Source organism: Marinobacter sp. MA, from assembly GCF_048298425.1.
GTDB lineage: Bacteria > Pseudomonadota > Gammaproteobacteria > Pseudomonadales > Oleiphilaceae > Marinobacter > Marinobacter salsuginis.
Map to the genome: position 1 here is coordinate 4,131,231 of NZ_CP103058.1, position 57,671 is coordinate 4,188,901.

Genomic DNA, 57,671 nt, shown 5'->3' on the forward strand with positions numbered 1-57,671 from the left:
TGGTCTACTAACCGCCAGCCTTGGCTGGGCTTCTGTGTTCCTGGCGTTGGGTGGCTATGCCCTGGTCATGGCGTTGGTAGTGGCCTTCGGCATTCCCGAGCCCATGCGCCCGGAGCATCGGCAATCTTTGAAGCTCTGCAGTCTGCTGCGGAACTATCGGACTATCGCGAAGGACATCAGCTTCGTGGGCTACACCCTGACCAATGCGCTGATTTTTTCCGGTCTGTTCGCCTTCCTGTCTGGTTCTTCGTTCGTCCTGATCGATTTCCTGGGCGTGCCAACCGAGCAGTTCGGTCTTTACTTTGCGTGCATGGTGGCCGGGTACATCGTAGGAAACCTGACTGCCGTCCGTCTCGGCCGTCGCCTGTTGCCGGACCAGATCCTGATGCGGGGACTAATCATTGCCGTGGCTGGTGGCAGTCTGATGGCCGTGCTGGCACTGAGTGAAGTGTTCAACGTCTGGGCGGTGATCCTGCCCCAGGCCCTGTTCATGATCGGAACCGGGATGGTGCTGCCCCAGACCATGGCCGGCGCCCTGGCCAACTTCCCGAGCATGGCGGGCTCCGCTTCTGCCCTGTTCGGCTTCACCCAGATGGCCGTTGCCGCCATCGCTGGCATGCTGGTCGGCCATCTGCACGACGGCACCTCTCTGGTCATGGCCCTGATCATTGCAGCCTGCGCCGCCATCGCCATGGGCTGTTATCTGGTGCTGGTTCAGCGTTATCCTGCAAAAGGTTTCGAGCCACAAGGCGCGACCGGCAATTAAGGCAAAATCATCCAAAGTGGTCTACACAGAGTACTTAACACTCTAAACCAGACACCGAGGAGCTAAGACTATGAGCAGCGTTAACCTGGACGGCAATCCCATTGAACTGAGCGGCAAATTTCCCGAAACAGGCGACAACGCGCCTCCCTTTACCCTGACCAACAGCGGCCTGGAAGAAGTCAAACTCGACAACTGGGCCGGCAAGCGCAAGATCCTGAACATCATCCCCAGTATCGACACCGGCGTCTGCGCTGCGTCTACCCGGAAATTCAACGAAAAAGCCGGCAGCCTGGACAACACCGTGGTACTGGTCGTTTCCGCCGATCTGCCCTTCGCGGCCGCCCGTTTCTGCGGCGCTGAAGGCCTGAAAAACGTCGAAACCCTCTCCACCTTCCGGAACTACAGCTTCCAGCAGGATTACGGCGTCGCCATCCAGGACGGCCCCCTTGCCGGTCTCTGCGCCCGGGCGGTGGTTGTACTGGATGAAAACAACAAGGTAATCCATAGCCAGCTGGTTGATGAGATCAAGAACGAGCCGGATTACGATGCGGCGCTGAAGGTGCTTTAAGCGCTCGAACTAAAGCTCTGCAGTTGGAAAGACCACCAAAAGTTGGGGCGAAGGTGCCGGAGCGGCCCGCCAGGAGTGTCATTGCCATGGATGGCAATGCCAAGCCCCCAGGGATGGGTTTACGGCGTCTCCTGGCGGGTCGCTCCGGCACCTTTGCTAACACCAAAAGCCAGACCTGTTAGAATCTCGCCTCCCAGCCAAACCCAAGGCATCAAAAACCAGTGCAGACCACCACCCAAAACCCATCCCTGGCCCGCCAGCTCTACAGCATGACCTGGCCCATGCTCTTCGGGGTACTGTCCCTGATGACCTTCCAGCTGGCCGACAGTGCCTTCGTGGGTCAACTGGGTCGGGATCCGCTGGCGGCCCTGGGCTTTACCCTGCCGATGCAGCAACTGATCATCGGCCTTCAAGTGGGTCTGGGTATTGCCACCACGGCGATCGTCTCCCGCACATTGGGTGCTGGCGATGAGATTAGAGCCTATCGCCTGGGCGGGCTGATCATCACCGTTGGCGGCAGCCTCGTTTTCGTCATCTGTGTGGCCCTGTGGTTTCTGCAGGAGCACATCATGACCGCCCTGGGCGCGGAGGAATCACTGCTGCCACTGGTCCGGCAATACTGGGTCCCCTGGCTGATGGCGGCGTGGACCGGGGCCTTCCTGTACTTCGGCTACAGCGTTTGCCGGTCCCACGGCGATACCAAATTGCCCGGGTACATGATGGTGGCCACGAGCCTGACTAACATCGCCCTGGACCCGCTGTACATCTTCGTTTTCGGCTGGGGACTGCCCGGCGCCGCCTGGGCTACCGTGACCTCTTTCGGTATCGGCTGCCTGGTGATCTACCCGAAACTCCTGAAACGCCACTGGGTTCGGTTCGATCTTCAGGAGCTTGCGCTCTGGAAGGCCCTGAAACAGCTCAACGGCATCATGGCGCCGGCCATGGTCAGCCAACTGATGCCGGCAGTTTCGGCGATGCTGGCGACGGCCCTGGTAGCGGGATTCGGCTCGGCCGCGGTGGCCGCCTGGGGCCTGGGCACCCGCCTGGAATTCTTCTCGATTGTGGTGGTACTGGCACTGACCATGTCGATGCCACCGATGATTGGCCGCATGCTGGGGGCTGGCGATATCGAGCAGATCCGGAAGCTGGTTCGTCTGGCCGTGCGTTTCGTGGTGGTCTGGCAATTGGCCATTGGCCTGGCCTGGGTGGTGGCATCGGGGTTGGTGTCCGAGCTGTTCTCCAGCGACGGTGACGTTCAGGAGGTTCTGGCCGGCTATCTGTTGCGGGTGCCGCTCAGTTATAGCGGTCTGGGCGTGTGTATGCTGATGGTGTCGGTGTGCAATGCCCTGGGGCTGGCAATGCGGGCCCTGCTGGTGTCCACCCTGCGCCTGTTTCTGTGCTTTCTGCCTCTGCTCTGGCTGGGCAGCCAGATCAATGGCATCTATGGCCTGATGAGTGGTGCGCTGGTCGGCAATCTGTTTGCCGGCGCCATGGCGTACAGCTTTTACCGGTCCGGCATGGCGCACTTGAAGGCCGAGGTGGCCTCAGGCAAAGCGTGAACGGAAGCTTTCGGGTATTGGTACCACTTCTTTGCGGTGGTAGTTGAAGAAGACGAAGCCGTATTTCGCCAGGGCCACGGGCTGGCCGCTTTCGGCCTTGGTGACCCGGAATACGAAATCCCCGCCATACTTGTTGAAGTCCATAACGCCTACTTCAAACCTGAGCATTTCCGGAAAGAAGGATTCGGACTGATACATGGTGGCCAGGTCGGTGACGATGATGCCGGTGCCATCCTTGCTGGCTTCCTGGATGCCATAACTGACCAGGAACTGGGCCCGGGCTTCGGACAGCATGGAGATCAGGGCGTCGTTGCCAAGGTGGTTGGCGCCGTTGATGTCGGTGATTCTGACCGGCATTCTGGTTTCGAAGCAGAAGACGTCGTCCGGGAAGGAGAGTTTGATTCGGGCCACGGGGGTTCCTGTTTTCGTTTCGTATCTTGGGGCGAATCATACGCTGTTCGACTTTAGTGTTCATCTCAAGACGCCCCGTCCCAAATCGGTTATCTTGCTATGAGATCTCCGCGCCGTTGGTTTTGGTGGAGCGACGGCAGGGAAGGGCTTTCCAAAACACGCTCCTTTCGGCACGTCCATGTGACGCTTGACTGTCGCCATCCCTGGCGACAGACAGTTTTGGAAAGCCCTTCCCTGCCATCGTTCGTATCACTCCCGCGCACTGGCAATAAATATTTGAAAATGGAGTTTTATGGATATTCGCCCTGCTGCCACCTTGGTTCTGGTTCGAGACACGGCCGAAGGCCTTGAAGTCCTGCTGCTGCAACGTACCTGGGACGCCGTGTTTATGCCCGGTTATTTTGTATTCCCCGGCGGTCGGGTCGAGGAAAACGAGGCTCACGGTCAGGATCATGTTGTTGGGGCGGTAGACGCCGAGATAAGTCAGACCATGAGTGTCGATGAGGGCGGCGCGGACTACATGCTGGCGGCGGTTCGGGAGTGTTTTGAGGAGTCCGGGGTTCTGGTTGCCGTGGACAAGCAGGGGCTTCCCATAGCCGGGGATCATCCGGTCCACGCTGACCGAAAGTCCGTGTTCGACGGCGAGCTGTCTTTGGCGAGTCTGTGCCAAAAACACGAATTGGCGATTCCCCTGGACCGGCTGGCTTATCTGGGCCACTGGATCACGCCACCGGGACCACCAAGGCGTTTTGATACGCGGTTTTTTGTAACCCCCGCTCCCGATGGCCAGGTGGCCAGTCATGACGGGGTGGAGACCATTGATCATGTCTGGATTCGCCCGGAGCAGGCCCTTGAGGATCATCGGAATGGCCAGCGGTTGCTGGGGTTGCCGACGATCCGGACGCTGCGGGTGCTCAGTGATTTCGACACCACTGAGGCGCTGATGCGCTACGCCCATGCCAATCCGCCGGAGCCCTACCCGAGTCAGCCCTGGCCGGCCCTGAAAAAGGGCAAGGCGGTGACGCTGGAACCGGGGGCGCCAGCCTATGATGAGGCGGCGAAGCTGGATCCGGAAGGTGAAGGCTCAACCCGGGCAGAGATTATTCCCGGTGAACCGGTTGAGGTTGCGGCCCGGGTGATCCGGCTGACGGCGCCCAATCCGGGCATGATGACGGGGCCGGGCACCAACACCTATATCCTGGGCCATGAGCGTTTCACGGTGATTGATCCAGGTCCCGCCAACGAGTCTCATATCGAGCGGATTCTGGAGGTGACCGGTGGCGTGGTTGATCAGGTTCTGGTGACCCACACGCATCAGGACCATTCGCCGGCCGTAGCCGCCCTGAAAGAGCGCACCGGCTGCCGGGTATTCGGTTGGCCGGCGCCCGAAGGTGCGGGGCAAGACCAGACCTTCCGTGCCGACGATGAGCCGGAGCACGGCGATCTGATTGTGACCGAGGCCGGGATTCTGAAGGTGCTGCATACCCCGGGCCATGCCTCGAACCACCTGTGTTTTCTGCTGACCGAGCAGAAGCTGCTGTTTTCCGGCGATCACATCATGCAGGGCTCAACGGTGGTGATTAATCCGCCGGACGGCGACATGAAGGCGTATATCGAGTCGCTTTATGAGTTGCTGGCCGAGCCCGTTCGCTACATTGCGCCGGCACACGGTTTCCTGATGGGCCATCCCGAGGCCGTGATTGATTTCCTGATTACCCATCGATTGTCCCGTGAGCACAAGGTGGCCCGGGCGCTGGAGGCGCTGGCTCCAGTGGATCTGAAAACCCTCACAGCGAAAGCCTATGACGATGTTCCGGCCGCCATCCATGGCCTTGCGGCGCGGTCAGCACTGGCGCATTTGCTGAAACTGGAGGCCGAGCACCGGGCGTTCCGGGAGCACGACCTGTGGCATGCCGTACACGACAGCTAACGCGGCAGTAACGAAAGCACACCGGATTTCGCAAAATAACCATATAGTTGCTCGCTTTTGGGGCGTATAACTGTTGCCGTTAACACTTGCCCGGATTTCATGAAAGTGGCATTAAACCTTTGTCACAGCAGTATTCATGACCGCCAGAGGCACTCTATCCTTGAGCGCACACTGACGAACCGTGAGGAAATATGCTGTTTGAGCGGCTTGAAAAACCATCCCACCGGACCCTGCTGATTGCACTGGTTATTCCCTGGCTCTCGGCCCCCCTGTTTGCCGAAACCGATTCGAAAGAAGCCGGCAAAAAATCCGAGGTGCTGATTGCGGAGCTGGCCGAAGACGAGAGCGTCGAGGATGTCGAGCATTCGGCTCCGCTGCAGCGGGACGGACAGAAAGAAAAAGCCCCGAAACCAAAAGCCTCACGGGGCGGTGCCGGTGTTGATACCCCCTCATCAGCTTCCCGCAAGGTGGCTCCGAACATCGATCTGAAAGAGGTAGCGCCACCACCCGAGGCGCAGGCCTCTGCGCCGCCTGAAACCGATGCGGACGCTGCCGAATCCGAGGTCATGGCAACGGAAGCGTTGGCTGAACCCGAGCCGCAACCCGAGATTCGCGAGGGCAAGGTGTTTACCCTGCTCGACAACGATGTCATGCCTGGCACCTCTACCCGCCTGGCGTGGACACCCGGCATCCAGATTGCCGGCCTGTCCCAGACAACCCCGGTTCTGGTGGTCAACGGCATCAACGCCGGCCCCACCCTGTGCCTCACCGGCGCCATCCACGGGGATGAGTTGAATGGCATCGAGATCATCCGCCAGACCATGTATGACCTGAACCCCGAAAAACTGTCGGGCACGGTGGTGGGTGTGCCGATCGTGAACCTGCCGGGGTTCCAGCAGGGCAGCCGGTATCTGCCCGATCGTCGCGATCTCAACCGGCATTTCCCGGGCAGCCCCGACGGCAGCCTGGCCGACCGTATTGCGCATTCGCTGTTCGAAAACGTGATTCGCAAGTGCGACATGCTGGTGGACATCCACACCGGCTCATTGAAGCGCACAAACCTGCCGCAACTTCGTGCCGACATGAACAACCCGGACGTGGCGGAATTCACTCGCGGCTTTGATCGCATGGCAGTGGTGCACAGCACAGGTTCGGCAGGCATGCTGCGCACGGCGGCTGTGGAAGCCGGGATTCGAACAGTCACCCTGGAAGCCGGCGAGTCTCACCGCATCCAGCAACACCAGATCAGCGCCGGCGTGAACAGCCTGACCAGCCTGATGGAACGCCAGGGCATGATCTCCCGGATGTTCGTCTGGGGCGATCCGGAGCCGGTCTATTACGATTCCGACTGGATCCGCGCGGACCACGGCGGAATCCTGTTCAGCGAAATCGAGCTGGGGGCAAACGTGTCGGAAGGGGAAATTCTCGGTTACGTCTCCGACCCGATCACCAATGCCCAGCACCCGATTCGGTCCACCAGCGATGGCCGGGTTATCGGCATGGCCGTGGATCAGGTGGTGATGGCCGGTTTCGCCGCCTACCACATTGGTACGGAGGCAGAAGTTCCCGGAGAGTAGTATGCTAGGCTTTTTTCGGGCACCACCAACCCCACAGGAGCCTTTGTGTCTTCCGAGAACGCCGGAGTCTTGTCGCGTATTCCCGGCCTGGCCTACATTGGCCTGGTTCTTACACCCCTGTTCTGGGCCGGCAACGCGGTTGTGGCCCGGGGCACGGTAGAGAGCATACCGCCACTCTCCATGTCGTTCTGGCGCTGGGTGATCGCCCTGGCTATCCTGCTGCCTTTCGGGCTTCCGGGAATCTGGCGCCACCGCGAGGTTATCCGTCAGCGCTTCGGCTCCATGCTGGCCCTGGCGACTTTCAGTGTTGGCGCGTTCAATACTCTGCTGTATCTGGCGGCCACCACAACCACCGCCACCAATATTGCCCTGATCAACGCCACCATTCCCATTTTCGTCGCACTGCTGGCGTGGATTCTGCTCGGGGACCGCACCCGTCCGATCCAGGCCTTCGGGATAGCCCTGGCCATTACAGGCATCGTTACCGTAATCGCCCGCGGTGACCTCTCGGTGCTGACCAGCCTTGAAGCCCAGCCGGGGGATCTGATCATGGTGGCGGCGGTATTCAGTTGGGGACTGTTTTCAGTGCTGTTGCGGCGACAGGCCGTGCCTCTGCCTGCGTTGACCTTTCTGACCACGCAGATCCTTCTGGGAACCCTGGTTGTACTGCCGTTCTACCTGACCGATCTGATTTTCTTTTCCGGTGGCTTCGAGCTTTCCCGGAGCACGGCACTGCCACTCCTGTATTTCGCAATCTTCCCGGGGATCCTGGCCTATGGATTCTGGAATCATGGTGTGCATAAAATTGGCCCGGCCCGAGCGGCCATCTTCATGTACCTGACGCCTGTCTTCGCCTCGATTCTGGCGAGCATTTTCCTGGCCGAATCCCTCGGGCTGTTTCACATTATTGGAGGTGCGCTGATTCTTGCCGGGCTGGTGCTGGCCACGCAGACCCGAAAACGCACCCACTACCCAACCCCAGAACAGTCAGCAAAAGGAGACCCCAATGATTAGATCTATCCCAGGAAACGCTCACAGCTTCTTTTGCCTGGTTCTGGTCCTTCTGGCCGCCGGCCTGTCTTTGCCGGCTGCCGCAGAACCCTGCGATCCTGAAGAGTCCAAGTGGGTACCCAGCCGCTACTACCCGGCAGGCTCCGCAGTGTTTCACAAAGGCAACTGGTACGAATCCCGCGAACTGCATCAGGGGCTGGAGCCAGGCATTACCTTCGACTGGAAAGAGCTGGATTCTGTGCCGGACTGCGAGGGCCGTAAGCAAGCGGTTGAACAGTCCCAGACCGAAGAAGGTCAACAGGGACCCGAGGCCGGTACCAGCCAGACTGCCGGCAAGAGCAAGCGGGGCGAGACGGCTTCCGGCATGTGCGTCCGGCCCGATCCATGGCTCTTCTCCAAAAGCTACACGGTTGGCAGCCTCGCTACCCATGGCGGTCAGATCTGGGAGGCCATTCGGCCAACCAATGGCGATATGCCCGGCATGAACAAGCCTCCGCGCTGGAAACTGGTGGAGGATCACTGTTCCATGGAGCGCCAGTAACCATCCTGGCCAGTAGTCAGAGAGCCGCTTCTATCCGGCCGAAAACCTCTTCCAGAACCGATCGCGGGCAGCCGATGTTCAGGCGCATAAAGCCGCTGCCCGGATCGCCGAAGGAGATCCCCGGGTTCATGCCCACCCCGGCTTGCCGGACGAAAAAGCGTTTCAGGCCCGCATCGTCCAGGCCCAGCTCGCGACAATCCAGCCACATGAGGTAGGTGCCCTCGGGAGCGGATACGCGAATACCGGGCAGTCGCTGGCCAACAGCTTCCACCACATAGTCCCGGTTTGCCTGCAAATAGACCATAAGGTCGTCCAGCCACGGGCCGCCGTGCCGATAGCCGGCCTCAAACCCGGCAATACTGAACGGATTGCACTGGGGCAGATGCATGGACTCGAACACTGTCTTCATCGCCTTGCGTCGGTCCGCATCGGGGATCACAAGGGCTGACAGACCCAACCCTGGCATGTTGAAACTTTTGCTGGGTGCGACTGCCGTGACCAGTGCGTCGTCAGGGCCGGCCAGGTTCGCCAGCATCCTGTGGCGGGGCTTGTCACGGAACGTCAGGTCGCAATGGATCTCGTCGGACACCACCACCAGCTGGTGTCGTCGCGCAATATCGAGAACTGCCCCCAGCTCCTCCTCCGACCACACCCGGCCAACCGGGTTATGGGGCGAACACAGCAGCAGAATTCGGGCATCGGGGCGGGCCGCACACTGCTCCAGGTGATCCAGATCCATGCGGTAGTGGCCCGGGTCTCCGGTGTCCGGATCTTCCGGCACCAGCGGGTTCTCGATCACCACCCGGCCACTGTGCCGCACCGAACTGAAAAACGGCGGGTAGACCGGGGGCTGGATGATGACCCCCTCACCGGGACCGGCGTAAGCCATGCAGGCCGCGTTGATCGAGGGCACCACGCCGGGCGCCATCAGTATCCACTCTCGCTGGATTTCCCAGCCATGGCGACTGGCGAACCAGTCAATCATCGACTGGTATAGACTGTCCGGAAACAGCGTGTAGCCATAAACCGGATGTTTGGCCCTCTCCGCCAACGCCCGGGTGACCGCCTCCGGTGCCGCGAAATCCATATCGGCTACCCAGACCGGAATCACATCCTCGGTGCCAAAAACCGCCTTGCGGGCATCAAATTTGACGGAACAGGTATGTTCCCGGCGAACGGGGTGATCAAACGGGCTGGACACAAGCACTCTCCAGGGCAGATAACGTGGTAAAAAACGATATTGTGGTGGGCCCCGGCGACCATCGCAACTGTCGTCCAGAGATGTCGTCAACGTGTTCATATCCGGCTTTGGTCGAACATTGTCGATAAACACTTGCCCAGGCAGGGCAATACTTGCGAACCTAACGGTTTATCCAATAACAATGCCGAATTTTCTCCCGGAGCCTTTTCAATGATTGGCCAGATCCTGTCCACCATGTTGCCGGTATTCCTCATCGCCGGTTGCGGCGCCCTGTACGGTCGCTATCGGACGCCCGACATCCAGGGGCTGAACGTTCTCAACATGGAGCTGTTTGTACCCATGCTGGTCTTTGCCGTGCTTGCAGACCAGCAGGCCCCGCTGCAGGAGTATGCCAGGCTGGCATTGGCCGCCACCGTGGTTGTACTCGGATCGGGGATTGTCCTGTATCCACTGGCCAAGGTTCTGAAGCTGAACCTGAAGACCTTCCTGCCACCGATGATGTTCAACAACTCCGGCAACATGGGCATTCCGCTGCTGGTTCTGGCCTTCGGTGATGAGGCCCTGCCGGCGGCCATCGTGCTGTTCATCGTGGAAATGCTGCTGCACTTTTCGGTGGGGTTGTACATGCTCGACCCCCATACCTCCATCGTAAAACGCCTTAAGCTGCCCATTGTCTTTGCCAGTATTGCCGGGCTGTCGGTCAATCTCGGCGGCGTGCCCCTGCCGGAGTGGCTGCTGGAAACCCTGAACATGCTCGGTGGTGTGTGCATTCCGCTGATGCTCTTTGCCCTCGGTGTGCGCATGCTGGATATCGATTTCAGCGACTGGAAAATGGGCATGCTGGGGGCCATTGCCTGCCCTGCCAGCGGCCTGCTACTGGCCTGGCCAATGATTGCGATTCTCGATCTTCCCGGGTTGCAGGTGGCGGCGCTCTGGGTATTCGCAGCCTTGCCTCCGGCGGTGCTCAATTACATGGTGGCGGAACAGTATCGTCAGGAGCCACATACAGTTGCCTCGCTGGTATTATTAAGCAACCTGGGCAGTCTGGTGGTGATGCCCGTTGTGCTAGGCCTTGTGTTTGCCGCCGGCTACGTGTGAACGCCTGCCAGGTGACCGGCTCTGTTAGCTGAGGAAAGAACGGATGTCTGAAACCGTTGCGGTGGTGCGCGCCTCCCGACCCAATTTTCTGGTACTCGCCCCCCTGTGCGCCGGACTTGGCGTGGCGGTAGCCTGGTACCAGGGCGAACCGCCGACGCTGATCAATACTCTCCTGGTTCTGATTGGCGCCCTGTTGGCTCATGCCGCCGTGAATCTGCTCAACGAATACGAGGATTTTACCTCCGGGCTGGATCTGATGACCCGCCGCACCCCGTTCTCGGGCGGCAGTGGAGCCTTGCCGGAAGTGCCCTCGGCCGCCAGACAGGTTTTGCTGGCCGCGTTTGGCACCCTGGGACTGGTGATAGCCATTGGCCTCTACTTCCTCTGGCTCCGGGGCCTGCCCATGCTGGTGCTAGGCGCCGCCGGCGTGGCACTGGTGCTCACGTACACCCGCTGGATTACCCGTTCTCCGCTGATTTGCCTGCTGGCTCCGGGGCTGGGCTTCGGCCCGGTCATGATTCTCGGCAGCGTGATCGCCCTGGGGGCACGGTTGGATGCAACTGCCGTGACTGTGTCTGCCATCGGCCTTTTGCTGGTCAGCGAATTGCTGTTGATCAATCAGATTCCGGACGCCGACGCCGACCGGAAAGTCGGCCGTCGGCATCTGGTTATTACCCTGGGGCAGCCAGCCGCGGCCCGCCTGGTAGCGCTCCTGTTACTGAGCAGCTACGGCCTTCTCGAGGCTGCAATCTGGATCGGCTGGTTGCCGGTATGGGCCACTCTTGCCCTTGCGCCTCTGCCGGCAGCGATCTGGGTAAGTGTCAAACTGCCAGGTGCGCTCGCCAACCCGGTACAGCTGAATACCCTCCTGGGAATCAACGTCGCGGTGCTGCTCGCAACCCTGGCGCTGTTGATCTGCGGGCTCAGCCTTTAAACCGGAACACACTGACCCGGGAACGCAGTTGCCCGGCCAGCACCGCCAGATCCCGGCTGGCCCCGGCCACCTGCTCAGAGCCGGCTGAAGTTTCCACCGTGGCATCGTGAATGCGGCTGATATTGCGGTTAACCTCTTCCGCCACGGAACTCTGCTCTTCCGACGCACTGGCAATCTGAGCGTTCATGTCGTTGATGGCGCCGACCTCGCTGCGGATTCTGGCCAGGGCAGCCTCCGCCTCACTGGTCTTGTCTACCGTGGTGCGCGCCAGTTCCCGGCTGCTTTCCATAACCTCGGTCGCCTCGCCGGCACCGGCCTGGAGGTTTCCAACCATTTCCTGAATTTCCCGGGTGGAATCCTGGGTCCGGGATGCCAGGGAACGGACTTCGTCGGCCACAACGGCGAAGCCCCGGCCATGTGTACCGGCCCGGGCCGCCTCGATTGCAGCATTCAGGGCCAGCAGGTTGGTCTGTTCGGCGATGGCGTTGATCACCTCGATGATCTTCTCGATGTTCGCGCTGTCCTCCGACACCCGCTGTACGGTCCGGGTTGCCTGCTCCAGGGTCTCGGCCAGCTCTCCGATGGAAGCAGCCGTTTCCTGCACCACGCGATTGCCACTTTCTACTTCGGTATCGGCTTTCTGGGTGGCGGTTGCAGCGCTGGCGGCGAATCCGGCCACTTCGTTCACCGTGGCCGCCATCTGGTTCACGGCCGTGGCCATCTGTTCCGCTTCGCTGGCCTGCAGACGGATCTGCTGGCTGTTGTTGTCCGAGGTGTTTTCAAGTTCAGACGAAGAACTGGATAGCTCTTCGGCCGCAGACCGGACTTCCCGGATAATGCCGCCCAGTCGCTCAACTGTATCCTGCAACGCGCCCATCACGCTGTCGGGATATCCGGTTTGAATATCCTGATCCAGCTCTCCATCAGCCAGATGGCGAATGGCCCTTGCAACATCCTCCGGCTCACCGCCAAGAATCTTCTTCAGTCGGCGGATGATCACCAGGGCTACCAGAGCACCCAGAACCACCGCAAGGCCGGTCACTGACAGGTTCAACGCATTGAATGTACTGGCGGCCTCCCGTACTTCATCCACGCCGGTGGTGACCACGTCTTCCTGGTAATCGATAAAGGCGTTCACCCGCTTCAGCCACTCAGAGTAGGCGCCGGACACATCGCTGAGCAGAAACGACCGGGCCCGGTCGATGTTGCCGGCCAGTCTGAGATCTAGGAGTTCGTCGGTCAGGGTCAGGGCCCTGAGCTCTATCTCTTTAATCGCGGCCAGAAGTTCCTTTTCCCGGCTGGTTGCGCCTTCTTCCCGGAACATGGCATCCATCGGGCCCGCGGAATCCCGGTAAAACGCTTTCAGCCGCTCGATGTCGGCTAGGTGCCGTTGCAGATCCCGGTCGTTCTCCACCAGCACCGCATCGCGGATGGCGATGGCCCGATCGTGGACACTGCCGCGAAAATTGATCGCGTATCGCTGTTTTACGGCAGCGCCATCGCCCACGTCGGTGAGGGTCCGGTCGATAAAACCGACCCGCTGGTTGCCAATCAAACTGACCGCAATGACCAGGGACAGAATCAGACCAAAGCCAAGGGCGAGGCGTTTCGCAACGGTGAGCTGGCCAAACATGTTTACACTCCGGACACTTTTTATTGAATGAGGCTATGTGTTCTCTAAAAGTTGCAGTCTGGATCAATCAATAACCTCTTCAGCCCGGTTTTTTGACAAGACTTTTCATTACTGCAATCAATCTTTACATACCGCCCCCGAACCCCTTGCAACCGCATGGACTTTGACCGATGGTTAAAGTTGATTCTGAGCGATTGCATTCACGATACGGAGGTCTCCCCATGAGTGTTCTTCTCCTGCTGGTCAGCGCCCTGGTGCTGATCTATCTGGGTATAGGGGGCAGCACAGCCGCTGCCGTCATGTCCATTGCCACCGTTGTGGGCCTGTTCCAGGATGAATGGCACCTGATCAGCATTCTGTGCGGCGGCGTTCTGCTGGCCCTGGCCCTGATACTGGTGATTCCCGGCGATTTGCGCCTCGACAAGCTCAGCCGCCCCCTGCTTGGCTGGGTGCGCAGCCGGCTCCCGAAACTTTCCGACACCGAAGCTGAAGCCCTGAAATCCGGCTCGGTGGATTGGGACGGCGAACTCTTCTCCGGCAAGCCGCAATGGAACAAGCTGCTGGACGCCAAGCCCGCGCATCTGACCAGCGAAGAGCAGGCCTTCCTGGACGGTCCGGTGGAAAAGCTCTGCGCCATGCTCGACGACTGGAAAATCACCCACGAACAGTACGACCTGCCGGACAAGGTCTGGAAATTTATCCGTGAGAACGGCTTTTTCGGTCTGGTGATCCCAAAAGAAGACGGCGGCCTGGGTTTTTCGAACACCGCCCATTCCGAAATCGTGATGAAGATTTCCACCCGGAGCGTGTCCGCAGCGGTTACCGTGATGGTGCCCAACTCCCTCGGCCCCGGTGAGTTGCTGATGCATTACGGCACTGATGAGCAGAAACAGCACTACTTGCCCAGACTGGCCGGCGGCGACGAGATTCCCTGTTTCGCACTGACTTCACCAGTGGCAGGCTCCGACGCCGGCGCTATCCCGGACAAGGGCATCGTCTGCAAGGGCCAGTGGAACGGCAAGGAAGTGCTGGGCCTGAAAGTCACCTGGAACAAGCGCTACATCACCCTGGCCCCGGTGGCGACACTGATCGGCCTGGCCATCAAGGTCTACGACCCGGACAAGCTACTGGGTGAGTCTGACGAGATCGGCGTTACCTGCGTGCTGGTACCGAGGGACACCGAGGGCGTCAATGCCGGTGCCCGCCACCTGCCCATGAACACTGTCTTCATGAATGGCCCGACCTGGGGCAACGATGTGTTTATCCCCCTGGAACAGGTGATCGGTGGCCAGGACATGCTTGGCAAAGGCTGGACCATGTTACTGGAGTGCCTGTCCATTGGTCGGTCCATCTCCCTTCCCGCCCTCGGCACCGGTGCCGGCAAGGTGGCCAGCCTGGCCACCGGTTCCTATTCCTACACCCGGGAACAGTTCGGCCGCACCATCAGCCAGTTTGAAGGCGTGCAGGAAGCCCTGGAGCCCATCGCCGGCTACACCTACATGATGGACGCTGCGAGGCTGCTGACTTCCGGGATGCTTGACCGGGGCGTGCGGCCCTCGGTACCGTCCGCCGTGCTGAAGTACCGCAACACCGATCTGATGCGTGAAGTCATCAACCACGCCATGGACGTGGTGGCAGGCCGCGGCGTTATCACAGGGCCTCGCAACTTCCTGGCCCGGGCCTACCAGGCGGTGCCCATCGGTATCACTGTGGAAGGCGCCAATATCCTTACCCGAAGCCTGATGATCTTTGGCCAGGGGTCCATCCGCTGCCACCCGTTCATTGTTGAAGAAATCGAAGCCGCGGGCATGGAAGACGAAGACAAAGCCGCCAAGAAATTCGACGGTATCTTCTATCGCCACCTGGCCCACACCACCCGCAATGCCCTGCGAGCATTACTGCTGGGGCTGACCCGAGGCTGGATTGAATCTGTGCCACGGCAGGGCGATATCAAGCCCTGTTACCGGCAACTGGCCCGGTTCTCTGCGGCTTTCGCCCTGATGACTGACGTTACCCTGCTGACCGTTGGCGGCGGCCTCAAAGCCCGCCAGCGGCTCTCCGGGCGCATGGCCGACTGCCTGGTACAGCTGTACTACGCCACCGCCGTCATCAAACAGTGGCATGAGGAAGGCTACCCGGACGACCAGCGGCCGCTGGTGGAATGGTGCCTGAAGACCTGCCTGAGAGACCTCCAGGGCTCCATGCGCGAGGCCATCATCAACTTCCCGGTACCGGCCCTGCGCTGGCCCCTGCGTCTGCTGGTGTTCCCGCTGGGCGCCACCGGCCTGAACGGTCCGGATGACAAGCTCGGCGCAAAGGTCGCGGAATCCATCGTCAAAGACACCCCGGTACGCCAGCGCATCAGTCGCGGCGCCTACACCACCATGGACCCGGACGATCCGCTCGGCCGCGTATTGAATGCCTACAAGCTGGCGAATGAAACGGCGGATATGCGCAGCCGTCTGCACGATGCCATGCGTAATCGGGATGAGGACGAACTGGGCGGCATTGACCTGCTCATGGGGCATCAGCGCAAGGAACTGGTGGACTGGGCCTGCGCCCAGGGCGTGGTCAAGGCGGACGAGTGCGACAAACTGCTGGAAGCACTGGAGGCACTCTACGACGTGATCCGCGTGGATGCGTTCGATGCCGATGGCCTGAAGGCGCTTTCACGCTGCGCCAAGGGCAAGCGCAAGGTCGTCGAACGTCCGCCACGGGAAGAGAAATAAGGTGCAGATCAGCCCATGACCGACCCCGGAGATCTGCGACCCAACGAGGAGGCCGTGGAACTCGAACCGGCCTCCGATGCCTCGCTTCGCTTCATCGGCACCATCCGCACGCCCTGGCGCGACCGCAAAGACTGCCCGCGCCAGGGCAAGCTCGACGGCCCGGAATGTCAGCTGGTGCTGGATCCCGTCTGGCACAGTGGCTTGCAGGGCCTGGAAGACTACGACACCATCGAAGTCCTCTACTGGCTTGATCAGAGCCGCCGGGATCTGGTCCGGCAAAGCCCCAGAAGCGACGGCCAGACGTTTGGCACCTTTGCCCTGCGCTCGCCGGTTCGGCCCAACCCGATCGGCACCTCCATGGTCAAACTGGTTCGCGTCGAAAAAGGAACGCTGATTGTGCGCGGCCTGGACTGTCTGGACCGAACGCCATTACTGGACATCAAACCAGACCGGTGCGCCTTCAGCCCGAAGGCGCCGGATAAACCGGGTGTTTACTGAGATACCTCTTCCGGACGCAAACCTGAACTGATCGCCTCTGCGACCAGCCACCGGCGAAGGAGCTGAATCCCTCGTTCACGGCGCCGGCTGGTTTTCCATGCAAAATAGAAAATATCGCCCGTCATGACGGAATGGCAGGGCAAGCGCACGAAGTCGCTGGAATCCTTCCGAGTACTGAGCATGTAATCGTTGGTCAATGCGATTCCCTGGTGAAAGCGCGCGGCTTCCAGCGACAGCAGCATATGGCTTGAATGCAGCAAACGGCTCGATCGGGGCAGCTCCAGGCCCGCCTCGCGGTACCAGGCCTCCCAGTCCCCGCCCTGCCGGTCATAGATACTGTAGGTCGATAACAACGGAAACTCCGCCACCATTTCCGGCGTCAACGAGACCGATGACGGGTCGCCAGCCACTTCCTCCAAGTCCAGTTCCCGACGAATCTTCTGCCAATAGTCCTGACTGCACACCGGGAACAGACGCTCCTCATAAAGCAGCTCATAGCTGAACGCCGGCGACGTGGGTTTAACGGTAACAAAACAATCCGCCACCCGATCCGACAACACCGGATTCTGACTGCTCATTTCCAGCGACAGATCCAGCTGAGGATGCAACCGCTTCAGATCCGGCAGCCTGGGCACCAACCACCGAACCGCAAATGAGCTGAACACCGACAGCCGGAGCAAGGACTCCTCATGGCCCAGCAACTGCTCACTGGCTCGCTCAATCTGCAGCAGCGCTGAGCTGACTGCATCCAGATACTGCCGCCCCTCATCGGTCAACGACAGCGTTCGCCCACTGCGCCAGAACAACTGCTCCCCCAGATAGGTTTCCAGCTGTTTTATCTGGTGACTGACCGCACTCTGGCTCACCGCCAGTTCTTCGGCAGCAAGGGAAAAGCTGTTGAGACGGGCAACAGCTTCAAATACGGGCAGGGCTTTCAGGGGTGGTAGCTTCATTATCTAATTTTCTAATAGGTCGTGAATAATGATCATTTTATCGGATATTAAGGCCCAAATAGAATGCCTGAGCCAGTTAGGGGAGCCCGGGCAGGAAATGGCTTCCGAAAATGCTCGGAGCCAGGGAAGGCGGAGAGCAAGCGTACATGGGTGTACTCGCAGCGGTTTTCGGAAGCCATTTGCTGACCGGGCTCATGCACCCAAAGTTCAGGAATCGAGGAGAAAAACATGTCAGGAAAAACCGTAAACAGCGCCATCCTTCTGCTGGTGATCGGCAACGCCATGGCATTGATCTCTGACGTATTCATCAAACTGCTCGAACCCGGCGCCCCGGTGTTCCAGTTTGCTTTCCTGCGCTGCCTGATCACCCTGGCCTTCCTCTTGCCGCTGGCGAATCAACTGGACAGGAAAAACCTGTTCGCCGGCCTGAAAATCCACACCTTCCGGGCCCACATCCACTTGGCAGGCATCCTGTGCATGGTCATCGCCCTGGGCAACCTGCCCCTGGCGACTGCCAACGCCGTGTTCTATGCAGCGCCGATCCTGGTCATGGTGCTCTCGGTGTTCCTGTTCCGGGAAAAGCTGACTCCCCTGAGCGTCACCGCCGTATTCAGTGGCTTTGCCGGGATCGTGCTTATCCTTCGGCCGGTGGAATTCAACTGGGCGGCCGTGGCGGCACTCGCCTCTGCTTTTGCCCTGGCCATCAACGCCGTGCTGGTAAGAAAACTTCCGAAACAGCAGAGCACCGTTCACAAACTGTTCCTGAACTACCTGCTGATTCTGCCAGCGGCTGGTGCCCTGGCCTGGTGGGAGGGTGCCGAATGGGATTCGGGCATCCTGGTCGGGGCCATGGGCTCGGCGTTGTTCATTCTGGGCTACAACATTACCGTGCTGCTGGCCTACCGGCAGGTGGATGCCAACCAGGTTACCAGCGCCGAGTACACTGGTCTGATCTGGGCCGTGGGGATTGGCTGGATCTGGTTCGGGGAAGTGCCCGACCTGTGGTTCCTGGCGGGCAGCCTGATGATTGTTGTGCCTTTGCTGCTGATCGGGTTGCAGCACCGGCGCAGGGAACCGCCCAGGGGATTCAATCCGGCCCCTGAGCAACAGGAACCCAGGGGCCGGGAGGCGTCATTCAGTGCCGGGAAGATTCGATTAGCACATGAGTGTCGTGAATGATCCGACCGATCCTGGCCTCCGGTGGCAATCCGTCACCGTAGCCCAGCTTGATGCGGTAATGGCCCGAATGGTGGCGATGCCAGTCACGCCGGCGGTCATAGCGGTCACGATAGACATCGCGCTTGTGTTTCTTGCCCCAGTGACGCTTGTCAGCATGATATCTGTGGCGATCGTGGTACTTTCGGTCCCACTTATGCTGCTTGTGGTGCCGGGGCTTGTGATGATGCCGATCATAACGGTCGTCGCGGTAATGGGCCTGCAGGAACTTTTTCTGTTGGCCCGGCGGAAGGGCATTGCCCCGCTCATGGTGCTTTTGCCAGCCGTGACCACGGCGGTCATCGTCGGCCATCACCGGAGCAGATCCCATCAGGAAGGCCGTTATCAGGCTTCCGATCAACAATCGTTTCATGATGATTCTCCCGTTCTGTTCAGAGACGGATCCTGCATCCGGACCCAGTGCCGGATGCCTCTGAACCCAGATTATCGAACCGGGAGAGAATGTCAGTGCCCCGGGGCGGGCTTTGCAGGATCTTTACGAAATGCCCGGTCTGCTTGACGTTCTAGTGGCCCTTCGTGTCGTTTTCGAAGGCAGACTTCAGGTGGGATTCAAGGGCAAACGTGTGGGGACAATCGGCACCGAGGGCGCGGAGCGATTCAGCCAGCCGTAACAGATACTCGGCATTGGGACCACTGGGCCCCGAGGCAGAGGCGATTTGCCTGGCAATGTCGGCGTCCGGCGCATGGCCGAGGAAGGCCTCATTGTCTTCGGTGGCAATGTAAACCAGACCCTCGGCATGACTGCCATCGTCAAAAGTGAGTCTGGTACTCAGGCGCAGATAGCCGTTCTTCTCCCGGACATCCAGATGTTCGAACACATTGGGCGACACCCGGAATGCCATACCCTTGCAGACGGCCTCGGGCTTTTCTATCAGGGTTACCACCCTGCCAGGCGCCTCGGGGGTTCCCCGGTGATCGTGTGACCCCTGCCAGAACCGCCGCTCCCAGCCCCGAATCGACGCCGGACGCTGTTCCAGGAAGGGAAAATCGACCTTGTAGATCAGGGAACCATAACCAAACAGCCAGACCGACTCGACACCGGAAAAATCGTGCCTTTTGCGATTGTGTTCAATGGTATTGGCAGACATCAGACACCCTGCAGCAAAAACGGACCGCCGAATACTTTAGGTGGAGGCAATAAAACCGGCAATACCCGTCAGGACAATTTCAGCCGCCATGGCCGAGAGGATCAGGCCGCTGATCTTGGACATGATGTTCAGGCCGGTCTTGCCCAGCACTTTCTCAAGATAGCCTGACAGGTGCAGCAGAGCCGCCAGGATCAGCAGGCTGGAAACCAGCCCCAGCAGCCCGCCAACCACCTCGGAGACCCGGTTGAGCTCCGCACCGTACACCATGATTGCACCAATGGTGGCCGGGCCAATCATCACCGGAATGGCCAGGGGCACGACGGCAATATCGTCCCGATCCTCATCAGGCAATCCTGTGGCGTGATTCCGGGTACCACTGGTCACCAGGCTGATGGCGGTCAAAAACAGCAGGCTGCCAGCACCGATCCGGAACGAATTAAGAGTAATGCCGATGGCGCTGAACAGCAGCGGGCCGGCAAAGAACAGGATCACGCCGAGAATAAACGCCGACACGCAGGCACGGCGAATGATCGATGTCTTCTCGGTTGCCGGCAAACCCCGGGTCAGTGCCAGAAACATGGTCACCACGAAAAATGGCGCCAGCAGGAACAGAAAGCGAATGGTGCTGCTGATGTAGGTGGCAAAAAACGTCTCAATCATTCCATGTCGTCCAGGAGTCATAAAAAGGCGGCAAGCATAGCTTGCTACAGTGCTATCTGCCGTAAGGAACTGAACGTATGGCCGGGCTCAGGCCGGTTCAGGGCGACAGCTCTTCCAGGTAGGTTTCGCCATCGGCATACAGCGAGGCGAACTCCTCCTCTGGCACCACGGTCACCGCAATCTCCGGTTCATGGTCACCGCCACCCAGTAAGACGCCGCGCATGGGGGTAATATCGGAAAAGTCCCGCCCCCAGCCGAGGGTGATATGTTCCCGATCCGCCCTCAGGGCGTTGGTGGGATCCAGCTCCAGCCAGCCGAAATCCGGTACGAATACGGCTACCCAGGCATGGGTGGCATCGGCGCCAACCAATCGCTCCTTGCCCTCGGGCGGATGGGTGAGGATATAACCACTCATGTAGCGGGCAGCCAGGCCTACCGATCGCAGGCAGGCAATCATGATGTGGGAGAAATCCTGGCAAACGCCTCGACGGGCCTTGAAGGCCTGTTCCACCGGGGTAAAGGTTTCCGTTGCCGAGGCATCGAACTTGAAGTCCCGATGGATCATCCGCATCAGGGCATCTGCCGCCTCCACCAGGGGCCGGCCCGGAAGAAAGGCCTCTCGTGCGTAGGCGGCATACTGGGAATCAATGGGCACGTTGGTGGAGACAAACCGGAACGCCGTGGCCTGAAGATGGTCCGGCGGGAACTTCCTGTCTGCACGGTACCGCAGGCTATCGCGCACGGCCTCCCAGGGCACCTTGGCAGCCGCAGCCGAGGGCTTCGGCCGGTCGCGCAATTCCACCCAGAACTCGCTGACGATCTCCAGGTACTCGTGGTCACCGGTGAAATGAATCTTGGTGATCCGGTTGCCGAAGCAGTCGAGAAACGAGCGCCGTGCCGACGGCTCCGGCGAGATCGCCAGGTGGTGCTCGAGGTTTCTCTGCCATGGCAGCGCCCGTGGCGTCAGCCTCAGCAAATGATGGGACTCCCCCACCACCTGATCGTACTGGTACAGGGTCTCATGACGCACATGGTAACGGACAAATGTCATGACAGCCCCCTCAATCCGGTTTCACAGGCCGGTCCGAATACCGGGTGTGAATGAAACACTGCCGCTGGATTTCATCCGATACACGATAGGCCTCCGACCGGATGTCGTACAACAAATCCGCCAGAACCTCGCAGGCTTTGTCCGGTCGTTTACGCTCAAATGGATGCAGATCAAGTGCCTGGAGACGCTGAAGTGATTCGTTCAGGTCCGGGGGGAAGAGTTGGCCGGTTTTCCGGCTCATCTCCGGCAGATCCTTCTGTAGCTGCCGCAGCTGGAACATCACCGAATGGGGATTGCTCGCGTCGATCACCAGGGTATGAATGACGCCCAGCAACTCCGGTGTCCGACGGTATCGGGTCCGATAGGTCACTTCCGAGTTGGCCACTTCCAGCAGCCACTCCAGCATAGCCTGACGGCTGAATCTGTCGCTCAACAACGGCACGCAGATAAGGGTACAGAGATTGGCAAGACGCTCCAGGCGCCGACCGATCACCAGGAAAACCCAGCTGGCATCCCGTGTGATGTCATCCATGGCGAAGCCGGCCAGGGAGATACAGTCCAGCAACACCAGATTCAACGCCCGGATGGACTGGTCCGGGGTGGTTGGCGCCGGTCTCAGGGGCTTACCCACCCGATTAAGCGTGTGCCAGTTGTCGGAGGACAGCCGATCCCGAACCTGGCTGGCATTGAACAGCAGCGCCTGGAGAATGGCCGCGATCGAACCAGGGGATGTCACGTCGCTCACCGCCCTGAGCAAGACGTCTGGAAGCGGCTCGGGTACCGCATCTTCTTCAGGTTCCGGGAGAGTGCCGAACTGCTCGGCCGCCTGCTGCAGCCCGAGCAGGGCTTCCTCGCTGGCCTGGTCGTGCCCCGACAGGCGGTTGAAAGCCGCCCGCAACAACCGGGCGGTACCCTCCGCCCGCTCCGAGTGCCGGCCCATCCAGAACAGGTTTTCGCCCACGCGCGAGGGCGTGTCCCGCTCTCCGTCCAGGAGGTCGGAAACCTGCAGACGTTTCTTGATCAGCGATTTGGAGGGTGCCGTATAGCGAGCCTGCACCCAGGTATCCTTTGAAAGTCCACCCCGCTGCATGGAGATGACTTCCACACCCTCATCCATGGCCACCCGGGTCAGCCCACCGGGCATGACCCGCCAGCCCGAAGGCGTGGCTGCCGCGAACAACCGCAAGCCGATAGACCGGGTTTCCAGTGGCTGGTTCGGGTCTCCCTTCCAGACCGGTGCCTGCGACAGGTGCACCAGTTCCTGCCCGACGAAGGCATGGGGATGGGCGTGCATCTTCTTGATCAGCGCCTCCCGCTCGGCACCTTTCACCTGATAGCCGAATACCGGTTCCATGCGCATGCTCGCGAACGCTGGCTTGATCACCAGTTCGTCCAGGTGCTCGATCACATAGTCCAGGGCCGGTTTCTCACCACACCACCAGGACGCCACCGATGGCATGACAAGAGACGAGCCCAGCAATTTCTTCGAGATCTCGGGCAGGAAGCCGAACAACGCGGCACTCTCGAGAACGCCTGATCCCAGGGCATTTGCCATCAGCACCTTGCCTGCCCGCACCGCACCCAGCAGCCCGGGAATACCCAGCACCGAATCGGCGCGAAGCTCCAGCGGATCACAGAAACCGTCGTCCAGCCGGCGATAGATGGCATGCACCCGGCGCAGGCCCTGGAGGGTTTTCAGGTAGACGGTGTCATCACGCACGGTCAGATCCTGGCCTTCAACCAGGGGGAACCCCAGATAACGGGCCAGGAACACGTGTTCGAAATAGGTTTCGTTGAACCGCCCGGGGGTCAGAAGCACGCAAAGCGGCGATTCGGTTCCGGCTGGCGACATACCCGCCAGGCTGTTCTGAAAGCCCTGGAAAAACTCAGAAAGGTTGGTCACCGGCAGGTTGTGGAACGGCGCCGGGAACGCCCGGGAAATCACCAGCCGGTTCTGAAGCGCGTAACCAGCCCCGGAAGGCGCCTGGGTTCTGTCCGCCATCACCCACCAGCCGCCGTCCGGCGCGCGCGCCAGATCCACGGCGTACAGGTGCAGGAAACGGCCACCCGCAGGCTGGATACCCTGGCAGGGCCACTGGAAGCCCGCCTGTCCATAGACCAGGGCCGGCGGCATAAGCCCCTCTTTTAAAAGCGACTGTTCGCCGTAAAGATCGGCCAGAACGCTGTCCAGCAGCTCCGCCCGCTGGGCGACGGCTTTCGAAAGCCACTGCCACTCATGAGAACCCAGCACCAGCGGAAGCAGGTCCACTTCCCACGGGCGGGTATCGCCACGAGGGTCTTCGTAGACGTTGTAAGTTACGCCGTCCTCGGCGATGGCGTTGGATACCGCCTGGGCCCTGAGGTTGAGACCGGCCACTGACTCCAGGTTCAGCTGCTGCAATAACGGCCGCCAATGGGATGGCGGCACGGAGCCCATGGAGCCAAGCTCATCGAACCGATGCGGCACCGGGTGGTACTGGCGGAGGATGTCAGTTACTGCGCGCTGCTTCGCCACCGTGAATTCAGGCTCCGTTGGTCAGTGAGCTGGAAGCATAGCCGCTTTACAGCCCCCTGAGCCAGTATCAAACGGTAAGTTCCCACATGTTATTTGTGATACCGCAAATCCAGGGTGAACGGGAACTCTCGGTGCTCCGGCACCGGCCGCAGGGGTTGCTGGCCTGAGCTGTGGCCTATCCGGAAGAAACGGGCCATACGGCGGCCTTCAGCTTCGAACGAATTCACCGGCAGCGTCTCGAAATTCCGGCCACCGGGATGGGTCACGTGATACTCACACCCGCCCAGGCTGCGTTCATTCCAGGTATCCACGATATCAAACACCAGCGGCCCATCCACCCCGATGGTAGGGTGCATGCACTGCGACGGCTGCCACGCCCGGTAACGGACACCAGCAACCGATTCACCCACCATGCCAGTAGGCTGAAGCGGCAGCGGCACCTGATTGCAGGTGATCTGGTAGCGATCCGGCGCGGCGCCGCGCACCTTCACCTGCAAACGCTCGAGGGAAGAATCCACGTATCGGGCGGTGCCGCCAATCGCGCCGTGCTCGCCCGTCACGTGCCAGGGCTCCAGGGCCGAACGCAGCTCAAGGGTGATGCCCTTGACCTTGTAATCGCCGATCCGGGGGAACCGGAACTCGAAATGGGGCGCGAACCACTCGCTCTCGAGCGGGTAACCGCGCGCCTTCATATCGTCGATCACATCTTCGAAGTCCTGCCAGACATAGTGGGGCAGCAGGAAACGGTCGTGCAGTTCCGTACCCCAGCGCACCAGCCCTGGCGGCTTGTAGGGTTGCTCCCAGAAGCGTGCCACCAGCGCGCGCAACAGCAGCTGCTGGGTCAGGCTCATGCGGGCATGGGGCGGCATCTCGAAGGCACGCAGCTCCAGCAAACCGTGACGCCCGCCCGGACCGTCCGGGGAATAGAGCTTGTCGATACAGAACTCGGCTCGATGGGTGTTGCCCGTGACATCCGTGAGCAGATCCCGGAGCAAGCGGTCCACCACCCAGGGCGCGACTTTCTTGCCCACCGGGCAGAGCCGCTCCATCTCCTTGAAGGCCAGCTCCATTTCGAACACATGGTCGTTACGGGCCTCGTCAATCCGCGGCGCCTGGGAGCTGGGGCCGATAAACAGGCCGGAGAACAGGTAGGACAGACTAGGATGGTTGTGCCAGTAGCTGATCAGGCTGCGCAACAGATCCGGGCGCCGCAGGAACGGAGAATCCTCGGCCTTTCGTGAGCCCAGCACGAAATGGTTACCGCCACCGGTGCCGGTATGACGGCCGTCCATCATGAACTTCTCGGACGTGAGCCGGCATTCGTAGGCGTCTGCATAGAGCGTCTCGGTCTGTTCAACCAGCTCATCCCAGGTCTTGACCGGCTGTACATTCACTTCGATCACCCCCGGGTCCGGCGTGATGCGGAAATGACTCAACCGTGGGTCGGAGGGTGGCTCATAGCCTTCCAGCAAGACCGGTTGCTTGAGCTCTGCGGCGGTTTTCTCGATGGCCGCGACCAGCGCAAGATAGGGTTCCAGCTCCGCCAGCGGCGGCATGAAAACGCGAAGGATGCCATCCCGGGGCTCCACACAAAGGGCCGTGCGGACAATCTCGGGTGCCGACTTGCCTTTGGCAGGTGGCTCCAGCTCCGAAGACGGCTGGCCAGCCTGGCTATGGCTGTTCCACTGACGAATCTGTTCGCTGACAGGCAATGGCCCGCGAGGGGCAAACGGGTCCTGTTCGTGGATCCAGGGGTAATCCGCTTCTTCCACCCAGGGCTGACTGTCCAGGGGCAGCCGGTGGCCCATGGGGGAGCCGCCCGGAATCAGGTAGCAACGCTCACTGCGCAGGAACCAGGGTCCGGTCTCCCAGGCCTTCTCCTTTTCGGAAACACGCAGTGGCAGCACGTAGCCGACGGGCTCATCCAGACCCCGGCTGAAGATCTGCTGTAGCTGCTTCCTCTCAAGGGCATTCTCAAGCTTGGCATCAAAGGGATCGACGTTGACCGGCAGCCGTCGTTCCCGCCAAAGATAATAAAAGGCATCCTCGAACCCCGGGAACAGGTGCTTTTCATCGACACCCAGTTCCGTCGCCAGGGCCGACAAAAACCGGTGAGCCTCCTCCGGGCCTGCCTTGCCTTCCGTGCGCTCATCCGCCAGCCAACGCTCGTCATGCCAGATCGGCTCGCCATCCTTGCGCCAGAAACAGTTCAGTGACCACCGGGGCAGCGGCTCTCCCGGATACCACTTGCCCTGGCCGAAATGCACCAGCCCACCGGCACCATAGCGGTCCCGCATCCGGTGGTAGAGCTCGATGGCCTTCTTGCGCTTGGTGGGGCCCATAGCCTCGGTGTTCCACTCCGGCTCGTCACGGTCGTGATTGGCCACGAAGGTGGGTTCACCGCCCTGGGTCAGGCGCACATCGAGCTCGGTCAGGCGCTGGTCCACCTCATGACCCAGATCCACGACCCGTTGCCACTGCTCCTCGGTGTAGGGTTTGGTCACCCGCGGCGCTTCCCAAATGCGCTGGACGCCCATCTGATGCGCGAATTCGACCTCGCAGTCTTCCACCATGCCGGATATGGGCGCGGCCGAAGACGGATCCGGGCTGCAGGCCAGCGGAATGTGCCCTTCCCCGGCAAACAGGCCAGAGGTGGGATCCAGTCCCACCCAGCCGGCGCCGGGCAGGAAGACCTCGCACCAGGCGTGCAGGTCGGTGAAGTCTTCCTCCGCGCCCGAGGGGCCATCCAGTGCTTTCAGGTCCGCCTTAAGCTGAATCAGGTAACCGGAGACGAACCGCGCCGCCAGCCCAAGGTGCCGAAGCGTCTGGACCAGCAACCAGGTGGAATCCCGACAGGATCCGGAGCCTTTTTTCAGGGTCTCTTCCGGCGTCTGCACGCCCGGCTCCATCCGGATCAGGTAGTCGATCCGGTTGGCTAGCCGCTGGTTTACGCCCACTAGGAAATCCACGCTGGGCGTTTCCTTGCGGTCTATGGTGGCCATCCATTTCCGGAATTCCGGTGTTTCCGGCAGTTTCTGCAAGTAAGGCGCCAGCTCCGCCGTCTGCCATTCCTCATACTCGAAGGGAATGGTCTCCGCCCGGGGTTCCAGGAAGAAATCGAACGGGTTGATCACGGCCATCTCGGCAACCAGGTCCACCGTGATCTTCAGCTCGTCCGTCTTTTCCGGAAACACCAGCCGGGCCAGATAATTGGCCTGCGGGTCCTGCTGCCAGTTCAGAAAGTAACCTTCCGGCTCAACCTTCAGTGAGTAACTGAGAATTCGGGTTCGCGCATGTGGACAGGGGCGCAAACGAACGATCTGCGGCCCCAGGGTGATGGGCCGCTCGTAGCGATAGTGAGTGGTGTGGCTCAGGGCAACGTGAATCGACATGGAACCTATCTCGCAGGCGAATAGTGTTGGGAGTTTCAGGCTGTCTCGTAGACAGGAAACCAGGTCTCTGCAATGTCTTCGTGAAGCTCACCGATCTCCAGCTGCAGATTTTCCAGAAAAAGGATCACGTCTTCCTTACGGATCAGCGCCTCCACGTCGCCTTCACGTGTGTGACGTACCGCCTGCAGGGCCGTGCGCAGCGGAATCTCATTCCTTGGCAGGCGGTCCAGGGCACCGGCGACCTCACTGAGACTATGCAGCACAGACCTCGGGAACGGCTCGTTCTGCAGCAGGAAGCGAATAACCAGGGGCCCGCTGACCTTGCGCCGCACGTTATGGCGGTACATCTGGAAGGCACTCTGGTAGCGCAGCACGCTGGTCCACAGCAGCCCGCCATAGGTTTCCGTGCCGTCCCAGCCATCGAGGAACTGCAGGGCGCCCACTTCAATCTGACGGGTGGCCATGTCGGCCCGCTCAAGATTGCGACCCACCCGGATGAAGTCGTAGCCCTCGTCGTGACTCATGCAACCGGCCAGCAAACCATTGAGCATCTGGCAGCGACCGACGATCTCGTTGAGGAATTCGTACCTCGCCCGTTTCCCCACCCCCTGGTCGATGTGCTCCTGGATGTAACGGTAGAGTTCATTGATGACTTCCCAGGCGTCAGTCGGCACCTGGTCCCGGGTGGTACGCACATTCTCCCGTGCAGCCTTGATGCAGGAGGCGATGGAGCTCGGGTTATAGCTATCGGCCATCAAAAACTTTACACAGTTGCGCTCATCGGCCTTCTGGTGGTGCTGGTCAAACAACGCGCCCATGCCCGTCACCGCCACCAGCCCCTTCCAGGACAGCTGGGTCTCCCTGGGCATATCCAGCGCCAGGGAATTGAAAGCCATGATCATCCGGGCGTTGTTCTCGGCCCGTTCAAGGTATCTGGCCATCCAGTACAGTCTTTCCGCTACACGTGACAGCACATCAGTTCTCCTCGTCCACGATCCAGGTATCCTTGCTTCCACCACCCTGAGAGGAATTCACCACCAGGGAGCCCTTGCGCATCGCTACCCGCGTCAGCCCGCCGGCCGTTACGTAGGTTCGCACGCCCTGCAACACGAACGGCCTCAAATCCAGATGCCGTGGCGCCAACCCCTCGTCGCACAGAGTGGGCGCCACCGACAGGCTCAGCGTGGGCTGAGCGATGTAATTGCGCGGGTTCTTCTTGATCAGGCGGGCGAACTCGGTGCGTTGCTTCTTGGTGGAATGCGGCCCCACCAGCATGCCGTAGCCCCCGGATTCGTTCGCCGGCTTCACCACCAGCTCGTCGAGGTGCTCAAGCACATACTCCTGATCCTGCTTGTTTACGCACATATAGGTGGGCACGTTCGGGATGATCGGCTCCTCATCGAGGTAGTAGCGGATCATGTCCGGCACGAAGGCGTAGATCACCTTGTCATCGGCCACGCCGGCACCGGGCGCATTGGCAAGACCAACCTTGCCGTTGCGCCAGGCCCGCATAAGCCCTGGTACACCAAGAGTGGAATCCGCCCGGAACACCTCGGGGTCCAGGAAGTCGTCATCAATTCGGCGATAGATCACATCGACACGCTCCAGTCCCTCGACCGTGCGCATGTAGACACAATCGTCCTCACCCACCACCAGGTCAGCTCCCTCCACCAGTTCGGCGCCCATGCGCTGGGCCAGGAAGGAATGCTCGAAATAGGCGGAGTTGAAAATACCCGGCGTGAGCACCGCAATCTTCGGGTGATCCTGGGGCCGGGGCGAGATTGACGCCAGCATGTCGAACAGCTGATTGGTGTAGTCATCCACCGGCAGGATGCTGGTGTTGTCGAACAGCTCCGGGAACACCCGCTTAGTGAGCTGACGGTTCTCCAGCATGTAGGAAACGCCCGAGGGAACCCGCAGGTTGTCCTCCAGGACATACACCTTGCCGTCCTTGTCCCGTACCAGGTCCGATCCGCAGATGTGGGCCCAGACCCCCAGGGGTGGCGTAAAGCCCCGGCACTGCTCGCGGAAGTTCTTGGAGTTGGCGAACACGTACTTGGGGATCACCTTGTCCTTGACGATGTTCTGATCGTTGTAGATGTCATTGATGAACATGTTGAGGGCGGTCAGGCGCTGGGCAAGTCCCTGCTCAATGGTCTCCCACTCGCGGAGCGAGATCACTCGGGGAATGATGTCGAACGGCCAGGCCCGGTCGATATTCTCGCCCTCACTGTAGATGGTGAAGCTGATCCCCATCTCCAGTATCGCCAGCTCGGCCGCTTGCTGGCGTGCCTGGATTTCCTCTGAACCGAGATTGCCCAGGTAGTCGGTAATCGCCGTGGCCGCGCGTCGGGGCTTCCCCTTTGCAGCGATCAGCTCATCGTAGAAGTCATTTGGATCGTAATTTTTCCAGTCTATCGATTTGTTCTTTTTCATTTGGGGTCCTTTCGTTAACCACCGCGTGCTATTCGGTGCACCAGACGGAGCTTTTCGACCACCGGAGCTGCCAGCACGAAGGGGTAGGCGTCCTCGTGCCCCATGCTCCGGTTCAGGCTGTTGAGTGCGAGCGTGAGGGGAAACCAGTGCTTGATCAGCGCATCGAAGTCGTCTGCCTGATAGGGATCAAAGGCAGGATCAAGTTCACTGCGCGTCGGGCTCTGTTCGGCATGCAGTCGCAGGCCGAACTGCCAGGCCGTTTCCAATGTGTCCACCATATGCAGGTAGTGTGCCCAGGTCTCGGCCCAGTCTTCCCAGGCATGGCTGCTGGCGTAGGCGCTGATGTACCAGCTTTGCCAGTCACCCGGCGGACCGTACTGGTAATGCTGGTCCATCGCCTGTTTATAGTCTCTGGTGTCATCGCCAAACATCTCCCGGACCGGCCCGAGCCATGGCCCGGACCGGACCAGCAGATCCCAGTAGTAATGGCCGGATTCGTGGCGGAAATGCCCCAAAACGGTGCGATAGGGTTCAGCCATCTGGCTGCGCATCCGTTCCCGTTCCACCGGGTCCGCCTCGGCAATGTTCACAGTGATCACGCCATTGGCATGGCCGGTTTTTACCTTCGACCGCTCGTCAAACATCGCCGGCTGGTCGGCCAGAAAATCGAATGCCATGCCGTACTGATCTTCGTTCCTGGGTTCGCAGGGCAGCTTGAGACGCAACACGGAATACACCAGGCGCCGTTTTTCCTTCTCAAGACGGCGCCAGAGATCCTGATTTTTGGGGACACTGAGATCGGGAATAGTGCGATTGAGGCGGCAGGCAACACAGAAAGCGTGAGGGTCGGTCAGAGGGATCAGCCAGTTGCAGGTGCCCTGGCTCTGGTAGTTGCCACAGAGCCGGTAAAGATCGCCCCGGGCGACTGCCGCCCAGGTGCCATCATCTTTTGGCTCGATAGCCAGCAAGTCCATGACATCGGGTGAAAAGCCGAGGCCAGACCCGCAACTGGTACAACGACAGTTTTCAAAATACAGCAGGTTGGCGCATCGGCCGCAGTGAAACAGCTTCATCGGGGGACATCCTTGGCCGATACCGGCAAGACCATTGCTTCAAGTATTGGCCATTCGGGCCAAAACGCAACTTAACTACCGCGAAACCCGACCGGATGCCCCCGAAAATCCGACGCTAGACAGCCATGGCAGTCTCAGTTCCGGAAACGCTGTCACTCGCGCCTTTACACAGGTATTGCTCTGAGTCGAAGCGCCGCGTCTGGTTCCGGAACTGCCACGTAAAGCCCGGCCACAGTGTGGTGTTCTTACCGTTTTCATTCACGTACCAGCTCTTGCAACCGGTTTGCCACACGGAGTCGCCCAGCCTGGCATGAACAGAGGCGTTGTAACGGCTCTGGGCATCCAGTTTCACGTCGATGCTGGTCCACTGCTGCCGGCGCATCTGTTGGAGGGCATCCAGCACGTACTGGATCTGACTCTCGATCATATACACCATGGAGCTGTGGCCCAGACCGGTGTTCGGTCCCATCAGCATGAAGAAATTCGGAAAGCCACTGACAGTGGTGCCTTTGTACGCCTCGGCGCCGTCTTTCCAGGCATCCAGCAGGTCCTGGCCATTGCGGCCAAAGATCATGCCCGCAGGGATCGGATCCTGGGCCCTGAAACCGGTTCCGTAGATGATGCAATCCACCTGCCGCTCATTGCCCTGACCGTCGATCACGGTGTTGCCCTGCACCTCACGGATACCCTCGGTCACCACATCCACATGGTCCTGTGCCAGCGCCGGATAGTAGTTGTTGGAAATCAGCACCCGCTTGCAGCCGAAATGGAAATCCGGAGTGACCTTCCTGCGCAGCGCCTTGTCCGAGATCTGGCTACGGATATGCCGGCGGGCCTGCAGCTCACCCAGTTTCAGAATCCGCGGGTTGCCCACAAAGCCCAGCACCCGTGCCTCAAGCGACCAGTAGATACTCTGGCGGAAGGCGTTGAGTGTTTGCGGGAACACCCGGAACAGCCGCTTCTCCAGCGGTCGGATAGCGCGATCCGGCTTGGGCATGATCCACGGCGGCGTGCGCTGGTACAGGTCCACCCGTGCCGCCTGCTTCGCCACCTCCGGAACAAACTGGATGGCCGAAGCACCGGTGCCAATCACCGCTACCCGCTTGCCCCGCAGATCGTAGTCGTGATCCCAGTCCTGGGAATGAAAACGCTTGCCAGGGAAAGACTCGATCCCCTTGATCTCCGGATAGGCCGGCGTACTCAATCCTCCCATCCCCGACACCAGGATATCGGCTTTCAATGTGTCGAATTCCGGCAAGCCCTTATCGGTGCGATCCAACCGGTCTCCCGGCTTCACGCCCTTATCCTGCATGTACGCCCACAAGGCCGGGCTATCACAGGTTTCAACAATCCACCGTTGATGGTTCTCGTCGAATCGAGCCCCGGCCACGTGGGTGTTCAGCCGGATGTGCTTCATCAACCCGTATTTCTCGGCGCAATGTTTCAGGTAGGCCTTGATCTCGTGCTGCTGGGCATACATCCGGCTCCAGTTGGGGTTCTGTTCGAAGGAGAAGGAGTAGAGTGCAGACTGCACGTCACAGGCACACCCCGGGTAATGATTCTGGTGCCAGGTGCCACCAATGTCGTCACTCTGCTCCAGGATCACGAAGTCGTTGTAGCCGGCTTCCTTGAGTTTGATGGCCATGCCCAGGCCGGAGAAGCCGGTGCCGATGATGGCGATCTGTGTGTTCTGTTCCATTGCTGCACTCCTGTGTTGGCCTGCCTGGCCTTGTCTGTTGTTGTCTAGTTGGTCATGATGACTGGTAGACACATGTATACACAGGTTGGTAGACAACCGTATACTCCTGGATCGGTGATTGGCCTCGGTTGACTGGTAGTTGGCCTTTACGGCGGGCTCTGGTTGGGGGGCTGGCCGTTTGTGGGAAGGTGGCCCCGGCAGCCGCTCTTGCACCCCACCAAGAGGAAAAGATGAACGGATTAACCGGCGGAAAACTCAAACTCATTCAGGCGGCGCTTCGGCTGATTACCGAAACCCGGAGCCTGACCTCGCTGGGACTGCGGGAACTTGCCCGGGAGGCGGGGCTGAATCCGAATACCTTTTACCGGCACTTCAAGAGCCTGGACGAGTTCGGGCTGCAAGTGCTTGGATACATCGCCGAGGAGATGAAAGCCGGGGTCCGGGATTTGCGGCAGATGGCGGATTCTTCCGAGCAGGCATCGCGGGATACCGTGGCGTTCGTTTACCACTACTTCCTGGCCAATCCCGCCGCCACTACGGTGGCCGTCCGGGAACTCCACGGCCCTTCCCCGATACTTCGCCGTGCCCTGGAATCACAACTTGAAGCCAGCGCCCGGGAAATGGCGGAGGATATTATCGAGCGGCAGCTGGTGACCGCCGTGCCGCCCGAGACCATTCATGAAATCTCCCGCATGACGATCCGCTACATCCTGTTCCGGGCCATGGATTACATCGAGAAACCCGCCCAGCGGGAAACCATCCAGACCGAAACCGAGCACTTCATCAACCGGCAGTTCCGCGGGGCAATGCTTGATCACCTGTCGCAGACAGAAGTCGAACGCCTCGCCCTGAAACACAGCTGAAAAACCTGCGATAACTCCGCTTTCCGGGCAGATCTGGCAACCTGCACTAGTATGTAGATAACCAGAACAAGTGATTGATCGGGAAATCCGGAGGCACTCCAATAATGAAAATCGGTATCCCCAAGGAAATCTTTGAGGACGAGCGGCGAGTAGCCGCGACGCCACCTTCTGTTCACAAGTTAATCGGGCTCGGCTATGAGGTGATCGTTGAAAGCGGCGCCGGCGAAGCCGCGAACTACTCCGATGCTGCATACGAGAAAGTCGAGGCAGCCATCGCAACGGATACCAGCTCTCTCTGGAAAGAGGCCGACTTCATCCTGAAGGTTCGCGCGCCCATGGAGAATCCGGCACTGGGCAAGCACGAAGCGGATCTGATGAAGGAGGGCGCATTTCTGGTGAGCTACATCTGGCCGGCGCAAAACCCGGAATTGCTGGAAAAGCTGGCGGCCAGAAAAATTACGTCTTTCGCCATCGACAGCCTGCCCCGGATCAGCCGCGCCCAGAAAATGGACGCTCTCAGTGCCATGGCCAACATTGCCGGCTATCGGGCGGTGATTGAGGCGGCCAACCACTTCGGGCGATTCTTTACCGGCCAGGTCACCGCCGCAGGCAAAGTTCCTCCGGCGAAAATCATGGTGATAGGTGCCGGGGTTGCGGGCCTCGCAGCGATCGGCGCCGCCAACAGCATGGGCGCGATCGTGCGGGCCTTTGATACCCGTCTTGAGGTGAAGGAACAGGTCGAGAGCATGGGGGCCGAGTTCCTGGTTCTGGACTTTGAGGACGAGGATGGCAGCGGCAGTGGCGGCTACGCCAAGCAGATGAGCGACGAGTTCATCAAGGCGGAGATGGCGCTGTTCGCCGAACAAGCAAAAGAAGTGGACATCATCATCACCACCGCCCTGATTCCCGGCAAGCCGGCGCCGAAACTGATCACGGCCGATATGGTGAAATCCATGAAGCCTGGCAGTGTCATCGTGGATCTGGCGTCCGAGCGCGGCGGCAACTGCGAACTCACCGAGCCAGGCAAGGTGGCGCACCATCATGGCGTTACCCTGATCGGGTACACCGACCTGCCCAGTCGCATGGCCAAGGTGGCCAGTGAACTCTACGCCACCAACCTGGTGCACCTGCTTACCGAGCTGACCCCCGAGAAAGACGGCAAACCCGTGGTGAACATGGATGACGAAGTCATCCGGGGCCTGACGGTGGTGCACGAGGAGGACATCACCTGGCCGCCACCAAAACCGGAATCGCCGGTCAGCCCCAAGCCTGCACCCGGCACCGAGGAACCCTCGGCCGCCGACAAGGCAGCGGCCAAGAAAGACGCCGATCGCAAAAGCCTGATTGGCAAAACCGTTCTTCTGGTTGTAACGGCCCTCGCCCTCTACGGCGTTGGCGCTCACGCACCGGAGAGCTTCCTGCAACACTTTACGGTGTTTGTTCTGTCCTGCTTCATCGGTTGGCAGGTCATCTGGAACGTTACGCCTTCCCTGCATACGCCACTTATGAGCGTCACCAATGCGATCAGTGGCATCATCGTTATCGGCGCCATTCTGCACCTGGCCCAGGCGGAGAACATTGCCGTCGGCATCATGGCGTTTGTCGCGGTGCTGATCGCCAGCATCAACGTGGGGGGCGGCTTCCGGGTCACCCATCGCATGCTCAAAATGTTCCGCAAGTAGGAGGCGCCCGATATGAGCACAGGACTGGTGAGCGTGGCCTACGTGGTCGCAAGCATTTGTTTCATTCTCAGCCTGGGTGGTCTCAGCCACCAGGAATCCGCGCGGCGCGGCAATCTTTACGGGGTCGCCGGCATTATCATCGCCGTGGGCGCAACCCTGGCCAGTGTTGACGGCGGTATCGTTTCGATCGTGATTGCCGTGTTGCTGGGTGCGGGCATTGGCATTGCCATCGCCAACAAGGTGGAAATGACCCAGATGCCACAACTGGTGGCCCTGCTGCACAGCTTCGTGGGCGCGGCTGCCGTGTTTGTCGGCTTTTCCGGCTACATCGAGCCGTTGATTGCCACCTCCGGTGCCGAGCACACCATCAAACTGGTGGAAGTCTACGTTGGCATCTTCATTGGCGCGGTGACGTTCACCGGCTCCCTGGTGGCCTGTGGCAAGCTCGATGGTCGCATCGACAGCAAGGCCCTGACCCTACCCGGCCGGCATATGATGAACCTGGTGGCCGTTATTGTCTGCGTGTTTCTGGGCGCCTGGTTCCTGGGTACCGACAGCATGGCCCTGGGCATCGTGGCGCTCGTTCTGATGACGGCCATTGCGTCCGTCCTCGGTATTCATCTGATCATGGCGATCGGCGGTGCCGATATGCCGGTAGTGGTCTCCATGCTCAACAGCTATTCCGGTTGGGCCGCGGCCTCCATCGGCTTCATGCTGGGTAATGATCTGCTGATTGTTACCGGCGCCCTGGTGGGCAGCAGTGGTGCCATTCTCAGCTACATCATGTGCAAGGCCATGAACCGCTCGTTCATCAGCGTGATTCTTGGTGGCTTCGGCCAGACCAGCAGCAGTTCGGCGGCCGCCGATGCCGACCAGACGGTGCACGAATCCAGTGTCGACGACGTCTGTGAAGAGCTGCGCAACGCCCAGTCGGTGATCATCGTGCCCGGTTACGGCATGGCGGTGGCACAGGCCCAGAACGGCGTCAGCGAAATGACCAAGATCCTGCGGGACAAGGGTGTGAACGTGCGTTTCGGCATCCACCCGGTCGCCGGTCGCCTGCCCGGGCACATGAACGTTCTCCTGGCAGAAGCCCATGTGCCCTATGACATCGTGCTGGAGATGGACGAGATCAACGAGGATTTCCCGGATACCGACGTGGTACTGGTGATTGGTGCCAACGACACGGTGAACCCGGCCGCCGCCGAGGATCCGGGCAGCCCGATTGCCGGCATGCCGGTGCTGGAGGTCTGGAAGGCTCATCAGGTGGTTATTCTCAAGCGAGGCATGGCCACCGGTTATTCCGGGGTGGAGAACCCGCTCTTCTTCAAGGATAACGCCCGCATGCTCTTCGGCGATGCCAAGGAAAGCATCGACAAGCTGGTGTCAGGTCTGCGGGGCTGAGCCAGCCCCGCGCCTGTTTACCTTAGTAATTACTCAGTCGTGTTGTAAACGTAAGACGAGACAGTGCCGTCCTGGTTGAACCGAACGACCAGGTCGGTGGTTTCGGCATCACCGAAGGCAGACCACTTGTACTTGCCATAGGTCCAGGTGCGTTTGCCATCCTCGATACCGGTACGCCACGGCTCCCCGAACATCTCCTGGATATCGGCTCGCGTGGTTTCACCAATCTGGATCTGGTCGACATTGTGGGTGGCAAAGTCTTTACCAACGGTCGCACAACCCACCATGGCAACCATCACAAGTGCCACAGACAGCGCTCTAATCGAACTAATCATCGACATACTGATCCCTCATATTCGGGTGAATTTCATCCATCATAACGTGTCTCTGAGCAGACGCGATTACGAAGACGACAGGTTCATCGGATAAAAAAAGCCGCAGGCCCGAAGGCACTGCGGCAAGTGTCGATCGTCCGATCGAAGGGGATAATCAATACAGTTTGGCGAGGGACTTCTTGGCGAAGGATTCCACTTCGTTCAGGCGGCCTTCTTTCACCTTGATCAACCATTCAGGGTCTTGCAGAAGTGCCCGACCAACGGCGATCAGCTCAAACTCGTGGTTGTTCATCCGCTCCACGAGTTCATCGATACCGGCCTTCTCAACCGCTTCCTGCTTGCTGGCAAAAGTGCCGCTGATGAAATCCTCAGTCAGCCCGACACTGCCTACCGACATGGTGGGCTTGCCCGAAAGCTTCTGGGTCCAACCAGCGAGGTTCAGGTCCGAGCCCTCGAATTCCGGCTCCCAGAAGCGGCGGGTGGATGCGTGGAAAATGTCCACACCGGCTTCCACCAGAGGCTTCAGGAACCGCTCGAGTTCCTCGGGGCTATGGACCAGTTTGGCTTCGTAATCCTGCTGCTTCCACTGGGAGAAGCGCAGCATGATCGGGAAGTCGGGGCCGACCCGGTGACGCACTGCTTCCACAATCTCGACCACAAAGCGCAGGCGATTTTCCAGGCTGCCGCCGTACTCGTCATCGCGCTGGTTGGTGCCCTCCCACAGGAACTGGTCCAGCAGGTAACCATGGGCGCCATGGATCTCCACGCCGTCAAAACCGAGGGCTTTGGCATCCTGGGCTGCGTCGGCAAACGCGGTGATCACGTCTTCAATGTCTTCTTTGGTCATGGCCTTGCCGTTGGGCTTGCCCGGGGCAAACAGACCGGAGGGGCTGTAGCCCGGAACTGCGGGATCCGGAGGTGTTCCCTCCTTCCGGACGGCACCCACATGCCAGAGCTGCGGGAAAATCGCACCACCCGCCTCGTGTACCGCGTCTACCACGTTCTTCCAGCCCTCAAGGGCCTCAGACCCATGAAATGCCGGTACGTTTGGATAACCATTGGCGGCGGAATGATTCACCGTTGTACCTTCGGTGATGATCAGGCCCACACCGGCTTCGGCACGGCGGCGATAATAGGCCACCACGTTTTCCCCCGGAACACCATCCGGCGAGAAGTTGCGGGTCATGGGCGCCATGGCCACACGATTGCGCAGTTTGAGGTTGTGGAGTTCAAACGGTTCGAAAAGCGGTCCAAGATTCATGCTCATGGTAATGTGCAACCTCACTAATTTGGTTTCGTAAAGCAACCCTATTGAATCTGGTTTTAAAATGCAACCCTATTCGGTACACTCCGGACATGGCCAGAAAACGTTTTGATGATTCCAGCTGTTCCGTCGCCCGCGCCCTCAATGAAGTGGGTGACTGGTGGTCCCTCCTCATTGTGCTGCACGCCATGTATGGCACCCGGCGCTTCGTCGATTTCCAGCAGGAGCTGGGCATTGCCAAGAATATCCTGTGCGATCGTCTGGCACGGCTGGTGGACAATGACGTGTTGCGCAAAGTTGACGTGGGCGAGCATGGATCACGTTTCGAATACCGCCTGACCGAAAAGGGCCGGGACCTCTTTCCGGTGGTTATTGCCCTTCGTCAGTGGGGGGATAAATGGAATCCGGCTCCAGACGAGCCCCCCCTCGACCTGCGCGACCGCGCCACCGGTCGACCGATTCACACGGTGGAAGTTCAGGACGCCGACGGCCAGGCCCTTTCCATTCGGGATGTGTTTGTCCCGGAAGAGAGCTTGCCAGCAGGGAAAAAGCACTCGGCCTGACCATCCGCAATACCCACAGTCAAAGCACCACCGTCTGTTTTTTTGAGTTGAATCAATCCGCCGATCAAACCCGTGCAACTGCCCGGGCATTCTTGCGCTAAATCAAGTTTCCATTTCCCGATGTCATTAATCTGCAGTCATCAACGATTCAGGTTAAGGAGATGGATATGTCCCGTACATTCAAACTTGGTGTTCTGGCTGCAGCAGTGATGGCGGCAGCTCCGGCTGTTCAGGCGTACGAAGCCGGTGATTTTATTGGTCGCGTTGGTGTGGCAACGGTTGATCCGGATTCCTCCAGCAGCAACTTGAACTCCAACGCTCTCGGCGAAATTGATGGCGCCAAAGTGAGCGTCGATTCCAACAGCCAGTTGGGCCTGACTGCAACCTACATGCTGACTGACCAGATCGGTGTTGGCGTGCTGGCGGCGACTCCGTTCAAGCACGACATCAAGGGTGACGGCGCAGCTCTGGGTGGCACTGGCAAGCTGGCAGAAACCAAGCACCTGCCGCCCACCATCACGCTGCAGTACTTCCCGATGCCCAGTGGTAGCAAATTCCAGCCCTACGTTGGTGCCGGCGTAAACTACACCAACTTCTTTGAAGAGAAGACCACCCAGACGCTGACCACCACCTATGATGCGGTGGCAGGAAACCCGGGTATCAATGGCACCGACATCGAACTGGATGACAGCTTTGGTCTGGCCGCCGAGATTGGTCTTGATTACATGATCACCGAAAACGTGGGTATCAACGCGGCGGTATGGTGGATCGACATCGACACCGAAGCCACCATCAACGCTTATGCAGGCAATGCCGTTGCTGATACCAGCACCATTGATGTGGATATCGACCCCTGGGTTTACATGGTAGGCGTATCCTACAAGTTCTGATCCCCGTGCCTCCGCCAGTCGCCACGGTCTGTTGGCTGGCGGAAGGTGCGCTTTCCTATGCGGGGCTTCTCCGGCCCCGCCTTTTTTTGCCCACTCGTCACCATTCAACCACTCTTCCCTGAGCCTCTTAATTCGATCCTACTGAACCTGGAAACTCAGCTCAGCCATCACCTCCGCGGGCGGTGGGTTCAGCCTGGCAATCGTCTGGAACTCGTCAACCCATTCGTGCTCACCGTGCAAACCGTCGATAAACGTAGGGCGGATGGCCTGGTAGTAAAGCGTTGTTTCAACCTGCAGAGGCAACGCCAGTGACGTGCCCACGGGAATGCGATAACGGATAGTGTCACGGCCTTCATTGGACGCGTTGAAATCACTGTCGCCCTGAACGCCAACTGGGCGGACATCGTTCGGTACTGCGGCGTTGTCAAAACCGCGGGGCGGGATACGGTTGTCTTTCAAGAGGGTCGAGGCATAAAGCAGAATATGGGTTATATCTCCGGTCGTGGAGCCCAGTACGGCCTCGTAGACGGGTACATCCTGTTCGGAACGGACTTCACTGACATGCCCGAGATAACAGGCCTCCGAATCGAAACCGGGAGGTTTCTTGGCCGCCAGACAGGCCTCCGACGTGAAATCCTCATCCATGGGTAAACGGAAGCTGTTGTCTGGTGCACCGTTTGCAAAAACCACCGCACCATTGGCATCGATCACTCGGGTTCCCACCCAGACCCTGCGTGACGGGAAACTGGTGGGCAGTTTATGGCCACTTTCATTCTGGATCGTCAGATCGAAAACCAATTCACCGCTTGCTATGCCTTCGCCGGTGACCGAAAGGGTCGCAGCGGTTTTCAGGAACTCGCGGGTCAGTTCCGCCGTGGCCGCAAACTCGCCTTCCTCATTGATCGAATCGCGCCCGAGCTCCTCCCGAAACAACTCGAGCGTTTCCAGCAACCAGGTATTTCCGCCCAGCATAACGTGTGGTGAATAAGGCTGGCGCTCGGGCCAGTTTGCATTCACGCTGCCATCCGGCCTCACCGCCAGCCGGGTCAGGAAGTTCTCCCCGACCTCTTCCCGCGCCATATGGCACTGCTGGCAGGAACGGGTGTTGCTGCCACTGGGGCCGAAATCGCTGCTTGCCCATTCGGTGAAGGGCGTCTGCTCGGGAAAGTCTTCACCGTTGGGCTGGTCCGTTTCTATATCAATGGTCGGGGTATACAGCTCATGGCAGCTGGCGCAGAGCCGCGAATCCTGCATCTGTTGGCCGTACGCGGGCATGAAACCAACCTGATTCTGCATCGCCTGTCCCTGAGGGTTTTGATAGGGGCCATGGATGGTGAATGCGCCTGGCTCGCCCGCTGCCGGAATCTCATAATCTCCGGAATGCACGCCGTCCGGGTAGGCATTTCCGGTCAAGACAGAATCGGTGATCTGGTGACAGGCAGTGCAACTGATCCCCTCGCGGGCATGGGGGTCTACCAGGGCCTGTTCTGCCCGATAAAAGCCATCCTCAAGCCCTACTCCCGTCTGATGGGCGTGGGTTCTGGCCATGGGGCTGTGGCAGGTGAGGCATTTGTCTTCAATAAAACCGGCCAGATGCGGGAAGGTTTCCGCCTCATGCATCATGTTGGCCCGGAAATACGGGTCAGTGAACGCGTTGGCCATGACGCTGCTTTTCCAGTCTGCAAAAGGGCTGATATCCGCGCCACCCGGTGACGGCTGCACCGCCGATACTTGCGGGTCCGGAGCCCTCAGCACTGCCGGACTATCGCCAGGATTGCTGGCCGTATGGCACTGCCCGCAGTCCGCCGCCGCCAGGAATACACCCGTTGGGCTCCAGTGCTCGACCTGGGTTGTCAGTGACGGCAGAACATCCTCGGGTGGTTCGTTCGGATCGGTGTCATCGCCAGCGTTCCCTGCCGACCCGCCACCATCACTGCAGGCGGTCAGGACGATTACCGAAAGTGCGACAAATCGCCGCAGAAATGCCCCATGCTGGCTGAATGCTTTCATAGACACCTCGAAAAATTTCCCGTGTTTCAGACTGATACACACCCAGAACTCTGGTTTTGACCCTGATCAAATTTTCATCAGGGCAAATACCAGCCTGGCAGAAGCGACACGTTGTAGGCAGCGTGTAGAATCACACAGGGCACGAGAGAGCCGTGGCGGTCCCGGAAGTATCCGAAAACCAGCGCAGGCACAAAAACCAGCCAGGCCATGAGGTCGGTTCGATAAACCAGATGCCAGGCGGTAAAAAGGAGCGCTGCAAACAGGTTTGCGCATGACAGACCCGCAACACCCCGTTTGCCCAGGGAGGTTCCCGACAGCCAGCCCTGCACCACCCCTCTGAAGGCCAGTTCCTCAATAATGGGGGCCCAGAGAATCAAAGACAGGATCGACAGAAGATCCGCGTCCTGCCAGCCGCTCCCATCGAAAAGAGTGGTCAGCACAATGCTGACCAGGCAGCCGGCCACCAGCGCAACCAGAAACTGCCAATCCGACATCAGCCGTTTGGGGGCAATCAGGCCCAATTGAGCCCGGAGGGAGATGGATTCCTGCATAAGCTGAGAGTGCCTGGCCGGCCAGAATTCAGACCCTGAATACTAGTGCAAACCGTGCAGGAAAGTCAGGCGCCACAAACAGAAAAGCGGAGCAAGGCTCCGCTTTTCTGAAAGGTGTTAACTGCCTTCAGGCGCTCTGGCGCTGGCCTGAACGGCCCCGGTTTCCGCCGCCACCCTGGCTACGGCCACCGCTGCGACCACCCGGCGTGGCACCAAAGCTTTTCGGCTTTCCACCGGGACGACCATTGCCACCGCCGTTACCATTACGGTTACGGGCGCGGCTAGGGTCAGCCTTCGCCTTGGGCTTGATCGGCAGGTTGTTCTTCGGCTCAAAGCCTTCCACTTCCTTGCGTGGCAGCTGCTTCTTGATCAGCTTCTCGATGCCTGCGAGCAGTTTGCCTTCATCGGCACTAACCAGTGACAAAGCATGACCACTCTCGCCAGCGCGACCGGTTCGGCCGATCCGGTGCACATAGTCTTCCGGCACGTTCGGCAGCTCAAAGTTCACCACCTGGGGCAGTTGCTTGATGTCCAGGCCGCGGGCAGCGATATCCGTAGCTACCAGAACACGCACTTCGCCGGCCTTGAAGTCAGCCAACGCGCGGGTGCGGGCGCCCTGTGACTTGTTGCCATGGATGGCAGCCGCGGTGATGCCGTCCTTCTCCAGTTTCTGGGTCAGGCGGTTGGCACCGTGCTTGGTACGGGTGAAGACCAGCACCTGATCCCAGCTGTTGTCCCGAACCAGCTTGCTCAAAAGAGCCGTCTTCTGGCTCTGGTCTACCGGATACACCGATTGTTTTACCTTTTCAGCGGTGGTGTTCCGGGCGGCGACTTCCACCTGCACCGGGTTATCCAGCAGGCCTTCGGCAAGCTTGCGAATATCGTTGGAGAAAGTCGCTGAAAATAGCAGGTTCTGGCGCTTGGCCGGCAGCAAGGCAAGAATCTTGCGGATGTCGCGGATAAAGCCCATGTCCAGCATGCGATCGGCTTCGTCCAGCACCAGGATCTCCACTTCGTTGAAGCGCACAGCGTTCTGCTGATACAGGTCCATCAGACGGCCAGGTGTTGCCACCAGCACGTCCAGGCCTTTGCGCAGCTTCATCATCTGCGGATTGATTTTCACGCCACCGAAGACCACAGCCGCCTTGGTGGGGATGTATTTGCTGTAAAGGTTCACGCTGTCATGAACCTGCGCCGCCAGCTCACGGGTAGGCGTCAAAATCAGGGCGCGGGGACCTTTGCCGGTGCGCGGATTTTCACCCAGACGCTGCAAAAGGGGCAAGGTAAAGCCGGCGGTTTTGCCGGTACCGGTCTGGGCAGCTGCCATCACGTCCCGGCCAGAAAGCACGGCGGGAATGGCCTGGGCCTGGATGGGAGACGGGGTTTCATAACCCTGGTCAGACGTGGCACGAACCAGCTGCTCGGACAAACCGAGTGAAGAAAAACTCATATAGATAAACTCTTGATTGTTCTGCCTTCACGAACACCGTTACAGGTGAATGCGGGCAGATGCCATGAATATTCATGGAATATAAGACGACTACGGTCACGCGCCGTTAACGGGGTGACGTCCTCTGACAGGTCGTATGGATAGGTCGCACGGGCTTGGAGCCTTAAACTGCGGAATCCCTAGAGGCAGGATGCGGGAACAGTAACAGAGCCCCGGGCATTTAGCCATAGGTGATTATAATAAGCATCCGAAGGAACCTGGCGCACTTCCCAAAGTCAGAATGTTCTGATCACCCCAACCCGATACCAATCTCTATGAGGAAGTTACAGGAATGAGCGTCAGCATCGGTCCATTGAGCCTGTCCATCGGCCACCTGCTCCTGGTTATCGCCTTCGGTCTGGCTCTGTTGGTTGGCGGGATACTCGGCCGCAAGTACCGGGTACCGGTGGCCGGATCGGTGGCCGATATCTTTGTGGTAGCGATGCTCAGCGCCCGGATCGGTTTCGTGATCAGCTACTTCAAGCATTACCAGAACGACCTGCTGGGCATCATTGATATCCGGGACGGCGGTTTTGATGTGCTCTGGGGTTTCATCGGCGCCATCGTCTTCACCGGCTTCCTGATCTGGCGCAGAAGAGCCCAGCGGAAGCCACTGGCCACGGCTGTATTAACTGGCTTCCTGTTTTGGGCAGGCACAGCAGGAACGATCACGCTGATCGAACAACAGGCCCGGGGCATGCCGGACGTTACCCTACGATCGCTCAATGGCGAAGCGATCAACATGTTCCAGTTGGCTCGGGGCCAACCCCTGGTGGTGAACCTCTGGGCGACCTGGTGCCCACCCTGCATCCGGGAAATGCCGGTTCTGGAAGAAGCCCAGCAAATTTACCCGGATATCGCATTTGTGTTTGCCAACCAGCGGGAACAGCCGGAAACCATCCGTTCCTTTCTGGAAGAAAACCGCCTGAACCTGAACAACCTCTACCGGGACGACCAGGCCCAACTGGCCCGGGCCGTGGGGAGCAGCGGCTTACCAACCACGCTTTTCTACAATGCCGAGGGCCAGTTAATCGATTCTCATATGGGCGAACTGTCACGGGCGACCCTGGCCCGGGGCCTGGAGAAGATCCGCACACTGGAAGAATGATCCTGACTCGATTTCCCGATGGCGGCCTGAGGTTTATCTACTGGGTGGCCGCTTTGGCAAAATTCCCCAGTGCAACGCTCACTTTGTCGAGCACCTCATCGCACCCTTCAATGCTATGACGGTTTTTCAAGTACTCGGGATTGTTGTACCCCAGCCAAACCTCGCCATTGGCATCCGCCCAGATCAGCGCTTTCTGGGGCAGGTCAATGGCGACACTCTGGGCGCACTGCATCAGCGGAGTGCCGACTTTGGGGTTGCCGAAAATAACCACTTCGGTGGGACGAAGTTCCAGCCCGGCTTTTTCAGCGCCCTGCTGATGGTTAACCCGGGCCATGACCGTCATTCCTTTTTCCTTCAGCACAGACTCGAGCTTGTCCGCCGTGGCTTTGACGTCGTGGCTGCTTTTGACCGTGACTAACCCGTCTGCCGCCTGTGCGTGCATTGCGAACAGCAGAGTTGAAGTTATCAGGGCAAGTCTGAGAATACAGCGCATGGTGTCCTCCGGAGAGTTTGCAGAGGATTTCAGCATAGAACACAACTCATCAGTGCGCTTCGAGGAGGGGCAGAACGCGAGCAAATCTGGTTGGAGGAATCCGAAAGGGCAGATCGCGAGTACTATGGTAGGGAGATACGTGTTTATACGTAGGCATAATCCCAAAAGACAGGAAAGACTTCGCTATGTCCCGATGGAAGTTTGCACCCGGTATTCTGATTTTGCCGCTGCTGTTCGCCGGCTGCAGTGAAAATAATAGCCAACAGACGACAACTCAGCCGACAGCAGAACTCAAACCGCCATCGGAAACCGGCATTCTCAAAGTCGCCACCCGCAACGGCTCCACGACTTATTACCTGGATCGGCATGAAAACCCCGTCGGCCCCGAGCACGCACTGATCAGTGCCTATGCCGAGCAACGTGGATGGGAAGTGGAATGGACCATGCTGGAATCCACCAGCGAGGTTCTCGATGCACTTGAGGCCGGCAACACCCATCTGGCGGCAGCGGGCCTGACTCACCTGGCCTCACGGGATGAACGCTTTGCCCGTGGACCGACCCACACCGAGATTACCGAACAACTGGTCTGCCATCGCGATTCGCGACCCATGCCCCGCAAACCCGAGGACATCCCCGGCACCGATATCGTCGTGACTGCCGGTTCCAGCTATGTCGAAACCCTGAACACGCTCAACGAGCAACACCCCGGCATCGAATTCGAAGAGGATGCAGACCGCACCACAGAGGTGATTCTCTCGGACGTTGCCGAGCAGGAGGTGGGTTGCACCGTGGCCGATTCCAACATCGTTCAGGTGATGCGCCGGCATTTTCCGCACCTGGAAGTTGCCATGACGCTGACGGACGGTCGGAACCTGGGCTGGTATCTGCCCAAGAACCAGCAGGCGCTGGGAGACGATGCCCATGAATGGATGAACAGCGTCGATGGCGATGAAGCCATCGGACTGATGGAGAACCGATACTATTCCTACATTGGTGATTTCGATTTTGTCGATCTGCGCGCGCTGAACCGGCGAATTGAGGATCGGCTGCCGGAGTTCATTGATCAATTCCGGGAAGCGGAAGCCAAAACCGGCATGCCCGCCGACCTGCTTGCCGCTTTGGCTTACCAGGAATCTCACTGGGATCCCGCCGCGAAATCGCCTACTGGCGTCCGAGGTATCATGATGCTGACCCAGCGGACTGCCGAATCACTGGGCGTGACCAACCGGCTGGACCCTGAGGCGGCCATTGATGGCGGTGCACGCTATCTGGCTGACAGACACCGCCGCCTGCCGGAAACCATTCCGGAGCCGGACCGCACGTTCCTGGCCCTGGCCAGCTACAATATCGGACGTGGACATCTGCTCGATGCCCGCGCGCTCGCCAGGACCCTGAACAAGAATCCGGACTCCTGGCAGGACATGACCGAGGTGTTACCCCTCAAGGCGGACAAGCGATACTACCCAAGCACCCGCTACGGATACGCCCGGGGCTACGAGCCAGTGCATTATGTGCAGCGAATCCGTAACTACCGGGACGTGATTCGTTCCGCCTTCGAATAACCTGTTGATAATTAAAAGGGAGCGCGGCCCCGAAACGGGCCGCAACAAGCTATGGTAAACAGGATTTTCACCTGGTTTTTTCTGCTCACACTGGCGATCTCAGTCCAGGTCCATGCCCAGACCTCCCCTCTGAGGGTCGGAATTACCGAGGTGCCGCCCTTTGCAATGAAAAACGGTGACGGACGCTGGGAAGGCATCAGCGTTGACCTCTGGCAGGAAGTGGCAGCCGGGATTGACCGGGAGTTCAAATGGGTACCGATGAGCTTCAACGAACTGTTGAACGCCACCGAAAACGGCGAGATTGATGTGGCCGTCGGCGCCCTTACCATGACCGCAGACCGCGAAGGCCGGTTTGATTTCAGCCACCCTTTCTATCAGACCGGTCTATCCATAGCAGTTCCGCCGGTGCCGGAGCAGAGCCTCCTCGGTAGCCTACGAGCCATGGTCAGCTGGCAGTTCGTAAGCGTGGTACTGGCTCTCGGCGCTCTGCTCCTGGCCGTCGGCTTCCTGCTCTGGCTGGTTGAGCGACGTCGAAATCCGGAACAGTTCGGGGGCTCTGCGGCCGAAGGGATCGGTTCAAGCTTCTGGTGGGCGGCTGTCACCATGACCACCGTCGGTTACGGAGACAAGGCTCCAGTTACTTTCCCGGGCCGGTTGATTGCCCTGGTGTGGATGTTTGCCGGTTTGATCATGGTCGCCAGCTTCACGGCAGCCATCACCTCCTCTCTGACCGTCAGCAACCTGCGCACCGGTATCGAGGGCGTTGGGGACCTGCCAGGAAAAATTGTCGCCACCATTGGCCAGACTGCCAGCCAGCGCTATCTGGAAGAAGAGCGCATTCGCTATCAAACCTACCCCAACCTCACTGCTGCCATGACCTCGGTTGCCGACGGCGAGAGCGATGCCATCGTTTACGACCGGCCGCTGATGCAGTACCGCAACCAGCAGCTGGGCGAGAAGCGGCTGACTATCCTGCCGGGGGTATTTGCAGAGCAGCTTTATGCATTGGCCTTGCCCGAGGGCAGTCCAATTCGGGCACCGGTTTCCCAGGAGATACTGCGAGTGACCGAATCCGAGGATTGGGTTGCCATTCAAGCCGCGTACCTTGGCAGGGAATGACTTAAGAGCCTGAACGGCTTCCGTGCTCAGGCCCCGAACAGGGCCGAGCGCAGAGGCCGAAGGAAACCACCGGATTCCTTGTGACTCGCATGGGTCCGCTTGCCATCGAATTCCAGATAGCCATCTTCGATCGGCTCAAATCTCAGGATTTTCACATCCTCCAGGTAATTCTGGGACGATTTCCAGGGCCCATGGGTACCCTGTCGGGGCAGGCGATCGGCCGCGCGATTGATGTAGCCGGAATTGAGGGAGCCCAGGACGGTGTCTTCGCCGCGGCTGTTCTCGGTGTCACGGGCCACCACGGTGCGGTAGCCACGCTTGTCCATCAGGTTCATCAACCGGCACAGATATTCAGCGGCAATGTCGACCTTCAGGGTCCAGGAAATGTTGGTGTAACCGAAGATCATGCCGGCATTGGGTACACCCTCCACCATCACGTTCTTGTAGATAATCTTGTCTTTCATCACCACTTCCCGGCCATCCACGGTCGGTCGGATCCCGCCCAGCATCTGGATATCCAGGCCGGTGGCCGGAATGATGATATCCGCCGCCAATTCCTCGCCGGACTTCAGGCGTATGCCGGTTTCCGTAAAGCGATCAATATGATCGGTGGCGATGGAGGCCTTGCCGGCTTTCATGGCCTGGAAAAGGTCCCCGTCTTTCACCACACACAGGCGTTGGTCCCAGGGATTGTAATCCGGCGTGAAGTGCCGCATGTCGGCGGTGTCGCCAACCTTGCGTTTGATGATGCCCAGGAACAGCCGTCGCATGAACTGCGGGCTCTTTCTGGAACGCTGGTAGAGAAAACGCGAAATAGAAATATTCCTGGCCCGGGTCAGCCGGTAGGCGGTCGTCTCGGGCAGGACCTTTTGCAAGGCCAGAGTGACCTTGTCGGTTGACGGCAGAGGCATCAGATAAGTGGGAGAACGCTGGAGCATGGTCACGTGGGCGGCCTTCTCTGCCATGGTCGGCACCAGGGTAATCGCGGTTGCGCCGCTGCCGATGACCACCACCTTCTTGCCCGTGTAGTCGAGATCTTCGGGCCAGTGCTGGGGATGTACGATCTGGCCGCGGAAATCACTTTCGCCCGGAAAGTCCGGTTTGTAGCCCTGATCATAATTGTAGTAACCGGTGCACCCGACCAAGAAGTTGGCAGTGTAGTGCTCGGTATCACCTGTTGCTTCGTTCAGGGCCGTGAGCTTCCAGCATTTGTCCACGCCCGACCAGTCTGCCGTCTTGACCGCCAGCCCGAAACGAATGTGGCGCTCCACGTCGTGTTCCCTGGCGGTCTCCGACACATAATTCTTGATCGACGCACCATCCGCCAGCACCTTGCCGCCGGTCCAGGGACGGAAGTTGTAGCCGAAGGTGAACATGTCGGAATCCGACCGGATACCCGGATAGCGGAAAAGGTCCCAGGTGCCCCCCAGGGCTTGCCGGCGCTCGAGGATGGCAAATGATTTCCCTGGGCACTCGCGCTTCAGGTGACACGCCATACCAATGCCGGAAACACCGGCGCCGATGATCAGTACATCGAAATGCTGGTTGCTCATTGCCTGTCCTCTCGGATTCCAGTCCGCTTTTTATAATCAATGGTCTGTCATCAAGATAGCGCAGGCCTGGCGGCCCGGGAATTGGCCAAAGCGGTACCCGCCCCTGGTTGTTTCAGCCAGTCATCCGCCGGGGGCGTAGTCGGAGGGAGGATCTGCAGAATTGAAACCCCGCCTACAATGGCAATTCCTACCGGATTGCGGACAAGACCACCATGACAAAACCGATCCTTATTCTCGGCGGCGCATCGCTGGATACCATCATTCACCTCCCGGCACTGCCAACGCCGGAGCCACAGACCATCTGGCCCAGGGAAAGCTACCGGGCCCTGGGCAGCACCGGTGCCGGCAAAAGCCTGAACCTGGCTGCTCTTGGGCAAACCGTCGTCTTTCATACATTGCTGGGCGGGGATCCGGAAGGCCAGCAGATTCAGGTCGCACTCGGCCACCCCGGGATCCGGCTTCTGACGGAACAGACCGACGCCCCGACCGAACAGCACGTAAACCTCATGTCTGCAGACGGCAAACGTATTTCCCTGTTCATCCAGCCGCCCCCGGAGCCGGAACAGGTGGACTGGAACCAGGCGCAACAGGCTTTGGCAGAGTGCGCCGTGGCGGTGGTAAACATCCTCGGTTACACCCGCTCTGCCCTGCCGTGGCTGAAGGCTTCAGGCACGCCCATCTGGACCGACCTGCACGACTACGACGGCCACAATTCCTACCACGAACCCTTTATCGACGCCGCGCGGGCCATCTTCCTGTCCAGCGACAATCTTCCGGACTACCGCACCACCATGGAAGGGTTGATAGCTCGGGGTAAGGAGTTCGTGGTGTGCACCCACGGATCGGAGGGGGCGACGCTGCTGAACAAGGAAGGACGGTGGCTGGAGCAACCCGTGATGCCAGTCTCCGGGGTGGTCGATACCAACGGCGCCGGCGATGCGTTTTTCAGCGGTTTTCTGCACCGTTACCTGCAAGGCGCCGAACTGGCAGACTGCCTGAGGGCCGGCGCAATCTGCGGAGCGCTCTGTGTGACCAGCCGTGAGCTTGCATCACCCGAGCTGAGCCCGGAACGGCTGGCCTGACACCCGGGATCAGCTGCCTGGGGTGAAATCGGGGTATTTCTTCTTAAGCCGGTAGAGGCGGATGATGGTGATGATATTGGTGACCAACACCATGCCTTCGGCCAGTGTGCCACCCACCGAGCCGATCACGATGTTGTTGAGCATCCAGGACAGGGCCGCGCACCCGAGGACGATCCGCAGGGGAATGCCCCGGAGCATGAACATGCCCAAGGTGCCGAAAACCGCGGCGGCCAGGGGGAAAACGTCTGTGATCGATTTCCAGGTCGCCCAGGCGACAAGCAGGTTCACCGCCAGCATGCCCAGCATAATGGACCAGTTGCCCTGGTATCTGCGGGCCAGGGCGATCCTTAAAATCACCAGAACCGTCAGTGCCGACGCTGTCCAGCTCTGGAAAAACGCGAACATCAGGGCAAAGGCCACATTGGCGGAAATGAGCAGCACCATCAGCCGGTCATCGTTCTTGTTGGCGAAACCGGCTATGCAGAAACCCAGGGCTACCAGACCGCACACCTGGCCCAGCACCTCGGCGAGGGTCATGTCCGCGATCAGATCAATCATCCTTTACCGGCCTGTCGTTCGTCGCCATATCGGTAATCCCCTCTGTCTGCAAAAGGTTTCAGCCTGCCACAATCAATGCCTTTGAGCCATCCAGCTCCCTGTGCCAAAGTGCTCACGTCATTCAGCAAGGACCCACCCAGGACCATGAAAACCGTATTCTCTCCACTGCACAGCCGCCGACACGTCAAAACCGAACTGGACGGTGGGCTGCTGATCGAACCCCACGAGAAGCCTTCCCGTGCCGAAACCATCCTGGCAAGGGTGAAGGATCAGGCGCTGGGGGAGATTCTGGAACCGGAGGAATTTGGCCTGGAGCCCGTCAAACGGGTGCACACGGCCGATTATGTGGCTTTCCTGGAAACCTGCTGGCAGGACTGGCTGGCGGCCGGCAAACCGGGCGAGGCGATTCCGGCGGTCTGGGCCGGGCGCGGCATGCGCCACCGGCTACCCAAAGACATCGACGGCCGGCTGGGATACTACAGCTTTGCGGCGGAGACCTCGATTTCGGACGGCACCTGGGAAGCGGCCCGGGCCTCCGCCAACGTGGCCCTGACCGCCCAGAAACTGGTGGCCGAAGGCGAACGCGCCGCCTTTGCCCTGTGCCGCCCGCCCGGCCACCACGCCCACGCCGACCTTTTTGGTGGCTACTGTTTCTTCAACAATGCCGCCATCGTGGCCCAGGCCTTCCGCGACCAGGGTTATGGCAAGGTCGCGGTCCTGGATGTGGACTTTCACCACGGTAACGGCACCCAGACGATTTTCTATGATCGCAACGACGTGCTGACCATCAGCCTGCATGGCGATCCAGACCTGGTGTTTCCCCATTTTCTGGGCTTCGAAGACGAGATTGGCGAGGGCGCAGGCGAGGGCTACAACCTGAACATTGTCTACCCGCCCAACACGCCATACCGTGTCTGGAGTCAGGGGCTGGAGAAGGCCTGCGAGCGCATCCAGGCATTCCAGCCCGATGCCCTGGTGGTCGCGCTGGGTGTCGACACTTTCGAGGAGGACCCGATCTCTTTCTTCAAACTGACCTCCGGCGATTATCTGACCCTGGGCCAGCGCCTCGCACAGCTTGGACTACCAACGGTATTTACCATGGAGGGCGGTTACGACGTCGACGCCATCGGCGTCAATGCGGTGAACGTGATGCAGGGATTCGACCGGGCTGCAGGCTGAATCAGCCCTTGAAGCCCTTGCCGAGGACGTAGACTTCCCGGGAGCGGGAGCGGGAGGAATCCGGCTTTCGCACCACCACCTTGTCGAAGACGGCGCGTACGGATTTCAGGTACTCGTCGTACCCTTCGCCCTGAAACACCTTGGCCAGGAAACTGCCCTTGGGCTTCAGCACCTGACTTGCCATGTCCAGCGCCAGTTCCACCAGGTACATGGACGAGGCCTGGTCGGAAACGGTCACGCCGCTGATGTTCGGCGCCATGTCGGAAATCACCACGTCGACCGGGTCATCGCCCAGGTTGGCCATGATCGATTCGAACACGTCGTTCTCGGTGAAATCACCCTGGATAAAATCGACGCCGGCAATGGCATCCATGGGCAGGATATCGGAGGCGATGACACGGCCCTTGTGGCCCACGAGTTTGGCCGCCACCTGGGACCAGCCACCGGGGGCGGACCCCAGATCCACAACCACCATGTTGGGGTGGATCAGCCGATCCTTCTTGTTGATCTCAAGTAGCTTGTAACTGGCACGCGAGCGGTAGCCATCCACCTGCGCCTGCTTCACGAAGGGGTCGTTGACGTGCTCTTCGAGCCAGCGGTTACTGCTTTTGGATCGGGCCATGGGGTCTCTTCAGAACGGGAAAGCCAAGCGCTTATTGTACGTGCCGCGCCGGGCCGCGGCAAAACCCTGACAACCGGGCTGGCCACACGTACAATCCGGCCAGCATTCTGTGATTTTTCAGAACCGACCAAGCCCACCTCACCGGAGACTCCCCTCGTGAATCTGGCCGACATCAAAAAGCTGCACCAGAAAAAATACCGGAAGTCGTTTGGCCACTACCTTGTTGAGGGTGAGCACCTGATTCTTGAGCTGCAGAAAGCCGTTGCCAGCCAACCTGCTCTGAAGGCTTCGGAACTGTACGTCACCGGTGCCTATGAGCACTGGCAGAGCCCGTTCAAAACCCATGTCATCAGCGATCGCCAGATGGCACAGCTTGCCGACACCCGAACACCCCAGGGGATTCTGGCGGTGGTCCCCATGCCGGAACGACCGGCTGAACCGGTGCCCGGGGAGAAAGCGATTTATCTGCACGAGGTTCAGGACCCCGGCAACCTGGGCACCATACTCCGCAGCCTGGCCTGGTTCGGCGGTTTCCGGTGCCTGTTAAGCCCGGGCAGTGTGGATCCGTTCAATCCAAAAGTGGTGCGTGCCAGCATGGGGGCGCTCTTTCACGTGCCTCTTGAAACCGACGTTGAACTGGCCAGCCTTGCCGACCGCTACCAGAGCCTTGCCTGCCTGGACCTCAAAGGCAGTTCGATGACATCGCAGGCTTTCCGCCAGCACGACTGTTATCTGTTTGGTAACGAAGCCCGGGGTGTGCCGCGCGAAGCTCTCGACCATCTAAAGGCGGCGCCCTACAGCATTCAAGGCCAGGGCCAAATCGAATCCCTGAACCTGGCATCGGCGGTCAATATGTGCACCTACGAATTAATGCGAGAGCTTTAGGCTGCAAACCGAATTCTGTGAGCATTTTCGGCAATGGTTCTGGCGGATACCGCCATTGCCTGACGATTGCCAATTGAGCACGATCAGAGGTTGATCCTGAAACCGGACCGATGACTATGGAACGCTATCTCCAGCCCACCGCCTTTTTCGACTATGACCATCCCCGGCTGGCCGCCTGGATTGAGTCACAGCTGGAGGGTGTTCCTGATGAGCCGGTGGAGCAGATCAAGACGCTCTATCTCGCTGTTCGCGACAGTATTAGCTATAACCCTTACGTGTTCCGTACTGATGCCAACACGTTCAGTGCCAGTTATGCCCTGGAAAGCGGCGAAACCTACTGCATCCCCAAGGCCGTTCTTCTGGGCGCAGCAGCTCGCTCGATTGGCATTCCCAGCCGGCTTGGGCTGGCCGATGTGCGCAATCATCTCTCAAGCCCGAAACTGATCGAATGGCTGCAGTCGGACATCTTCCGGATGCATGGGTACATCGAGCTGTTCCTGAACGGCCAATGGGTCAAGGCGACCCCTGCGTTCAACCGGCAACTGTGCGAGCTGATGAAGGTGGAACCGCTGGAATTCGACGGGGTGCACGATTCCATGTTTCAGGAGTACACCGAGGACGGTCATGCGCACATGGAATATGTGAACGACCACGGCCTGTTCGACGACGTGCCCCACGAATTCATCGTCTCCGGAGTGCGTGAGGCCTACGGCCATCTCTTCGAGGACGAGGAAGAACCTGACATGCCCAAGGGGAGTCTCGAGCAGGATATATCGAGGCCCTAGAGCCTGCTCGCTACCGAGCCCGTTTCCTGCCTTGTCAGCGCTCCAGTGATCGCATCCAGCACGGCATCAGGGTCAGGCACGGCCTTCGCAGTCTCAGACTCGCCAACACGGCTGAACTGTCGGAAATCGACACTGCCCCAATTCTCCGGATCCGCAATGCGCTGTACCTGATCGATATTGTCACGGGTTGCCGGTTCCAGCTTGTAGCGGAACACATAGTCCGGTGACATATCATCGAAGTCCCGGCCATTGTGGTAGTCATGCAGGAGGAGCAAGGCAAGCCCACCACCCATGAAATGCCGCCCCAGGCTGACCAGCAACTCCCCCGACCGGATTTTATCCAGGGCTTCGGGTTGCCAGTCGACACTGCCCACCAGCAGATCCTGCCCCGGGACCCGGCCGGCATTCCGGGCAGCTTCAATGGCCCCCAGTGCCATGCCATCGCTCGCGCTCCAGATGGAAACAGTCTCCGGATAGCGTTTCAGCAGGACTTCCGTTTTTTCACGGGCCAGGGCACCGCTCCAGTTGGCATACACAAGCTGCAGAAGCTCACTGCGCTGTTGAACGGCAGCAGCAAGCATCCCCCCGTCCCTATCCTTGCCGGCAGAGGAATCCCGTGTTCCCGAGAGGGCCACCATGGGAATTCTGGATCCGGAGGCGAGCCCTGATTGTTCGGCCTGCTTACCCAGTAGCGTTACCAGGGTGCGACCGGCGGCAATATTGTCCGGAGACAGGTGGCCTAGCCAGGCCGGCAGAACCGTTCGCGGCGTACCGATGCTGGCTCGGGCGCCGTCAGGCACATCGGTATTGAAAGTGAACGCCTTTACCCCCGCCCCATCCGCGAGCCTGAGCATGGGTTCGGTGACATTCTCCTTGCACATGAACAGCAGGTAGTCCGGCTTTTCGTCACGGCCCAACACGTCCTTCGCCATGCGAAGATAGCTGAATCGATGACTCTCCCGGTCGTACTGAACCTCCAGATCTACCTCGAGATCCTCCGCCACCGCCTCCATGAAACCGGCCACCAGTTGCCAGAAACGGGAGTCGTCCGGAGACAGAAAAACAACACTGGGTCTGAGACTGGCGTTTGCAAGAGGAGCTGCAAGCAGGAGCAGGAAACTGATCAACAAGCGGGCTGGATAAGACCTCATGAAACAAATCACCCTCTGGAGGATCTGCCTGGGTTGGCTTTCGTGGAGCCTAAGCTACCGACCTGCCGTGTAACAGACAAGCGGAGATGCGTAACCGAAGTCTCAGTTCAGGGAAGAAGGTTCAGCCGCGGCGGCCGGCTCTTCAAATTCGACATAGAGCTTTCCGGCCAGTTGTTCATAGACGCCGGCGTTTTTCAGGCGCTTCATCTCGGCCGACAGGCTTCTGAGGAATTGCCGGTTGGCTTGTGTGTTGTGACAGGTTAGCCGGTCATAACTTTCAAGCAGCGGACTTGCAGGATCGTAGCTGAGCTTGTCCAGGAACGGACGCACATCGGGAACGGCAGCGATCATAGCGCCAAATCGCTGATGCTCAAGCATGGCCAGATTCTGGGCATCACTCTTGGACCAGACCACATCGACATTGTGAGCCTCCAGAACCCCATCCAGATAGGTCTCATGGCCAATGACCGCCCCTACGGTTTTGCCCTCCAGTTTGGACAGAGCACTGACGGGCTCGTCACCCGGCGGGGTAAACAGATAGTAAGTGAACTTGCCGAGGGGAAAACTCGCGACAACGGCGTCTTCCCCCAGCCGCCGCTCGAGAACTTCGGTAAAAGAATAGATGCAGTCGGCGCCCCGCTGCTCGAACACCAGCATCGCCCGTTTGTAGGGATAGAACTCTTCACTCACTGAAACGTCCAGACCATCCAGGGCCCGATACAGGATTTTCTGGTAAACCCCGTCGCCGTTTTCGGTCAACAGACTGGTGATGTCCGGAACCGCAATCCGAACGACCGGATCGGCCACTGAAGGGGCGCTCAGGAGGCTTGCGCCAAACAGTAACGCAAGGATAGACAGGAGGAAGCGTTTCATACCACGCGCATCGGTCCATGACGGTAAAAGTGACTATTTTTCATACAGGACTGGAAGTATGACAACGACGTTTCACTTGTGCCAGAAAAACCTTGTTAAACCTGTGGGTTTAGCCATAAAAAAAGCACCGGATCGCTCCGGTGCTTCTCTCTCATCAGGCGGCTGTTTTCTGGTTTACGCCGCTTCGTCTTCGCTTTCATCCACGGAGTTGCGGATCAGGAAGTCAAAGGCGCTCAGGGCGGCCTTCGAACCCTCACCCATGGAGATGACGATCTGCTTGTAGGGCACGGTGGTCGCGTCGCCCGCCGCAAAGACTCCCGGAATGGAGGTTTCATTGCGATCGTTGACGATGATCTCACCGTGCTGGCTCAGTTCGATGTCACCCTTGAGCCATTCGGTGTTGGGCACCAGGCCAATCTGCACGAACACACCTTCCAGGGAGATGTGGTGCTGCTCACCGGACTTACGGTCGGTGTAGTTCAGGCCATTTACCTTGCCGTTTTCACCGGTGATCTCCGTGGTCTGTCCGGAGGTGATGATTTCCACGTTCTTCAGGCTGCGCAGTTTCTTCTGTAGGACCTCATCAGCGCGCATTTCGGCACCGAACTCGATCAGGGTCACGTGGCCCACGATGCCGGCCAGGTCGATGGCGGCTTCAACACCGGAGTTACCACCGCCGATAACGGCAACACGCTTGCCCTTGAACAGGGGACCGTCACAGTGCGGGCAGTAGGCCACGCCCTTGTTGCGGTACTCTTCCTCTCCCGGTACGCCCATCTGGCGCCAGCGAGCTCCAGTGGACAGAACCAGACTGCGCGCCTTGAGGGTGGCACCATTTTCCAGACGCACTTCGTGGGGCATGCCCGGGCGCGAGGCTGGAATCAGCTTCTCGGCGCGCTGCATGTTCATGATATCGACGTCGTACTCTTTGACGTGCTGCTCCATGGCCGAGACCAGTTTCGGGCCTTCGGTATAAGGTACGGAGATCAGGTTTTCGATTCCCATGGTGTCAGCCACCTGGCCACCGAAACGCTCGGCTGCGATGCCGGTAGAGATTCCCTTACGGGCTGCGTAGATGGCGGCAGAGGCGC

Annotated in this window: 50 protein-coding genes (2 of these 50 cut by a window edge); 24 read left to right on the forward strand and 26 right to left on the reverse strand. The window is 59.5% G+C overall.

The genetic code is table 11. The features are described 5' to 3' along the window. From NUW46_RS19085 to NUW46_RS19095, 3 genes are all read left to right on the forward strand, one after another. Positions 1-766, forward strand: partial view of a Bcr/CflA family multidrug efflux MFS transporter gene (locus tag NUW46_RS19085; RefSeq protein WP_209399463.1) — the 3' portion only. It extends 455 nt beyond the left edge of the window; 766 of the gene's 1,221 nt are visible here — the last part of the coding sequence; its start codon lies beyond the left edge, outside the window; the stop codon is at positions 764-766. A 70-nt stretch (positions 767-836) separates the two neighbouring features. After that, complete coding sequence (tpx, locus tag NUW46_RS19090) at positions 837-1,334, forward strand: thiol peroxidase (protein WP_136630924.1); 498 nt, start codon at positions 837-839, stop codon at positions 1,332-1,334. Positions 1,335-1,555: 221 nt separating this feature from the next. Further along, complete coding sequence (locus tag NUW46_RS19095; protein ID WP_418140966.1) at positions 1,556-2,893, forward strand: MATE family efflux transporter; 1,338 nt, start codon at positions 1,556-1,558, stop codon at positions 2,891-2,893. Here NUW46_RS19095 and NUW46_RS19100 read toward each other — a convergent pair. After that, the gene (locus NUW46_RS19100) at positions 2,879-3,304 is read right to left on the reverse strand and encodes a thioesterase family protein (protein WP_069182314.1); all 426 of its coding nucleotides are present in this window, start codon (positions 3,302-3,304) and stop codon (positions 2,879-2,881) included. The two genes, NUW46_RS19095 and NUW46_RS19100, sit on opposite strands and share 15 nt — an antisense overlap. A 292-nt stretch (positions 3,305-3,596) precedes the next feature. Between NUW46_RS19100 and NUW46_RS19105 the strand changes: the two genes are divergently transcribed. The 4 genes from NUW46_RS19105 to NUW46_RS19120 all read left to right on the forward strand — a co-directional run bounded on the left by NUW46_RS19105 (position 3,597) and on the right by NUW46_RS19120 (position 8,363). Beyond that, positions 3,597-5,234 (forward strand): MBL fold metallo-hydrolase, encoded by a 1,638-nt coding sequence (locus NUW46_RS19105; RefSeq protein WP_418140967.1) that lies wholly within the window; start codon positions 3,597-3,599, stop codon positions 5,232-5,234. A gap of 191 nt (positions 5,235-5,425) precedes the next feature. Then, a complete protein-coding gene (locus NUW46_RS19110) occupies positions 5,426-6,811 on the forward strand; it encodes a succinylglutamate desuccinylase (RefSeq protein WP_418140968.1) in 1,386 nt (461 codons plus the stop codon). A gap of 45 nt (positions 6,812-6,856) precedes the next feature. Continuing rightward, entirely contained in the window at positions 6,857-7,825 is a 969-nt protein-coding gene (locus tag NUW46_RS19115; RefSeq protein ID WP_153634101.1) for a DMT family transporter, read from the forward strand. Beyond that, the gene (locus NUW46_RS19120) at positions 7,818-8,363 is read left to right on the forward strand and encodes a carbohydrate-binding protein (protein ID WP_153634102.1); all 546 of its coding nucleotides are present in this window, start codon (positions 7,818-7,820) and stop codon (positions 8,361-8,363) included. The genes NUW46_RS19115 and NUW46_RS19120 overlap by 8 nt, the downstream gene beginning before the upstream one ends. Before the next feature lie 16 nt (positions 8,364-8,379). Here NUW46_RS19120 and NUW46_RS19125 read toward each other — a convergent pair whose 3' ends face one another. Further along, a complete protein-coding gene (locus tag NUW46_RS19125; RefSeq protein ID WP_418140969.1) occupies positions 8,380-9,564 on the reverse strand; it encodes a MalY/PatB family protein in 1,185 nt (394 codons plus the stop codon). A gap of 210 nt (positions 9,565-9,774) precedes the next feature. On the opposite strand from NUW46_RS19125, the gene NUW46_RS19130 reads away from it, so the two are divergent. Together NUW46_RS19130 and NUW46_RS19135 are read left to right on the forward strand one after the other, a co-directional pair. Further along, complete coding sequence (locus tag NUW46_RS19130; protein WP_136630930.1) at positions 9,775-10,662, forward strand: AEC family transporter; 888 nt, start codon at positions 9,775-9,777, stop codon at positions 10,660-10,662. Between the two features lie 43 nt (positions 10,663-10,705). Continuing rightward, positions 10,706-11,596 (forward strand): prenyltransferase, encoded by an 891-nt coding sequence (locus NUW46_RS19135; RefSeq protein ID WP_418140970.1) that lies wholly within the window; start codon positions 10,706-10,708, stop codon positions 11,594-11,596. Here NUW46_RS19135 and NUW46_RS19140 read toward each other — a convergent pair. Beyond that, positions 11,586-13,229: a methyl-accepting chemotaxis protein gene (locus NUW46_RS19140; RefSeq protein ID WP_418140971.1), complete on the reverse strand. Its 1,644-nt coding sequence runs from the start codon at positions 13,227-13,229 to the stop codon at positions 11,586-11,588. The two genes, NUW46_RS19135 and NUW46_RS19140, sit on opposite strands and share 11 nt — an antisense overlap. Positions 13,230-13,450: 221 nt before the next feature. On the opposite strand from NUW46_RS19140, the gene NUW46_RS19145 reads away from it, so the two are divergent. Both NUW46_RS19145 and tsaA read left to right on the forward strand, forming a co-directional pair. Further along, the gene (locus NUW46_RS19145; RefSeq protein ID WP_418140972.1) at positions 13,451-15,958 is read left to right on the forward strand and encodes an acyl-CoA dehydrogenase; all 2,508 of its coding nucleotides are present in this window, start codon (positions 13,451-13,453) and stop codon (positions 15,956-15,958) included. Between the two features lie 15 nt (positions 15,959-15,973). Then, entirely contained in the window at positions 15,974-16,456 is a 483-nt protein-coding gene (tsaA, locus tag NUW46_RS19150; protein ID WP_418140973.1) for a tRNA (N6-threonylcarbamoyladenosine(37)-N6)-methyltransferase TrmO, read from the forward strand. On the opposite strand, the gene NUW46_RS19155 is transcribed toward tsaA, so the two are convergent. After that, the gene (locus NUW46_RS19155; protein ID WP_069182324.1) at positions 16,450-17,409 is read right to left on the reverse strand and encodes a LysR family transcriptional regulator; all 960 of its coding nucleotides are present in this window, start codon (positions 17,407-17,409) and stop codon (positions 16,450-16,452) included. The genes tsaA and NUW46_RS19155 overlap by 7 nt on opposite strands. Positions 17,410-17,637: 228 nt before the next feature. On the opposite strand from NUW46_RS19155, the gene NUW46_RS19160 reads away from it, so the two are divergent. Beyond that, positions 17,638-18,588, forward strand: a complete 951-nt coding sequence (locus NUW46_RS19160) for a DMT family transporter (RefSeq protein ID WP_418140974.1) — start codon at positions 17,638-17,640, stop codon at positions 18,586-18,588. Here the strand turns inward: NUW46_RS19160 and NUW46_RS19165 are convergent. From NUW46_RS19165 to NUW46_RS19210, 10 genes are all read right to left on the reverse strand, one after another. Then, the gene (locus NUW46_RS19165) at positions 18,545-18,997 is read right to left on the reverse strand and encodes a hypothetical protein (protein WP_209399451.1); all 453 of its coding nucleotides are present in this window, start codon (positions 18,995-18,997) and stop codon (positions 18,545-18,547) included. The two genes, NUW46_RS19160 and NUW46_RS19165, sit on opposite strands and share 44 nt — an antisense overlap. Positions 18,998-19,148: 151 nt before the next feature. Next, entirely contained in the window at positions 19,149-19,733 is a 585-nt protein-coding gene (locus NUW46_RS19170; protein ID WP_153634112.1) for a gamma-glutamylcyclotransferase, read from the reverse strand. Positions 19,734-19,769: 36 nt separating this feature from the next. Next, entirely contained in the window at positions 19,770-20,393 is a 624-nt protein-coding gene (locus NUW46_RS19175; RefSeq protein ID WP_418140975.1) for a MarC family protein, read from the reverse strand. 97 nt (positions 20,394-20,490) lie between these two features. Further along, a complete protein-coding gene (locus NUW46_RS19180) occupies positions 20,491-21,444 on the reverse strand; it encodes a transglutaminase family protein (protein WP_136629919.1) in 954 nt (317 codons plus the stop codon). Between the two features lie 10 nt (positions 21,445-21,454). After that, on the reverse strand, positions 21,455-23,881 hold the full coding sequence (locus tag NUW46_RS19185) for a circularly permuted type 2 ATP-grasp protein (RefSeq protein ID WP_418142064.1): 2,427 nt from the start codon (positions 23,879-23,881) through the stop codon (positions 21,455-21,457). Positions 23,882-24,048: 167 nt separating this feature from the next. Further along, complete coding sequence (locus NUW46_RS19190; protein WP_418140976.1) at positions 24,049-27,351, reverse strand: DUF2126 domain-containing protein; 3,303 nt, start codon at positions 27,349-27,351, stop codon at positions 24,049-24,051. Between the two features lie 35 nt (positions 27,352-27,386). Continuing rightward, on the reverse strand, positions 27,387-28,325 hold the full coding sequence (locus NUW46_RS19195; RefSeq protein WP_418140977.1) for an alpha-E domain-containing protein: 939 nt from the start codon (positions 28,323-28,325) through the stop codon (positions 27,387-27,389). A gap of 1 nt (position 28,326) precedes the next feature. Continuing rightward, a complete protein-coding gene (locus NUW46_RS19200; protein ID WP_069182333.1) occupies positions 28,327-29,787 on the reverse strand; it encodes a circularly permuted type 2 ATP-grasp protein in 1,461 nt (486 codons plus the stop codon). A 14-nt stretch (positions 29,788-29,801) separates the two neighbouring features. Beyond that, positions 29,802-30,860: a zinc-binding metallopeptidase family protein gene (locus NUW46_RS19205; protein ID WP_418140978.1), complete on the reverse strand. Its 1,059-nt coding sequence runs from the start codon at positions 30,858-30,860 to the stop codon at positions 29,802-29,804. 115 nt (positions 30,861-30,975) lie between these two features. Beyond that, positions 30,976-32,559, reverse strand: a complete 1,584-nt coding sequence (locus NUW46_RS19210) for a flavin-containing monooxygenase (protein WP_418140979.1) — start codon at positions 32,557-32,559, stop codon at positions 30,976-30,978. Between the two features lie 230 nt (positions 32,560-32,789). Between NUW46_RS19210 and NUW46_RS19215 the strand changes: the two genes are divergently transcribed. From NUW46_RS19215 to pntB, 3 genes are all read left to right on the forward strand, one after another. After that, positions 32,790-33,422, forward strand: coding sequence for a TetR family transcriptional regulator (locus tag NUW46_RS19215; RefSeq protein WP_418140980.1), 633 nt, complete (start codon positions 32,790-32,792; stop codon positions 33,420-33,422). A 104-nt stretch (positions 33,423-33,526) separates the two neighbouring features. Continuing rightward, positions 33,527-35,104: a Re/Si-specific NAD(P)(+) transhydrogenase subunit alpha gene (locus NUW46_RS19220; RefSeq protein WP_209399441.1), complete on the forward strand. Its 1,578-nt coding sequence runs from the start codon at positions 33,527-33,529 to the stop codon at positions 35,102-35,104. Between the two features lie 12 nt (positions 35,105-35,116). Continuing rightward, positions 35,117-36,508 (forward strand): Re/Si-specific NAD(P)(+) transhydrogenase subunit beta, encoded by a 1,392-nt coding sequence (gene pntB, locus NUW46_RS19225; protein WP_153634122.1) that lies wholly within the window; start codon positions 35,117-35,119, stop codon positions 36,506-36,508. Positions 36,509-36,537: 29 nt separating this feature from the next. Here the strand turns inward: pntB and bamE are convergent, their stop codons facing one another. Both bamE and NUW46_RS19235 read right to left on the reverse strand, forming a co-directional pair. Beyond that, a complete protein-coding gene (bamE, locus tag NUW46_RS19230) occupies positions 36,538-36,843 on the reverse strand; it encodes an outer membrane protein assembly factor BamE domain-containing protein (RefSeq protein WP_069182339.1) in 306 nt (101 codons plus the stop codon). A 154-nt stretch (positions 36,844-36,997) separates the two neighbouring features. Further along, the gene (locus NUW46_RS19235; RefSeq protein ID WP_418140981.1) at positions 36,998-38,110 is read right to left on the reverse strand and encodes an NADH:flavin oxidoreductase; all 1,113 of its coding nucleotides are present in this window, start codon (positions 38,108-38,110) and stop codon (positions 36,998-37,000) included. 89 nt (positions 38,111-38,199) lie between these two features. On the opposite strand from NUW46_RS19235, the gene NUW46_RS19240 reads away from it, so the two are divergent. After that, a complete protein-coding gene (locus NUW46_RS19240; RefSeq protein WP_153634124.1) occupies positions 38,200-38,670 on the forward strand; it encodes a winged helix-turn-helix transcriptional regulator in 471 nt (156 codons plus the stop codon). Positions 38,671-38,837: 167 nt separating this feature from the next. After that, a complete protein-coding gene (locus NUW46_RS19245) occupies positions 38,838-39,560 on the forward strand; it encodes an OmpW/AlkL family protein (protein WP_209399439.1) in 723 nt (240 codons plus the stop codon). A 138-nt stretch (positions 39,561-39,698) separates the two neighbouring features. Here the strand turns inward: NUW46_RS19245 and NUW46_RS19250 are convergent, their stop codons facing one another. The 3 genes from NUW46_RS19250 to NUW46_RS19260 form a co-directional block, all read right to left on the reverse strand. After that, complete coding sequence (locus NUW46_RS19250) at positions 39,699-41,570, reverse strand: hypothetical protein (protein WP_418140982.1); 1,872 nt, start codon at positions 41,568-41,570, stop codon at positions 39,699-39,701. Between the two features lie 77 nt (positions 41,571-41,647). Beyond that, positions 41,648-42,121, reverse strand: a complete 474-nt coding sequence (mrtJ, locus tag NUW46_RS19255; protein WP_418140983.1) for a JDVT-CTERM system glutamic-type intramembrane protease MrtJ — start codon at positions 42,119-42,121, stop codon at positions 41,648-41,650. A 127-nt stretch (positions 42,122-42,248) separates the two neighbouring features. Next, the gene (locus NUW46_RS19260; RefSeq protein WP_418140984.1) at positions 42,249-43,571 is read right to left on the reverse strand and encodes a DEAD/DEAH box helicase; all 1,323 of its coding nucleotides are present in this window, start codon (positions 43,569-43,571) and stop codon (positions 42,249-42,251) included. A 331-nt stretch (positions 43,572-43,902) separates the two neighbouring features. Here NUW46_RS19260 and NUW46_RS19265 point away from each other — a divergent pair, with 331 nt between their 5' ends. After that, positions 43,903-44,718, forward strand: a complete 816-nt coding sequence (locus NUW46_RS19265; protein WP_418140985.1) for a prolipoprotein diacylglyceryl transferase family protein — start codon at positions 43,903-43,905, stop codon at positions 44,716-44,718. 37 nt (positions 44,719-44,755) lie between these two features. Here NUW46_RS19265 and NUW46_RS19270 read toward each other — a convergent pair whose 3' ends face one another. Beyond that, on the reverse strand, positions 44,756-45,211 hold the full coding sequence (locus tag NUW46_RS19270) for a DUF302 domain-containing protein (RefSeq protein WP_418142065.1): 456 nt from the start codon (positions 45,209-45,211) through the stop codon (positions 44,756-44,758). Positions 45,212-45,396: 185 nt separating this feature from the next. Here NUW46_RS19270 and mltF point away from each other — a divergent pair, with 185 nt between their 5' ends. Continuing rightward, positions 45,397-46,773, forward strand: coding sequence for a membrane-bound lytic murein transglycosylase MltF (mltF, locus tag NUW46_RS19275; RefSeq protein WP_418140986.1), 1,377 nt, complete (start codon positions 45,397-45,399; stop codon positions 46,771-46,773). A gap of 165 nt (positions 46,774-46,938) precedes the next feature. Continuing rightward, positions 46,939-47,892 carry a transporter substrate-binding domain-containing protein gene (locus NUW46_RS19280; RefSeq protein ID WP_418140987.1) on the forward strand — a complete coding sequence of 318 codons (954 nt, stop codon included), beginning with the start codon at positions 46,939-46,941 and terminating at the stop codon, positions 47,890-47,892. A 26-nt stretch (positions 47,893-47,918) separates the two neighbouring features. Here NUW46_RS19280 and NUW46_RS19285 read toward each other — a convergent pair whose 3' ends face one another. Next, on the reverse strand, positions 47,919-49,445 hold the full coding sequence (locus tag NUW46_RS19285) for a flavin-containing monooxygenase (protein ID WP_418140988.1): 1,527 nt from the start codon (positions 49,443-49,445) through the stop codon (positions 47,919-47,921). A 212-nt stretch (positions 49,446-49,657) separates the two neighbouring features. Between NUW46_RS19285 and NUW46_RS19290 the strand changes: the two genes are divergently transcribed. Beyond that, the gene (locus tag NUW46_RS19290) at positions 49,658-50,527 is read left to right on the forward strand and encodes a carbohydrate kinase family protein (RefSeq protein WP_418140989.1); all 870 of its coding nucleotides are present in this window, start codon (positions 49,658-49,660) and stop codon (positions 50,525-50,527) included. Between the two features lie 9 nt (positions 50,528-50,536). Here the strand turns inward: NUW46_RS19290 and NUW46_RS19295 are convergent, their stop codons facing one another. Beyond that, entirely contained in the window at positions 50,537-51,085 is a 549-nt protein-coding gene (locus NUW46_RS19295) for a YgjV family protein (protein WP_418140990.1), read from the reverse strand. 144 nt (positions 51,086-51,229) lie between these two features. Here NUW46_RS19295 and NUW46_RS19300 point away from each other — a divergent pair, with 144 nt between their 5' ends. Next, positions 51,230-52,264: a histone deacetylase family protein gene (locus tag NUW46_RS19300; RefSeq protein ID WP_418140991.1), complete on the forward strand. Its 1,035-nt coding sequence runs from the start codon at positions 51,230-51,232 to the stop codon at positions 52,262-52,264. A gap of 1 nt (position 52,265) precedes the next feature. Here the strand turns inward: NUW46_RS19300 and rlmE are convergent, their stop codons facing one another. Further along, entirely contained in the window at positions 52,266-52,886 is a 621-nt protein-coding gene (gene rlmE / locus NUW46_RS19305; protein WP_418140992.1) for a 23S rRNA (uridine(2552)-2'-O)-methyltransferase RlmE, read from the reverse strand. Between the two features lie 156 nt (positions 52,887-53,042). Here rlmE and NUW46_RS19310 point away from each other — a divergent pair, with 156 nt between their 5' ends. Together NUW46_RS19310 and NUW46_RS19315 are read left to right on the forward strand one after the other, a co-directional pair. Then, positions 53,043-53,771 (forward strand): TrmH family RNA methyltransferase, encoded by a 729-nt coding sequence (locus NUW46_RS19310; protein WP_418140993.1) that lies wholly within the window; start codon positions 53,043-53,045, stop codon positions 53,769-53,771. Positions 53,772-53,887: 116 nt separating this feature from the next. Next, positions 53,888-54,556 (forward strand): transglutaminase-like domain-containing protein, encoded by a 669-nt coding sequence (locus NUW46_RS19315; RefSeq protein WP_222465689.1) that lies wholly within the window; start codon positions 53,888-53,890, stop codon positions 54,554-54,556. Here the strand turns inward: NUW46_RS19315 and NUW46_RS19320 are convergent. The 3 genes from NUW46_RS19320 to ahpF form a co-directional block, all read right to left on the reverse strand. Beyond that, entirely contained in the window at positions 54,553-55,707 is a 1,155-nt protein-coding gene (locus NUW46_RS19320) for an ABC transporter substrate-binding protein (protein WP_418140994.1), read from the reverse strand. The genes NUW46_RS19315 and NUW46_RS19320 overlap by 4 nt on opposite strands. 102 nt (positions 55,708-55,809) lie before the next feature. Continuing rightward, the gene (locus NUW46_RS19325; protein WP_418140995.1) at positions 55,810-56,580 is read right to left on the reverse strand and encodes a hypothetical protein; all 771 of its coding nucleotides are present in this window, start codon (positions 56,578-56,580) and stop codon (positions 55,810-55,812) included. 174 nt (positions 56,581-56,754) lie between these two features. Beyond that, positions 56,755-57,671, reverse strand: the 3' portion of a protein-coding gene (gene ahpF, locus NUW46_RS19330; RefSeq protein ID WP_418140996.1) for an alkyl hydroperoxide reductase subunit F. It continues 670 nt past the right edge of the window; the window shows 917 of its 1,587 coding nt (coding positions 671-1,587); its start codon lies beyond the right edge, outside the window; its stop codon occupies positions 56,755-56,757.

Bases quoted from the DNA above. Each gene is read 5' to 3' on its own strand.
- tpx (WP_136630924.1), top strand. From the start codon at position 837: ATGAGCAGCGTTAACCTGGACGGCAATCCCATTGAACTGAGCGGCAAA.
- NUW46_RS19105 (WP_418140967.1), top strand. From the start codon at position 3,597: ATGGATATTCGCCCTGCTGCCACCTTGGTTCTGGTTCGAGACACGGCC.
- NUW46_RS19110 (WP_418140968.1), top strand. From the start codon at position 5,426: ATGCTGTTTGAGCGGCTTGAAAAACCATCCCACCGGACCCTGCTGATT.
- NUW46_RS19120 (WP_153634102.1), top strand. From the start codon at position 7,818: ATGATTAGATCTATCCCAGGAAACGCTCACAGCTTCTTTTGCCTGGTT.
- NUW46_RS19130 (WP_136630930.1), top strand. From the start codon at position 9,775: ATGATTGGCCAGATCCTGTCCACCATGTTGCCGGTATTCCTCATCGCC.
- NUW46_RS19135 (WP_418140970.1), top strand. From the start codon at position 10,706: ATGTCTGAAACCGTTGCGGTGGTGCGCGCCTCCCGACCCAATTTTCTG.
- NUW46_RS19140 (WP_418140971.1), bottom strand. From the start codon at position 13,229: ATGTTTGGCCAGCTCACCGTTGCGAAACGCCTCGCCCTTGGCTTTGGT.
- NUW46_RS19145 (WP_418140972.1), top strand. From the start codon at position 13,451: ATGAGTGTTCTTCTCCTGCTGGTCAGCGCCCTGGTGCTGATCTATCTG.
- tsaA (WP_418140973.1), top strand. From the start codon at position 15,974: ATGACCGACCCCGGAGATCTGCGACCCAACGAGGAGGCCGTGGAACTC.
- NUW46_RS19155 (WP_069182324.1), bottom strand. From the start codon at position 17,409: ATGAAGCTACCACCCCTGAAAGCCCTGCCCGTATTTGAAGCTGTTGCC.
- NUW46_RS19160 (WP_418140974.1), top strand. From the start codon at position 17,638: ATGTCAGGAAAAACCGTAAACAGCGCCATCCTTCTGCTGGTGATCGGC.
- NUW46_RS19165 (WP_209399451.1), bottom strand. From the start codon at position 18,997: ATGAAACGATTGTTGATCGGAAGCCTGATAACGGCCTTCCTGATGGGA.
- NUW46_RS19170 (WP_153634112.1), bottom strand. From the start codon at position 19,733: ATGTCTGCCAATACCATTGAACACAATCGCAAAAGGCACGATTTTTCC.
- NUW46_RS19175 (WP_418140975.1), bottom strand. From the start codon at position 20,393: ATGATTGAGACGTTTTTTGCCACCTACATCAGCAGCACCATTCGCTTT.
- NUW46_RS19180 (WP_136629919.1), bottom strand. From the start codon at position 21,444: ATGACATTTGTCCGTTACCATGTGCGTCATGAGACCCTGTACCAGTAC.
- NUW46_RS19185 (WP_418142064.1), bottom strand. From the start codon at position 23,881: ATGGGCTCCGTGCCGCCATCCCATTGGCGGCCGTTATTGCAGCAGCTG.
- NUW46_RS19190 (WP_418140976.1), bottom strand. From the start codon at position 27,351: ATGTCGATTCACGTTGCCCTGAGCCACACCACTCACTATCGCTACGAG.
- NUW46_RS19200 (WP_069182333.1), bottom strand. From the start codon at position 29,787: ATGAAAAAGAACAAATCGATAGACTGGAAAAATTACGATCCAAATGAC.
- NUW46_RS19205 (WP_418140978.1), bottom strand. From the start codon at position 30,860: ATGAAGCTGTTTCACTGCGGCCGATGCGCCAACCTGCTGTATTTTGAA.
- NUW46_RS19210 (WP_418140979.1), bottom strand. From the start codon at position 32,559: ATGGAACAGAACACACAGATCGCCATCATCGGCACCGGCTTCTCCGGC.
- NUW46_RS19215 (WP_418140980.1), top strand. From the start codon at position 32,790: ATGAACGGATTAACCGGCGGAAAACTCAAACTCATTCAGGCGGCGCTT.
- NUW46_RS19220 (WP_209399441.1), top strand. From the start codon at position 33,527: ATGAAAATCGGTATCCCCAAGGAAATCTTTGAGGACGAGCGGCGAGTA.
- pntB (WP_153634122.1), top strand. From the start codon at position 35,117: ATGAGCACAGGACTGGTGAGCGTGGCCTACGTGGTCGCAAGCATTTGT.
- bamE (WP_069182339.1), bottom strand. From the start codon at position 36,843: ATGATTAGTTCGATTAGAGCGCTGTCTGTGGCACTTGTGATGGTTGCC.
- NUW46_RS19235 (WP_418140981.1), bottom strand. From the start codon at position 38,110: ATGAGCATGAATCTTGGACCGCTTTTCGAACCGTTTGAACTCCACAAC.
- NUW46_RS19240 (WP_153634124.1), top strand. From the start codon at position 38,200: ATGGCCAGAAAACGTTTTGATGATTCCAGCTGTTCCGTCGCCCGCGCC.
- NUW46_RS19245 (WP_209399439.1), top strand. From the start codon at position 38,838: ATGTCCCGTACATTCAAACTTGGTGTTCTGGCTGCAGCAGTGATGGCG.
- NUW46_RS19250 (WP_418140982.1), bottom strand. From the start codon at position 41,570: ATGAAAGCATTCAGCCAGCATGGGGCATTTCTGCGGCGATTTGTCGCA.
- mrtJ (WP_418140983.1), bottom strand. From the start codon at position 42,121: ATGCAGGAATCCATCTCCCTCCGGGCTCAATTGGGCCTGATTGCCCCC.
- NUW46_RS19260 (WP_418140984.1), bottom strand. From the start codon at position 43,571: ATGAGTTTTTCTTCACTCGGTTTGTCCGAGCAGCTGGTTCGTGCCACG.
- NUW46_RS19265 (WP_418140985.1), top strand. From the start codon at position 43,903: ATGAGCGTCAGCATCGGTCCATTGAGCCTGTCCATCGGCCACCTGCTC.
- NUW46_RS19270 (WP_418142065.1), bottom strand. From the start codon at position 45,211: ATGCGCTGTATTCTCAGACTTGCCCTGATAACTTCAACTCTGCTGTTC.
- mltF (WP_418140986.1), top strand. From the start codon at position 45,397: ATGTCCCGATGGAAGTTTGCACCCGGTATTCTGATTTTGCCGCTGCTG.
- NUW46_RS19280 (WP_418140987.1), top strand. From the start codon at position 46,939: ATGAAAAACGGTGACGGACGCTGGGAAGGCATCAGCGTTGACCTCTGG.
- NUW46_RS19285 (WP_418140988.1), bottom strand. From the start codon at position 49,445: ATGAGCAACCAGCATTTCGATGTACTGATCATCGGCGCCGGTGTTTCC.
- NUW46_RS19290 (WP_418140989.1), top strand. From the start codon at position 49,658: ATGACAAAACCGATCCTTATTCTCGGCGGCGCATCGCTGGATACCATC.
- NUW46_RS19295 (WP_418140990.1), bottom strand. From the start codon at position 51,085: ATGATTGATCTGATCGCGGACATGACCCTCGCCGAGGTGCTGGGCCAG.
- NUW46_RS19300 (WP_418140991.1), top strand. From the start codon at position 51,230: ATGAAAACCGTATTCTCTCCACTGCACAGCCGCCGACACGTCAAAACC.
- rlmE (WP_418140992.1), bottom strand. From the start codon at position 52,886: ATGGCCCGATCCAAAAGCAGTAACCGCTGGCTCGAAGAGCACGTCAAC.
- NUW46_RS19315 (WP_222465689.1), top strand. From the start codon at position 53,888: ATGGAACGCTATCTCCAGCCCACCGCCTTTTTCGACTATGACCATCCC.
- NUW46_RS19320 (WP_418140994.1), bottom strand. From the start codon at position 55,707: ATGAGGTCTTATCCAGCCCGCTTGTTGATCAGTTTCCTGCTCCTGCTT.
- NUW46_RS19325 (WP_418140995.1), bottom strand. From the start codon at position 56,580: ATGAAACGCTTCCTCCTGTCTATCCTTGCGTTACTGTTTGGCGCAAGC.